The 57,671-nt window shown below is 73.2% G+C and carries 51 protein-coding genes and 1 tRNA gene (1 of these 52 running past the window's edge); 35 read left to right on the top strand and 17 right to left on the bottom strand.

Annotation, left to right across the window (positions count from 1 at the left end):
• Window positions 1-1,014 carry the 5' portion of a hypothetical protein gene (locus tag LCD35_RS08915; RefSeq protein ID WP_224966096.1) on the bottom strand. Its footprint begins 423 nt before the window's first position, so 1,014 of the gene's 1,437 nt are visible here — the first part of the coding sequence; its start codon is at window positions 1,012-1,014; the stop codon falls past the left edge of the window.
• An 82-nt stretch (window positions 1,015-1,096) separates the two neighbouring features.
• Entirely contained in the window at window positions 1,097-2,698 is a 1,602-nt protein-coding gene (locus LCD35_RS08910) for a DEAD/DEAH box helicase (protein WP_225044028.1), read from the bottom strand.
• Between the two features lie 636 nt (window positions 2,699-3,334).
• Between LCD35_RS08910 and LCD35_RS08905 the strand changes: the two genes are divergently transcribed.
• Window positions 3,335-4,018, top strand: coding sequence for a ferritin-like fold-containing protein (locus tag LCD35_RS08905; protein ID WP_224956012.1), 684 nt, complete (start codon window positions 3,335-3,337; stop codon window positions 4,016-4,018).
• Between the two features lie 98 nt (window positions 4,019-4,116).
• A complete protein-coding gene (locus LCD35_RS08900; protein WP_224956011.1) occupies window positions 4,117-4,344 on the top strand; it encodes a DUF3107 domain-containing protein in 228 nt (75 codons plus the stop codon).
• Window positions 4,345-4,429: 85 nt separating this feature from the next.
• On the opposite strand, the gene LCD35_RS08895 is transcribed toward LCD35_RS08900, so the two are convergent.
• Complete coding sequence (locus LCD35_RS08895; RefSeq protein ID WP_224956010.1) at window positions 4,430-4,732, bottom strand: DUF4873 domain-containing protein; 303 nt, start codon at window positions 4,730-4,732, stop codon at window positions 4,430-4,432.
• 17 nt (window positions 4,733-4,749) lie between these two features.
• Entirely contained in the window at window positions 4,750-5,490 is a 741-nt protein-coding gene (locus LCD35_RS08890) for a TetR/AcrR family transcriptional regulator (protein ID WP_224956009.1), read from the bottom strand.
• Between the two features lie 65 nt (window positions 5,491-5,555).
• On the opposite strand from LCD35_RS08890, the gene LCD35_RS08885 reads away from it, so the two are divergent.
• Together LCD35_RS08885 and LCD35_RS08880 are read left to right on the top strand one after the other, a co-directional pair.
• Window positions 5,556-6,455, top strand: a complete 900-nt coding sequence (locus tag LCD35_RS08885; RefSeq protein ID WP_224956008.1) for a diiron oxygenase — start codon at window positions 5,556-5,558, stop codon at window positions 6,453-6,455.
• 25 nt (window positions 6,456-6,480) lie between these two features.
• Complete coding sequence (locus tag LCD35_RS08880; RefSeq protein ID WP_224956007.1) at window positions 6,481-7,377, top strand: alpha/beta fold hydrolase; 897 nt, start codon at window positions 6,481-6,483, stop codon at window positions 7,375-7,377.
• Window positions 7,378-7,441: 64 nt separating this feature from the next.
• Here LCD35_RS08880 and LCD35_RS08875 read toward each other — a convergent pair whose 3' ends face one another.
• Window positions 7,442-8,065 (bottom strand): TetR/AcrR family transcriptional regulator, encoded by a 624-nt coding sequence (locus LCD35_RS08875; RefSeq protein ID WP_224956006.1) that lies wholly within the window; start codon window positions 8,063-8,065, stop codon window positions 7,442-7,444.
• 129 nt (window positions 8,066-8,194) lie between these two features.
• Between LCD35_RS08875 and LCD35_RS08870 the strand changes: the two genes are divergently transcribed.
• The 5 genes from LCD35_RS08870 to LCD35_RS08850 all read left to right on the top strand — a co-directional run bounded on the left by LCD35_RS08870 (window position 8,195) and on the right by LCD35_RS08850 (window position 13,629).
• Window positions 8,195-9,202, top strand: coding sequence for an alpha/beta fold hydrolase (locus LCD35_RS08870; RefSeq protein WP_308011238.1), 1,008 nt, complete (start codon window positions 8,195-8,197; stop codon window positions 9,200-9,202).
• A 94-nt stretch (window positions 9,203-9,296) separates the two neighbouring features.
• A complete protein-coding gene (locus LCD35_RS08865) occupies window positions 9,297-10,343 on the top strand; it encodes a DUF3152 domain-containing protein (protein ID WP_224956005.1) in 1,047 nt (348 codons plus the stop codon).
• Between the two features lie 187 nt (window positions 10,344-10,530).
• Entirely contained in the window at window positions 10,531-11,715 is a 1,185-nt protein-coding gene (gene moeZ / locus LCD35_RS08860; RefSeq protein WP_224966098.1) for an adenylyltransferase/sulfurtransferase MoeZ, read from the top strand.
• A gap of 227 nt (window positions 11,716-11,942) precedes the next feature.
• Window positions 11,943-12,740, top strand: a complete 798-nt coding sequence (locus tag LCD35_RS08855) for a TIGR02569 family protein (RefSeq protein ID WP_224956003.1) — start codon at window positions 11,943-11,945, stop codon at window positions 12,738-12,740.
• 43 nt (window positions 12,741-12,783) lie between these two features.
• Entirely contained in the window at window positions 12,784-13,629 is an 846-nt protein-coding gene (locus tag LCD35_RS08850; protein ID WP_224956002.1) for a uroporphyrinogen-III synthase, read from the top strand.
• Window positions 13,630-13,788: 159 nt separating this feature from the next.
• On the opposite strand, the gene LCD35_RS08845 is transcribed toward LCD35_RS08850, so the two are convergent.
• From LCD35_RS08845 to LCD35_RS08825, 5 genes are all read right to left on the bottom strand, one after another.
• Complete coding sequence (locus LCD35_RS08845; RefSeq protein WP_224956001.1) at window positions 13,789-14,082, bottom strand: MGMT family protein; 294 nt, start codon at window positions 14,080-14,082, stop codon at window positions 13,789-13,791.
• A 79-nt stretch (window positions 14,083-14,161) separates the two neighbouring features.
• A complete protein-coding gene (locus LCD35_RS08840) occupies window positions 14,162-14,536 on the bottom strand; it encodes a DUF742 domain-containing protein (protein ID WP_224956000.1) in 375 nt (124 codons plus the stop codon).
• Window positions 14,533-14,946 carry a roadblock/LC7 domain-containing protein gene (locus LCD35_RS08835; protein WP_224955999.1) on the bottom strand — a complete coding sequence of 138 codons (414 nt, stop codon included), beginning with the start codon at window positions 14,944-14,946 and terminating at the stop codon, window positions 14,533-14,535. The genes LCD35_RS08840 and LCD35_RS08835 overlap by 4 nt, the downstream gene beginning before the upstream one ends.
• 19 nt (window positions 14,947-14,965) lie before the next feature.
• Window positions 14,966-18,007: a nitrate- and nitrite sensing domain-containing protein gene (locus LCD35_RS08830; RefSeq protein ID WP_224966099.1), complete on the bottom strand. Its 3,042-nt coding sequence runs from the start codon at window positions 18,005-18,007 to the stop codon at window positions 14,966-14,968.
• A 288-nt stretch (window positions 18,008-18,295) separates the two neighbouring features.
• Complete coding sequence (locus LCD35_RS08825; RefSeq protein WP_224955997.1) at window positions 18,296-19,294, bottom strand: chitinase; 999 nt, start codon at window positions 19,292-19,294, stop codon at window positions 18,296-18,298.
• A gap of 385 nt (window positions 19,295-19,679) precedes the next feature.
• Here LCD35_RS08825 and LCD35_RS08820 point away from each other — a divergent pair, with 385 nt between their 5' ends.
• The 6 genes from LCD35_RS08820 (at window position 19,680) to LCD35_RS08795 (ending at window position 29,744) form a co-directional block, all read left to right on the top strand.
• Window positions 19,680-22,919 (top strand): ATP-dependent DNA helicase, encoded by a 3,240-nt coding sequence (locus LCD35_RS08820; RefSeq protein WP_225044027.1) that lies wholly within the window; start codon window positions 19,680-19,682, stop codon window positions 22,917-22,919.
• Window positions 22,920-23,033: 114 nt separating this feature from the next.
• Window positions 23,034-24,254 (top strand): helix-turn-helix transcriptional regulator, encoded by a 1,221-nt coding sequence (locus tag LCD35_RS08815; RefSeq protein ID WP_224955995.1) that lies wholly within the window; start codon window positions 23,034-23,036, stop codon window positions 24,252-24,254.
• Window positions 24,255-24,342: 88 nt separating this feature from the next.
• Window positions 24,343-24,585: a hypothetical protein gene (locus LCD35_RS08810; protein ID WP_224966102.1), complete on the top strand. Its 243-nt coding sequence runs from the start codon at window positions 24,343-24,345 to the stop codon at window positions 24,583-24,585.
• Window positions 24,586-24,861: 276 nt separating this feature from the next.
• A complete protein-coding gene (locus LCD35_RS08805; RefSeq protein ID WP_224955993.1) occupies window positions 24,862-25,215 on the top strand; it encodes a hypothetical protein in 354 nt (117 codons plus the stop codon).
• 167 nt (window positions 25,216-25,382) lie between these two features.
• Window positions 25,383-29,030, top strand: a complete 3,648-nt coding sequence (locus tag LCD35_RS08800; protein WP_374108049.1) for an ATP-dependent helicase — start codon at window positions 25,383-25,385, stop codon at window positions 29,028-29,030.
• A gap of 99 nt (window positions 29,031-29,129) precedes the next feature.
• Window positions 29,130-29,744, top strand: a complete 615-nt coding sequence (locus LCD35_RS08795; RefSeq protein WP_224955992.1) for a hypothetical protein — start codon at window positions 29,130-29,132, stop codon at window positions 29,742-29,744.
• A 60-nt stretch (window positions 29,745-29,804) separates the two neighbouring features.
• Here LCD35_RS08795 and LCD35_RS08790 read toward each other — a convergent pair whose 3' ends face one another.
• Together LCD35_RS08790 and LCD35_RS08785 are read right to left on the bottom strand one after the other, a co-directional pair.
• On the bottom strand, window positions 29,805-30,341 hold the full coding sequence (locus LCD35_RS08790; RefSeq protein WP_224955991.1) for a hypothetical protein: 537 nt from the start codon (window positions 30,339-30,341) through the stop codon (window positions 29,805-29,807).
• A 46-nt stretch (window positions 30,342-30,387) separates the two neighbouring features.
• The gene (locus tag LCD35_RS08785) at window positions 30,388-30,759 is read right to left on the bottom strand and encodes a MauE/DoxX family redox-associated membrane protein (RefSeq protein WP_224955990.1); all 372 of its coding nucleotides are present in this window, start codon (window positions 30,757-30,759) and stop codon (window positions 30,388-30,390) included.
• 223 nt (window positions 30,760-30,982) lie between these two features.
• On the opposite strand from LCD35_RS08785, the gene LCD35_RS08780 reads away from it, so the two are divergent.
• Both LCD35_RS08780 and LCD35_RS08775 read left to right on the top strand, forming a co-directional pair.
• On the top strand, window positions 30,983-32,041 hold the full coding sequence (locus LCD35_RS08780; protein WP_224955989.1) for a TrkA family potassium uptake protein: 1,059 nt from the start codon (window positions 30,983-30,985) through the stop codon (window positions 32,039-32,041).
• 67 nt (window positions 32,042-32,108) lie between these two features.
• Window positions 32,109-32,531 carry a hypothetical protein gene (locus tag LCD35_RS08775; RefSeq protein WP_225044026.1) on the top strand — a complete coding sequence of 141 codons (423 nt, stop codon included), beginning with the start codon at window positions 32,109-32,111 and terminating at the stop codon, window positions 32,529-32,531.
• Between the two features lie 348 nt (window positions 32,532-32,879).
• On the opposite strand, the gene LCD35_RS08770 is transcribed toward LCD35_RS08775, so the two are convergent.
• Window positions 32,880-34,142 (bottom strand): neutral zinc metallopeptidase, encoded by a 1,263-nt coding sequence (locus LCD35_RS08770; protein WP_224955987.1) that lies wholly within the window; start codon window positions 34,140-34,142, stop codon window positions 32,880-32,882.
• Between the two features lie 376 nt (window positions 34,143-34,518).
• Between LCD35_RS08770 and LCD35_RS08765 the strand changes: the two genes are divergently transcribed.
• The 14 genes from LCD35_RS08765 (at window position 34,519) to LCD35_RS08700 (ending at window position 48,316) form a co-directional block, all read left to right on the top strand.
• Window positions 34,519-36,216, top strand: a complete 1,698-nt coding sequence (locus LCD35_RS08765) for a DUF2207 domain-containing protein (RefSeq protein WP_225044025.1) — start codon at window positions 34,519-34,521, stop codon at window positions 36,214-36,216.
• Between the two features lie 50 nt (window positions 36,217-36,266).
• Window positions 36,267-36,677 carry a hypothetical protein gene (locus LCD35_RS08760; RefSeq protein WP_225044024.1) on the top strand — a complete coding sequence of 137 codons (411 nt, stop codon included), beginning with the start codon at window positions 36,267-36,269 and terminating at the stop codon, window positions 36,675-36,677.
• Entirely contained in the window at window positions 36,677-37,213 is a 537-nt protein-coding gene (locus LCD35_RS08755; RefSeq protein ID WP_225044023.1) for a DUF3558 domain-containing protein, read from the top strand. The genes LCD35_RS08760 and LCD35_RS08755 overlap by 1 nt, the downstream gene beginning before the upstream one ends.
• An 88-nt stretch (window positions 37,214-37,301) precedes the next feature.
• Window positions 37,302-37,829: a DUF3558 family protein gene (locus LCD35_RS08750; protein ID WP_225044022.1), complete on the top strand. Its 528-nt coding sequence runs from the start codon at window positions 37,302-37,304 to the stop codon at window positions 37,827-37,829.
• A gap of 12 nt (window positions 37,830-37,841) precedes the next feature.
• The gene (locus tag LCD35_RS08745) at window positions 37,842-39,245 is read left to right on the top strand and encodes a hypothetical protein (RefSeq protein WP_224966112.1); all 1,404 of its coding nucleotides are present in this window, start codon (window positions 37,842-37,844) and stop codon (window positions 39,243-39,245) included.
• 87 nt (window positions 39,246-39,332) lie between these two features.
• A complete protein-coding gene (locus LCD35_RS08740; RefSeq protein WP_224955984.1) occupies window positions 39,333-40,154 on the top strand; it encodes an ESX secretion-associated protein EspG in 822 nt (273 codons plus the stop codon).
• A 214-nt stretch (window positions 40,155-40,368) separates the two neighbouring features.
• Complete coding sequence (locus LCD35_RS08735; RefSeq protein ID WP_224955983.1) at window positions 40,369-41,685, top strand: pitrilysin family protein; 1,317 nt, start codon at window positions 40,369-40,371, stop codon at window positions 41,683-41,685.
• A complete protein-coding gene (locus LCD35_RS08730) occupies window positions 41,682-43,049 on the top strand; it encodes a pitrilysin family protein (protein ID WP_224955982.1) in 1,368 nt (455 codons plus the stop codon). Before LCD35_RS08735 ends, LCD35_RS08730 begins: the two co-directional genes overlap by 4 nt.
• Window positions 43,046-43,975, top strand: coding sequence for an NAD(+) diphosphatase (nudC, locus tag LCD35_RS08725; RefSeq protein WP_225044021.1), 930 nt, complete (start codon window positions 43,046-43,048; stop codon window positions 43,973-43,975). Before LCD35_RS08730 ends, nudC begins: the two co-directional genes overlap by 4 nt.
• 275 nt (window positions 43,976-44,250) lie before the next feature.
• On the top strand, window positions 44,251-46,338 hold the full coding sequence (locus LCD35_RS08720; RefSeq protein ID WP_224955980.1) for an ATP-dependent DNA helicase UvrD2: 2,088 nt from the start codon (window positions 44,251-44,253) through the stop codon (window positions 46,336-46,338).
• Window positions 46,339-46,474: 136 nt separating this feature from the next.
• Window positions 46,475-46,657 carry a hypothetical protein gene (locus tag LCD35_RS08715; protein ID WP_224955979.1) on the top strand — a complete coding sequence of 61 codons (183 nt, stop codon included), beginning with the start codon at window positions 46,475-46,477 and terminating at the stop codon, window positions 46,655-46,657.
• Window positions 46,658-46,833: 176 nt separating this feature from the next.
• Complete coding sequence (locus LCD35_RS08710) at window positions 46,834-47,211, top strand: WhiB family transcriptional regulator (RefSeq protein WP_224955978.1); 378 nt, start codon at window positions 46,834-46,836, stop codon at window positions 47,209-47,211.
• Window positions 47,208-47,447 carry a hypothetical protein gene (locus tag LCD35_RS08705; RefSeq protein WP_224955977.1) on the top strand — a complete coding sequence of 80 codons (240 nt, stop codon included), beginning with the start codon at window positions 47,208-47,210 and terminating at the stop codon, window positions 47,445-47,447. Before LCD35_RS08710 ends, LCD35_RS08705 begins: the two co-directional genes overlap by 4 nt.
• Before the next feature lie 11 nt (window positions 47,448-47,458).
• On the top strand, window positions 47,459-48,316 hold the full coding sequence (locus LCD35_RS08700) for a trans-aconitate 2-methyltransferase (protein WP_224955976.1): 858 nt from the start codon (window positions 47,459-47,461) through the stop codon (window positions 48,314-48,316).
• An 88-nt stretch (window positions 48,317-48,404) separates the two neighbouring features.
• On the opposite strand, the gene LCD35_RS08695 is transcribed toward LCD35_RS08700, so the two are convergent.
• Window positions 48,405-49,733 carry an AarF/ABC1/UbiB kinase family protein gene (locus tag LCD35_RS08695; RefSeq protein ID WP_225044020.1) on the bottom strand — a complete coding sequence of 443 codons (1,329 nt, stop codon included), beginning with the start codon at window positions 49,731-49,733 and terminating at the stop codon, window positions 48,405-48,407.
• Between the two features lie 226 nt (window positions 49,734-49,959).
• Window positions 49,960-50,109, bottom strand: coding sequence for a DUF5679 domain-containing protein (locus tag LCD35_RS08690; RefSeq protein ID WP_224955974.1), 150 nt, complete (start codon window positions 50,107-50,109; stop codon window positions 49,960-49,962).
• Window positions 50,110-50,321: 212 nt separating this feature from the next.
• On the opposite strand from LCD35_RS08690, the gene LCD35_RS08685 reads away from it, so the two are divergent.
• A complete protein-coding gene (locus LCD35_RS08685) occupies window positions 50,322-50,864 on the top strand; it encodes a M48 family metallopeptidase (RefSeq protein ID WP_224955973.1) in 543 nt (180 codons plus the stop codon).
• Between the two features lie 65 nt (window positions 50,865-50,929).
• Here the strand turns inward: LCD35_RS08685 and LCD35_RS08680 are convergent, their stop codons facing one another.
• Entirely contained in the window at window positions 50,930-52,468 is a 1,539-nt protein-coding gene (locus tag LCD35_RS08680) for a zinc-dependent metalloprotease (protein ID WP_225044019.1), read from the bottom strand.
• A gap of 139 nt (window positions 52,469-52,607) precedes the next feature.
• Here LCD35_RS08680 and LCD35_RS08675 point away from each other — a divergent pair, with 139 nt between their 5' ends.
• The gene (locus tag LCD35_RS08675) at window positions 52,608-53,633 is read left to right on the top strand and encodes a PDZ domain-containing protein (protein ID WP_224955971.1); all 1,026 of its coding nucleotides are present in this window, start codon (window positions 52,608-52,610) and stop codon (window positions 53,631-53,633) included.
• Between the two features lie 35 nt (window positions 53,634-53,668).
• On the opposite strand, the gene LCD35_RS08670 is transcribed toward LCD35_RS08675, so the two are convergent.
• Complete coding sequence (locus LCD35_RS08670) at window positions 53,669-54,199, bottom strand: PPA1309 family protein (protein WP_224966113.1); 531 nt, start codon at window positions 54,197-54,199, stop codon at window positions 53,669-53,671.
• Between the two features lie 240 nt (window positions 54,200-54,439).
• Between LCD35_RS08670 and LCD35_RS08665 the strand changes: the two genes are divergently transcribed.
• Both LCD35_RS08665 and LCD35_RS08660 read left to right on the top strand, forming a co-directional pair.
• The gene (locus LCD35_RS08665) at window positions 54,440-57,325 is read left to right on the top strand and encodes a UPF0182 family protein (RefSeq protein WP_224955969.1); all 2,886 of its coding nucleotides are present in this window, start codon (window positions 54,440-54,442) and stop codon (window positions 57,323-57,325) included.
• A gap of 152 nt (window positions 57,326-57,477) precedes the next feature.
• Window positions 57,478-57,551, top strand: a tRNA-Met gene (locus LCD35_RS08660).
• The last annotated feature ends 120 nt before the right edge of the window (window positions 57,552-57,671 follow it).

The following is a 57,671-nucleotide window of genomic DNA, read 5'->3' as shown; positions in this document are numbered from 1 at the left end:
GTCGAACCGGTGCAGTGCGGCGGAGATCGACCGCGCGGCCCCGGCCTGCTCCGGACCGGGGACGGGGCGCAGGTTCACCGTCCACACCCGGTCGGCCGCGACGGCCTCCACCCCGGCGTCGGGGAAGGGCGCGCCCGCGGTGGGCAGCGGGTACTCGGCCTCGATGCCGCCGGTGGAGTTCGCGTACACCACGAGGGAGCCGCGGTCGCGTACGTACACGGCGGTCTGCTTGGTGGAGACCGCGACGGCGGTCGCCTCGGAGCCGCCGAGGACGGCGCTGCTGACCTCCTCCGGCTCCTCGTCGTCCTCCGGCTTGGTCTTGAGCACGGTGATGCGCTGCGCCGGGTCGTCCGGGCAGTCCTCCACCACCGCGATCCGCTCGCTGCCGACCGCCACCGACGGGTAGGTGCAGTTCGGGCGGCGGAGGTTGTTCCCCGCGTTCTTCAGCGCGGGCATGATCCCGTACTGCTGGGTGCGGACCAGGTCGGAGCGCCAGCTCTCCAGCACCCGCTCACCGGTCGCGGTGAGGTACTTGCCGTCGTCGAGCAGCCGGGTGCCGAACGGGGCGTCGGCGTTGCGCGCGGGCCCGCGCACCCCGGTGTCGCCCTGCAACGAGCTGACCTCGCTGCAGTTGGCCGATTTCCGGTACACGGCCACCGCGCGGTCCCACCCCTCGCCGACGGTGCACAGCGGCAGGTCGCGGGAGAAACGCCAGCGCACCGCGCCGGTGCCGGGATCCCGGCCGGACACGGTGCCGCCGTCGCCGGTGATCGCGGTCGAACCGGCGACCACCGGGACCGGGGTCGCCGGGCTCGGCGCGCGCCACAGCTCGTGCAGCGCGGCCGGTACCCGGGTGGGGGAGGTGAGGACAGGGGCCGGTGCGGCCGCGGGCTCGGACGTGGTGGCACGGGCGTCGCTGCGCCACCAGATCACCGCGGCGGCCGCGAGGACCACGACCAGGATCAGCACCACCGCGACGAGGTCGGACCGCGTCCGCCGTTCCGGCCGTACCACTGCACTCCTCACTGACTGCTCTCGGAAAGCCCGGCCGGTCCACGGGCCACCCGCTCCCGGGCAGCCCGCTCGCGGAACGGGATCAGTCGCCGGACGACTCGCCGCCGCCGGAACCGGCGCCACCGCCGCCGCCACGACGCCTGCGGCGCCGCTTGCGGGGACGGTCCGCGGATTCCGCGGTGCCGTCGCTCTGCGCGGTGGACTCGGCGGGCTGGGCCTCGCCGTCCGGGTTCACACCGCCGCGGGTGCGCCTGCGCTGCCGGGACCGGCCGCCGGGACGGGTCTCGCCCGCCGCGGACTCGCCGCCGGACTGCTCGATACCGGAACCGCTGCGGGTGCGGCGGCGCGGCTTGCGGCTGCTGGAGCGCTTCGCGTCCTCGTCGGGTTCGGCGCCGAGGCCGGCGCGGGTGCGCTTGGACAGCGGGAGCCTGCCGGTCGCGTCCGCCGGGATGTTCAAGTCCTCGTACAGGTGCTTCGAGGTGGAGTAGGTCTCCACCGGCTCCGGCTTGCCCAGGTCGAGCGCCTCGTTGATGAGCTTCCAGCGGCTCTCCTCGTCCCAGTCGACGAGGGTGACGGCGACGCCCTCCCGGCCCGCGCGACCGGTGCGGCCGATGCGGTGCACGTAGGTCTTCTCGTCGTCGGGGCACTGCAGGTTCACCACGTGGGTCACCCCGGCGACGTCGATGCCGCGAGCGGCGACGTCGGTGGCGACGAGGGTGTCGACCTTGCCGGAGCGGAACGCCCGCAGCGCCTGCTCCCGGGCGCCCTGGCCGAGGTCGCCGTGCACCGAGGCCGCGGCGAAACCGCGCTCGGCGAGCTCGTCGGAGAGCTTCTGCGCGGTCCGCTTGGTCCGCGTGAAGATCATCGTCAGGCCGCGGTCCTGCGCCTGCAGCGCCCGGGCCAGCAGCTCCGACTTGTCCATGGCGTGCGCGCGGTACACGAACTGCTTGGTGCGCTCGTGGATCGCGTTCGCGTCCGCCTCCTCCGCCCGGATGTGCGTGGGCTGGTTCAGGAAGGTGCGGGCCAGCGTGATGATCGGGCCCGGCATGGTCGCGGAGAACAGCATCGTCTGCCGCTGCTCGGGGACCATGCCGAGGATCCGCTCGATGTCCGGCAGGAAGCCCAGGTCCAGCATCTCGTCGGCCTCGTCGAGCACCAGGCCGCGGACCTTGCCCAGCACCAGGTGCTGCTGCTCGGCCAGGTCCAGCAACCGGCCCGGCGTGCCGATCACCAGGTCGACGCCCTGCTTGAGCGCGTCGATCTGCTGCTCGTAGGGGCGGCCGCCGTACACCGCGAGGGTGCGGATGCCGAGGTGCTTGCCCGCGTCGGTGAGGTCGCGGGCGACCTGCACGCACAGCTCGCGGGTGGGGACCACGACGAGCGCCTGCGGCGTCCCGTCGCCGGGGACCTGCAACCGCTGCAGCAGGGGAACGCCGAAGCCCAGCGTCTTCCCGGTGCCGGTGCGGGCCTGCCCGATCAGGTCCTCGCCGCGCAGCGCCAGCGGCAGCGTCAGCTCCTGGATCGCGAAGGTGTGCTCGATGCCGGCCTCGCGGAGGGCGCGCACGATCTCCTCGTGCACGTCCAGCTCGGCGAAGGTCGGGGTGTTCGGGACGGTGCTCTCCGCGTGCAGCGGTGCGGCCTCCACGGCGGGGGCGCCGTTCTCGCTGTGCTCGATCGCGTGCACGTCCTCGGTTGTGCTGGTGGTCTCGGGGGCCTCGGGGGCCCGTTCGTTGCTGAGGGTCAGAGTGATCGCCTCTCTCAGTACCGGCGCGCTGCGGCCGATCGCTCGGCTGCACTCGTGGTGACGTCCTCCGGCATGGTGGCCGCGTTCGAGCCGCGGCCGGCCGCGTTGTTCGCGTGCTGCATGCTCGTGGTCACCGGTGCGATGGTCGCGCGCCCCTGTTCGATCAGCGGTTGTCCGCTGCTGGTTCGGTCGGCATCGTGGTGCGGCTCACGCCGTCGCCCACGCCCCCGGCTGCTCCGGCCGATGAGCCGGGCACAGGTGGCGCCCGCGCCCGGGCCTCCCGCACGGACCCCGGGCGACCGGCTGCTCACGGGGTGGGACCGTGGCCCGCGTCGAGCCCTGCCGGGTCCCGCGCGGGGAGAGGGGTCCACTGCCGGTTGCCTGATGCCGCATGGCTTCTGCGTCCGCCAGGATACCTGGTCCGAACCGGATCGAGGTCGGCGATGTGCGATGAGCTTTCGCGGAACGTCCCGCACCACCAGCGGCGAGCTCCCGGAGCGCCCGTCGGCCGCCGCGCGTGTCGGCCCGTGCCGCTGCGCGGACCGGGCGCGCGGGGTGGCGGTTAAGGTGCCCGGTATGAGCGAGCTCGACCCCTCCGCCGCCGGATCCACCGACTCCACCACCTACGCCGAGGGGGTCGTGGACCTGCTGGCCGCGCTCGCCTACGGCGAGCTGTCCGCCTTCGACCGGCTCGCCGAGGACGCCCGCACCGCGCCCACCCTGTCGGGCCGGGCCGCGCTGGCCAGCATGGCCGCCGCCGAGATCGGCCACTACCGGATGCTGGACGACGCGCTCGCCCGCCGCGGGGTCGCGGTGGACGAGGTGATGGCCCCGTTCGCCGAGCCCTTCGACGCGTTCAACGCCTCGACCGCCCCGCACTCGTGGCTGGAGTCGCTGGTGAAGGCGTACGTGGGTGACGGGCTCGCGGCCGACTTCTACCGCGAGGTCGCGGAGTGGCTGGACGATTCGACGCGGACGCTGGTGCTGGACGTGCTGGCCGACACCGGGCACTCCGCGTTCGCCGAGCGCGAGGTGCTGGCGGCCTGCGCCGAGGACCGCTCGCTGCGGGACAAGCTGACGCTGTGGGGCCGCAGGCTGCTGGGCGAGGCGGTCACCCAGGCGCAGCGCGTGGTGGCCGAGCGGGACGCGCTCGCCGAACTGATCATCACCGGGTCGGGCGATCTCACCGGCATCGTCGCGCTGTTCCGCCGCTTGCAGAACAACCACACGAAGCGGATGGCGCGGCTGGGCCTGGGCTGACGGGTTCCCGATGTTCGCCACCGGCGAAGGCGGGTCCGGCGTGGACTGGGATAACCTCTCGGACGTACGCATCGGTTCGCGAATTGTGGAGGTCAAGCGTGGAGGTCAAGATCGGCGTCGTGGACAGCCCGCGTGAGCTCACCGTGGCCAGCGGTCAGTCCTCGGCCGAGGTCGAGTCGCTGGTGGCCGACGCGCTGAAGACCACCGACGGGGTGCTGTCGCTGACCGACGAGAAGGGCCGGCGCTACCTGGTGCCCGCCGCCAAGCTGGCCTACGTCGAGATCGGCCCCTCGGAATCCCCGCGGGTCGGCTTCGGCGTCCAGTGATCTGCCGCGATGCCCCCGGCCGGAGAGCGCTCCGCCGGGGGCATCGTCGTGCCCGGGGTCGTCCACATCGGACTTCGGGGTTCCGTCAGAACGGCGGTCGGCCCACGCCGGTGATGCGGTAGCGGTGCCACGGGTCCGGCTCGGACAGGCTGCCCGCCGCCTCGCCGCGCGTGGTGCGCACCACGACCTCGGTCCGGCGCCCGGCCGCGAGCTCGGCGACCGCGTCGTCCGCGGCGACCCGGCCGTACCAGTGGAAGCGGCCGTCGATCGGCTGGAAGTGCCCGCGCAGCACCACCGACACCGGGACCTCGCGTTCGGCGGTGAACAGCACCGCCTCGCCCTCGTACTCCTCGTCGGGGCCTGCGTCGACGGTGGTCTCCTCGGACATGGTCGCTCCTTCCGCGGTCAGCTCCCGCCGCCGGTGTCGGTGATCAGCCGCAGGCCGGTGCTCGGCTCCAGCGGCTCGTCCGGGTCGAGCACGATGCCGCCGGAGCGCAGCACCCCGTCGATGGCGTGCCAGATGATGCGGGTCAGGTAGTCGGTGAGGTCGTCCCGGCTCATCGACTGCCGCTCCAGCCACCAGTCGCCGCTGGCCTGCACCATGCCGACGAGGCCGTGCGCCCACGGCTCCACGCCGCCGGAGTCCAGGCCCAGCGCGCGCAGGTACTCGCCGAGCAGCCGGGACAGCGAGTTCGCGATCTCCGTCTTCTCCGCGGTGACCGGGTCGGAGCGCACCGGCTTGTCGGTGAAGGTGCGGCGCACGACGAACCGGTACAGGTCCGGGTACTGCTCCAGGACGCCGAGGTAGGCGTCGAGCATCCGGCGGATGCGCTCGTTGGGGCTGCCGTCGGCGGCGATCTCGGGGGCGAGCCGCCGCATCAGCAGTTCGGTGCCCCATTCGCCGACGGCGACGTAGAGGTCGCTCTTGTCGTGGAAGTGCCGGTACAGCACGGGTTTGCTGACGCCGGCCTCGGCGGCGATCTCGTCCATGCCGACGTCGGCGCCGTGCTGGCCGATGGCGCGCACGGTGGCTTCGACGAATTCGGCGCGGCGGGCTTCGCGGTGCTCCCGCCAGCGCTCCCGGCGGGCGTCGCCGCGCGGCGGTGGGTCCGGGACGACCTTGACAGGCCGGGTGTGGTGGCTCACGCTACCCAAGGTAGCTGTTACTAGAAGTAACATGCAATGCCGGTGGCAGCCAGGGAGGCCCCGAGATGACCAGGACCGCGCAGGTGAACGACCGGGAGAAGACCGCCGCCCGGCTGCTGAAGTCGTCGGCGAAGAACAGCTACGACCCCGAGGTCGACATCGACTGGGACGCGCCGCTGCTCGACGACGCCCCCTACATCCCGTTCCACCGCAGCAGCCTCTACGGCACGGACCTGTGGGAACGCCTCGACCGGGCGCAGCGCGTCGAGCTGACCAAGCACGAGTTCGCCAGCATCGCCTCCAACGGCCTGTGGTTCGAAGTGCTGCTGATGCAGATCCTGCTCAAGGAGTTCTACGACTCCGACCCGCGCACCGACCACGCGCACTACGCGCTCACCGAGATCGCCGACGAGTGCAGGCACTCCACCATGTTCGGCAAGGCCGTCCGCCGCGTCGGCGCCCCCGCCTACGGGCCGGTGCCGCTGCTGCGCCAGGCCGGGCGGGTGCTGCCCGCGATCCTCAAGGGGCCCTCCGCGTACGCCGCGATCCTCGTCGCCGAGGAGATCCTGGACCGCTTCCAGCGCGACCAGATGAACGACGAGTCCGTGCAGCCGCTGGTGCGCATGGTCAACCGCATCCACGTGCTCGAAGAGGCGCGGCACGTCACCTTCGCCCGCGAGGAGGTGGTCCGGCGGATGGCCGGGTGCGGCCCGGCCGAACGCGCCTGGCACCAGTTCGCGACCGCGCTGGTCTCCTACGCGATCTGCTTCAGCCTGATCAACCCGCGGGTGTACGCGGCCGTCGGCCTGCGGCCCAGGGACGCGCACGCCGCGGCGTGGCGGAACCCGCACTTCCAGCACACCCTGCACTGGGGTGGCGAGAAGATCATGGGCTTCCTGGACGAGGCGGGCCTGATCGGCGGGCCCGGCATGCCCTTCTGGCGCAAGTCGTTCCTCATCCGCTGACCCCTCCTCCCAGAACAGGACCGCCATGACCACCACCGCCTCCGGCGCGGACACGAGCACCTTCACCACCGGCGACGGCGTCCGGCTCCGGGTGCACGAGCACGGCCCCGCCGACGCGGGCAGCACGCTGCTGCTCGTGCACGGCTGGACCCTCACCACGCACACCTGGGACCGGGTCATCGACGAAGTGCTGCACCAGGCGGACGTCCGGGTGCTGCGGTTCGACCTGCGCGGGCACGGCGAATCCGATCCGGCGCCCGCGGGCTCGGCCACCATCGAGCGCTGCGCCGACGACGTCGCCGAGCTCATCGAGCAGCGGGTGCCCACCGGGCCGATCGTGCTCGCCGGGCACTCCATGGGCGGCATGACGATCATGGCCCTGGCCGAGCGGCACCCGGAGCTGTTCGCGGCGCGGATCGCCGGCGCCGCACTCGTCGCCACCTCCAGCGGCGACCTGGTCGCACCCACCCTCGGCCTGCCCGCGCCGGTCGCGGCCGTCGCGAACCGCGCCGAGCTCGGCGTGCGCGGCCTGCTGGCGAAGGCGGGCGGCGGACGGCTGGCGCGGAACTCCCGGCCGCTGCGGCCCGGCATGCGCTGGCTGCTGTTCGGCGGTTCTCCGGCCGCGGAGGACGTCGCCGCCACCGCCGACTGGGTCGCGGCCTGCCACCCCGCGAGCCTCGCCGGGTTCCGCGCCTCGCTCGCCGAGCACGACCGGGTGCACGCGCTCGCCGCGCTGCGGGACATCCCCGTCGTGGTGCTCGCCGGGCTCAAGGACCGGCTGTGCCCGCTGCCGCACGCCCGGCGCATCGCCGACGCGCTGCCGGACGCGCGCCTGCTGCTCTACTCCGGCGCCGGGCACATGCTGCCGCTGGAGCGCACCGACGAGGTCGCCGACCGCATCGTCGAGCTGATCCCCGGCTGAGCGGGACCGCGCCCGCGCCGGATGAACGGCCCGCTCGACCTCGGTCGGGCGGGCCGTCCGCGGCTCAGCCGTTCTGGAGGGGGAAGCCGGAGAGGCCCTTCCACGCCAGCGTCGTGATCAGCGTGATCGCCTCGTCGCGGCGCACCGACTCGGTCTCGTCCAGCCAGTAGCGCGCGGTCACCTGGCTCAGCCCCACCAGGCCGAACGCCAGCAGCCGCGCCCGCTCCGGGTCGAGGCCCGCGTCCGCGGTGACGGCCTCGGCGACCGCGTCCACGCAGTCCGACAGCGCGCCGTCCACCGCCTTGTCCACCGACGGCTCCCCGCGCAGGTCCGATTCGAAGACGAGCCGGAACGCCTGCCCCTCGCCGTCGACGAACTCGAACAGCGCGCCGACCGCCGCGCGCACCCGCTGCTTGTTGTCCGGAGTGGTCTCGATCGCCTGCCGGACCCGGCGCACCAGCTCGCCGCCGTGCATCTCCACCAGCGCCAGGTACAGCTCCAGCTTGCCGGGGAAGTGCTGGTAGAGGACGGGTTTGCTGACGCCCGCGTGCTCGGCGATGTCGTCCATCGCGGCCGCGTGGTAGCCGTTGGTGACGAACACGTGCTGGGCAGCGGTGAGCAGTTGTGCCCGGCGGGCGTCGCGGGGCAGCCGAACGCCCCTGCTCGGCTGCGCGGCGGTCTCCGTCATGCCTGCCTCCACCCGTCCTTCCGTCACGTGCTGGGCTTCTCCAGCCGGGAAGCACAACCTTACTCGCCGGTAAAGGCCGTTCTCGACCTCATCCGGCGCCGCGTCGCACTCCCGGGGCATGCTGAAACCATGCGGACGAGCCCGCGACACCTCGACGCGGCGGCACCCGGCGGCGGGCTGACCAGGGTTCCGCTCCGGCTCGGCGCCGTCCCGGCGCGGTTGCCCGGCGTGCCGTCGCCCGGCAGGCACGTGCCGTTGATCACCGAATCCGGTCCGTTGCGGGTGCACGTCCGCGAGACGGGCGGGCCGGGCGCGGAGACCGCCGTCTACCTGCACGGACTCGCCGGATCCGCCTCGAACTGGACGGACCTCGCGGCGGCGCTCGCGCCGAACCTGCGCGGCCTCGCCGTGGACCTGCCCGGGTTCGGGCGCTCGGTGCCGCCGGACCGCTTCGACTACTCCGGCGAGCAGCACGCGCACGTGGTGATCCGGCTGCTGGAGGAGTCCGGGGCCGGCGCGGTTCACCTGGTGGGCAACTCCTTCGGCGGAGCGGTGGCGGTGCTCGTCGCCGCGCACCGGCCGGACCTGGTGGCCTCGCTGACGCTGATCTCCCCGGCCGTGCCCGACCTGCGCCCGGACCCGCGGCGGATGTCGGACCCGCGCATCCCGCTGACCCGGCTGCCGCTGCTCGGCCCGGCGGTGCGCCGCAGGCTGGCCGCGGTACCGCCGGGGGAGCGGGCCCGGCGGCTGCTGGAGCTGTGCTTCGCCGAGCCGGGCGCGGTGCCCGCGGACCGGTTGGACGCCGTCGTCGAGGAGTTCCGGGAGCGCGCCGGGTTCGACTGGGCCGAGGCCGCGCTGGACCGCACCACGACCGGGCTGGTCCGCTCCTGGCTCGCGCCGCCGTGGCGCTCCCCGTGGCGGCTGCTGCCGCTGGTGCAGGCCCCGAGCCTGGTGGTGTGGGGCGCCGCCGACCGCGTCGTCGGCGTCCGCAAGGCGCCGCGCACCGCCCGCGAGCTGCGGCGCGGACGGCTGCTGGTGCTGCCGCGCACCGGGCACGTCGCCCAGCTGGAGCGGCCGCGGGTGGTGGCCGCGGCGGTGCTCGGCATGCTCGACGAGGTCGAACTCGGGCATTGGTGACCAGCCGCCCCGAAACGGGTGATCTTCGAATCGGCGGCGGATCCCGCTGGCCACAGCCTCGTTGGCCACGATCGTGCTGTGGCAGGCTTGTACCGTGCCGCGCCCCCCGAGACGACCCCGTGACGCCGCCGCAGGCCGTTCGGACCCGGCGGGCGGTTCCGCCGCCCCCCACGCGCGCCGCACGCCCCGCCCCGACGAACCGCTGGCGGCCTCGTGGCGGCCGTTCGACGAGCGCGACTACGACCTGGACGAGCCGGAACCGCCGCGGCGCACGCGGAACGGGGCCTGGTCGCTGTACGGCTGGCGGATCTACGCGGTCCCGCTGCTGGTGGTGGTCACCGCGCTGGCCGTGTTCCAGTCCGTCGACCCGGACGCCCAGCAGCTCGGCGAGGGCGGCACCTCGCACCTGCGGGCACCGGACGTGCCGGAGGCCCCGGTCGTGACCGAGGCGCCGCCCGGCCGGACCTACCGCGCGGACATGTTCTCCGCCGAACTCCCGCCGGGCTCCCCGGTGCCGGAGGTCGGCGGGCGCACCTTCACCGTGCTGCCCGGCACCTCGCCGAAGGTCGGCACCGGCGGCGACCTGTACCGCTACACCGTGGAGGTCGAGGTCGGGGTGAAGCTCGCGGAGGGCAACGACTCGTTCGCCCAGCTCACCCAGGAGACCCTCGCCGACCCGCGCAGCTGGACCAACCCGGAGGCGGGCGACATCGCGCTGCAGCGGGTGGACGGCTCGGCGTCCCCGGACTTCCGGGTGACGCTGGTCAGCCAGAACACGGCGCGGGAGATCTGCGGCTACGGCAGCGGGTTGCCGTTCGACACGTCCTGCCGGATCTCCGACCGGGTCTACATCAACGCGGCCCGCTGGGTGCGCGGCGCGGTCGCCTTCGAGGGCGACATCGGCACCTACCGGCGGTACGCGATCAACCACGAGGTGGGCCACGTCTTCGGCAACGGGCACGTGCCGTGCGGGGAGCAGGGCGGCTTGGCGCCGGTGATGATGCAGCAGACGTTCAGCACGTCGAACAACGAGCTGCACGAACTGAACAAGGCGGTGCCGCAGGGTACCGAGATCCCCGCCGACGGCTTCGTCTGCAAGTACAACGCCTGGCCGTTCCCCGTCGGCGGATCAGGCAGCTGAGGCGGGTGCGCTCGACCACTCCGTTCCCGCATGGTGGGAGTAGTTTGGGAAGCGGGAAGACCATCCGCCACTCTGGCGTTGCACCTTCCGCGCCCGTCCGGCCCCGCCGAACTCGGGCGCGGACGCTCGTCGTGCTCGCGCCAGCGGGTGAACGACGAGGTGAGGACCACTGAGGAGGAGCTGGGAGATGTCCGGCGATTCAGCCCAGGCAACGACGCTACCGCCGCTCGTCGAGCCGGCGGCGGAGTTGACCAAGGAAGAGGTCGCGCGCTACAGCCGCCACCTGATCATCCCGGATGTCGGGATGGACGGGCAGAAGCGGCTGAAGAACGCGAAGGTCCTGGTGATCGGCGCCGGTGGGCTCGGCAGCCCCGCGCTGCTGTACCTGGCCGCGGCCGGGGTCGGCACCATCGGCATCGTCGAGTTCGACGCCGTCGACGAGTCGAACCTGCACCGCCAGGTCATCCACGGCCAGTCCGACCTGGGCAGGCCGAAGGCGGAGTCGGCGCGCGACTCGATCGCCGAGATCAACCCGTTCGTCCAGGTCAACCTGCACCAGGTGCACCTGTCCTCGGACAACGCGCTGGGCATCTTCGCCGACTACGACCTGATCCTGGACGGCACCGACAACTTCGCGACCCGCTACCTGGTGAACGACGCGGCGGTGCTGTCCGGCAAGCCCTACGTGTGGGGCTCGATCTTCCGGTTCGAAGGCCAGGTCAGCGTGTTCTGGGAGGAGAAGGGCCCGAACTACCGGGACCTCTATCCCGAGCCGCCGCCGCCCGGGATGGTGCCGTCCTGCGCCGAGGGCGGCGTGCTGGGCGTGCTGTGCGCCTCCATCGGTTCGATCATGGCCACCGAGGCGGTCAAGCTGATCACCGGCATCGGCGAGACGCTGCTCGGGCGCCTGATGATCTACGACGCGCTGGAGATGAGCTACCGCACCGTCAAGATCCGCAAGGACCCGAACGCGACGAAGATCACCGAGCTGATCGACTACGAAGCGTTCTGCGGCGTCGTCTCGGACGACGCGCAGCAGGCCGCGGTGAACAGCACGATCACTCCGCGTGAGCTCAAGGAGAAGTTCGACCGCGGCGACAAGTTCGAGCTGATCGACGTCCGGGAGCCGCACGAGTACGAGATCGTCAAGATCGACGGATCCACGCTCATCCCGAAGGACCGCATCCTGTCCGGCGCCGCGCTGGCGGAACTGCCGCAGGACCGGCAGATCGTGCTGCACTGCAAGTCCGGCGGCCGCTCCGCCGAGGCGCTCGCCGCGCTGCACAAGGCCGGGTTCTCGGACGCGGTCCACGTCGGTGGCGGTGTCCTCGGATGGGCGAACGAGGTCGACCCGAGCCTGCCGACCTACTGATCGACCCCGCCGCCCGCGTCCGGGCGGTGCGCGGTGGCCGAGCCACCGCGCGAAGAACGGCGACATTCCCTGCTCAGCGCAGGTGGTACCGGCCCGGCCCCCGCACACGAGGGGGCCGGGCCGGTCGTCGTCGGGCCGCGCCGCCGCCCGGTTCACGATTTCCCCCGGACCATGATCTGCGGAGCGCCTGACCCCCATTCGGGGATCTCCGATGTAGCGTCTGCGCCGTGACTGGAACTCCGGAGCCGCCCCCGTCGCACGTACGAGCGGCGTTCGGTGCGCGCGGGGAGGACGCCGAACTGCTCAACGGCGGCGTCGCCTGGCGTTGCGGCGAGGTCGTGCTCAAACCGGCCGCGAACACCGCCGAAGCCGCCTGGGTGGCGCAGACCCTGGACCTGCTGGAACCGGACGAGGTGCGGGTCGGCAGACCGGTCCGCTCCACCGACGGCCGCTGGGTGGTCTCCGGCTGGTCCGCGAGCCGCGACATCACCGGACGGCCGGAACCGCGGCACGACGAGGTCGTCGCCATGTCGCTGCGGCTGCACGCGGCGAGCAGCGTGCTCACCCGGCCCCGGTTCCTCGACGCGCGGCAGGACATCTACGCGCTCGCGGACCGGATGTCGTGGGGCGAGGAGGACTACCCGCTGCCGCTGGACAAGGGCGGCCGGCTCTACGACGTGCTCGCCGGATCGCGGCGCCGCACCCAGCTGCGCCCGCAGGTGGTGCACGGCGACCTGTTCGGCAACGTGCTGTTCGCGGGCAACGCCCCGCCCGGCATCATCGACTTCTCCCCGTTCTGGCGGCCCGCGGAGTGGGCGGCGGCGGTCGCGGTGATCGACGCGCTGTCCTGGGGCGGCTCGGACGCGGCGATCGTGGAGCGCTGGTCGCACCTGACGGACTGGCCGCAGGCGCTGCTGCGCGCGCTGCTGTTCCGGCTCGCGGTGCACGCGCTGCACCCGCGGTCCACCACGGCCTCGCTGGGCGGGCTGGAGCACGCGTCGCAGATGGTGCTCGAAGTGCTCTGACCCGCCCCGGCGCGCCCGCCCGCGCGCATGTGACGATGGTGCGGTGGCAGAGGACGTCGAGGACACCGAACCGCTGCGCGGGTTCACCGCGGGCATCACCGCCGAGCGCAAGGCGGCGGAGCTGGGCGCGCTGCTGGCCCGCCGCGGCGCCCGGGTGCGCTACGGCGCGGCGATGCACACCGTCCCGGTCGGCGACGACGCCGAGCTGACCGCGGCGACCGAAGCGGTGCTGGCCCGGCCGGTGCAGCACGTGGTCGCGGTGACCGGCAGCGGGTTCGGCGGCTGGATCGAGTCGGCTCGGGCGCGCGGCGCGGGGGAGCGGCTGCTGGCGCACCTCGGCTCGGCGGAACTGCTGGCGCGGGGCGCGAAGGCGCGCGGCGCGATCCGCGGCGCCGGGCTGCGCGAGAGCTACACGGCGCCGACCGAGGAGGTCGCCGACGTGCTCGACCGGCTGCTCGCGCAGGGCGTGGCCGGGGCGCGGGTCGTGGTGCAGCTGCACGGCGATCCGATGACCGACTTCCGGGAGCGGCTGCGCGCGGCGGGCGCCGAGGTGCTGCCGATCGTGGTGTACCGCTGGACCGACCCGGTCGACCTCGGGCCGCTGGACGCGCTGATCGACGCGGTGATCGACGGCGAGGTGCGGGTGCTGCCGCTGACGAGCGCGCCCGCCGCGACGAACTTCCTGGCGCGGGCGCGGCGGACCGGCCGCGGCGAGGCGCTGCTGGCGGCGCTGCGGACGAACGTGCTCATCGCCTGCGTCGGCCCGGTCACGGCGGCCCCGATCGCCCGCGAAGACCTGCCGCACGTGCTGCCGGAGCGCGCCCGGACCGCGGCCCTGGTCCGCCTGATCGCGGACGAGGCACCCCGCTTCGCCCGCGGCGACGGCTGATCCCGCGGCGCTCGATCCACCTCGGCGGTTGACCCTGCGGCCGATCCACTGCGGCGGTCGGTCCACGGGGCGGTCGGCGCTGCGACGGCCCGACTACTGCGGCGGCCGGTCCACCGGGACGGCTGATCCCGCGGCGCTCGGTCCCGGCGGCGCGGACGATCAGGCCGGGCCGGACCAGCGGTAGCGGCGCATGTTGACGCGCGGGCCGTCGGCGAGCACGCCCTCCGCCCGCAGCAGCTCCAGCTGGCGCCTGCGGAGGTGCTCGGCGGTCCTGCCGTCGGAGCGCAGCACCCGGTGCCAGGGGATGTCGGCACCGTCCTCGGCGAGGATCCGGCCGACCAGCCGCGCGGAGCGCAGACCGGCCAGCTCCGCGACGTCGCCGTAGCCGAGCACCGATCCGGCGGGGATGGAGACGACCACGGCCCGCACCCGTTCCAAGGTTTCCTCGTCCACCCGGGCAGTCTCGCAGAGCAACGGGCCCGGCAGGACCAGGTGATCGGAGCGGCGGGCCGGCGCCGGGGAGCAGCCGCTATTACAAGCGGCGAATGCCATCGAGCACGGCCTGCAGCAGGTCGTGGTCCGGTGGGCGCTGCGGGGTCAGCGGAACGCTCAGCGCACCCTCGTCGAGCAGGTCCGAGACCAGGACCTTCGCCACCACCACCGGGATCTCCAGCGCCGCGGCCAGGTCGGCGATCGACCTCGGCCGCGCGCACAGCAGCAGGATCCGCTCCCGGTCGGCGTCCCACTCGGCCGCGTCGTCCGGTTCCGGGACCGCGACGACGAGGGTGCCGCGGTCCAGCTCGGCGGCGGCCGCGCGGGTGCGGCCGCGGGTCATCGCGTACGGGCGCACGAGCGGGCCGGCGGCGCTGTCGCGCCACCCGTCCCCGCCCGTCCGCCGCGAGGTCACGTCGCCGTCGGCGTCAGCCGGGAGCGGGGTGCGGACTCGATGGCCCGGCCCGCCCGCTGGACGAACAGGTTGATCTCGTAGGCGATGAGGCCCACGTCGGCGTGCTCCTCGCCCAGCAGCGCGAGGCAGGAACCGTTGTCGGCGGCGGTGACGAACAGGAACGCGTGATCCATCTCCACCACGGTCTGCCGGATGCAGCCGCCGCCGAACCGGCGACCGGTGCCGCGCGCCAGCCCGTGCAGCGCGGACGCCGTCGCCGCCAGCGCCTCGGCGTCCACAGCGGACAGTTCCGGCGAGTGCTCGACCACCAAGCCGTCGGTGGAGAGCACGACGGCGTGGCGGGCCCCCGCGACTCGGCCGACCAGATCACCCAGCAACCGGCCCAGCTCGAAGTCGGTCGTGGTGCTCATGTCCTGCACTGCGCATCCCTCACTCATCGGTCGTGCCCGAGTCCGGGTCGGTCTTGCGGCCGCGGTCGGTGCCGCGCTGGATCGCCGACATCAGGGACCTGATCTCCGCGGCGGAGCGGGATCCCGCTGTCGACGCGTCCTCCTCTTCGGGTCGTTCGCGGGCCAGCTCGGGGGCGAGGCTGGCCTTCTTGCGGCGGCGCGGCAGCGGGACCGGTGGAGCGCCCGGTTCCGCGGCGCCGTCCGCTCCAGTGTCGTCGGTCGTGGCCTGGTCCGCGTCGGTGGCGCCGGAGGGCGCGGGGCCGGTGATCGACCGATGCCCGGTGGGATCGGTGATCGCCGGATCCGGGTCTTCCGGCCAGGTGACCGGATCCGCGTCGCCGGCGGGTTCCTCGGTCGGCCATGCCGCGTCGAACGCCGGTTCGGCGTGTTGCCCGGGCTCGATCGGTTCCCCTCCGTCCGCACGGTAGCCGCGCTCCGGCGGGGAGTCGTCGCCCGAAGCGGTGACTTCGGTTGACCTCTCGGGTGGCGTTCGTTCCAGCGTCGCGGAGTCGTCGGCGCGGGTGCCCGCTAGGTCCGGATCCTCCGCGTCGGACGGCCAGGGATGCTCGTCGGAGTCCGCGGCCGCCGGGGTTCCTCCCGCGGCGGGAGCGTCTTCGCCGTCCCGGGAGCCGGGGGCGGGGTTCGCGGTGGCCGGATCGACGTCCTCCGGGTCCGGGGCCGCCGCCTCCGCCGCGGTCGAGTCCTCGGGCCCGGATTCGTCGGCGGCGCGGTCGTCGGCGGCCGGGCCGGCATCGGGGTGTTCTGCCGTCGGGAACGCCGGATCGGTGCTCTCGGCGTCGGCGGTGGTCGTGCCGACGGGGTCGGCGTCCGCCGCGCTGCCGGTGGATTCCGCCGCGGCCGCGCCGGAATCCGGTCCGGAGACCTCGTCCGACCGCGCGTCCGCGGTGTTCGCGACGCTGGTGCGCGCGGTCTCGGCGTCCGCGGGCCAGGCGTCCGCGGGCAGCGCCGTCTCGAAGCCGGTGTCCGCGAGCTCGATCGCCCCGGCGGTCGCCGCTTCCTCCGCGCGGATCCGCGGGAGCTGCGAGGTGTGCGCCTCCGCCGGGTCCGGCTCGACCGGTTCCACGATGAGCTTCGACGGCAGCAGCACGACCGCCCGCGTCCCGCCGTAGGCGGAGGTGCGCAGCTCCACCGAGATCTCGTGCCGGTCCGCCAGCCGCGCCACCACGAACAGCCCGAGCCTGCTGTCGGAGCGCAGCGCCATCGCGTCGAACTCCGGCGGCCCGGACAGCATCGCGTTCGCCGCCTCCAGGTCCTCGTCGGCGAGGCCGAGCCCGCGGTCCTCCACCTCGACGACGACGCCGCGGGCCACGGTGTGGCTGTGGATGTTCACCCGGGATTCCGGCGGGGAGAACGAGGTGGCGTTGTCCAGCAGCTCCGCCAGCAGGTGCACGGTGTCGGCGACCGCGTCGCCGTGCAGCGCCAGGTCCGGCGGCCGCTGCACCCGCACCCGCGCGTAGTGCTTGGTCTCGGCGACGGCGCTGCGCAGCACGTCGGCGAGCTCGATGGGGCGGGACCAGCGGCGGCCCGGCCGGCCACCGCCCAGGATGATCAGGTTCTCGGCGTTGCGCCGCGCCCGGGTGGCGAGGTGGTCCAGGCCGAACAGCAGCGCCATCCGGTCCGGGTCCTGCTCCTCGCGCTCCAGCCGGTCGATCGTGGTGAGCAGCCGGTGCACCAGCGCCTGGCTGCGCCCGGCGATGCCGAGGAACACGGTGTGCACGCCTTCGCGGGCCTGCGCCTCCTGCACCGCCGCGGACACGGCGGTGCGCTGCGCGGTGTTGAAGGCCTCGGCGACCTGACCGATCTCGTCGCGGCCGTAGTCGAGGTGGGCGACTTCGCGATCGAGGTCGACGCGTTCACCGCGGCGCAGCCGGGCCACGATCTCCGGGAGCTGCCCGTCGGCCAGCACCAGCGTGTCGTCGCGCAAGCCGTTGAGCCGCCGGGACAGCCCGCGGGACACCCGCAGCGCGACGAGGATCGCCGCCAGCACCACCAGCAGCGCGAGCACGCTGCCCACGGCCACCTGGAGCAGGTTGCGGTCCCCGGCCTCCATCCCGGCCGCGGCGGTGCGCTGCGCCTGGGTGGAGGCAAGCGTGGTGAGGTCGTCGGCGACGAGGTCGCTGGTGATCAGCCAGTCGTTCACGTCGATCGACGGCGGCCCCGCGACGGACGGGTCCGAATCGGACCACGGCCCGAGCGCGACGAGCTGCTCCTCCAGCTCGGCGAGGTGCCGGAACTGCGGGGCGGAGGTGATCTCGGTGTACCGGGCCCGCACGCCCGGCGGCGCCGAGTCGGCCTGGGACCGCAGTTCCAGGTGGTAGGCACCGCTGAGCCGGGTGAACTCCAGGTGGTCGGCGGCGGTGAAGGTGCCGCCGCGCAGCCCGTCGGTGACCAGCGAGGCGGCCCGGGACATCCGGTCGGCGGCGGTGAAGAACCCGGCCGCGCGCAGCCCGCCCTGGGTGACCGTCGAGTCGGGGAACAACCGCGCCTGCTGCTCGAACAGCGCGGACCCGGCGTCGACGAACCCGTTGTAGTAGCCGTGGATCCGCGCCCGGTCGGTCTGCGCACCGTCCACTTCGGCCCGGATCACGGGTAGTTCGGCGATGATCCCGTCGAGCGAGCGCATCCGGTCGGCGACCGCGTCCGGCGCCTGCTGGAGCGTCGGGTCGGCGGCTTCGCGCATCGCGGTCAGCGCCCCGTCGGTGGCGGCGCGCTGCCGGTCGAGCCGGTCGCGCACCGAGCCGGGCGCGGCCTGGTCCGGCGCGGTCGCGTACAGCAGGCTCAGCGTGCGTTCCTTCTGCGCCGAGGCCAGGACCCGCATCGCGGGCAGCGACACGTCGCGCACCCCGGCGGCGATGCCGCGCAGGTGGAACCCGTCGTAGAGGGTGACGCCGCTGATCGTCGTCCACAGCACCAGCAGCGCGATGCCGGGGATGAGGACCACGCCGTAGAGGCGGTCGCGGATGCTGCGGCGGCCCTTGCGCCAGTCATCGAGCTTCTGCACTACGTCCCACCCGTGTGTGCCGGTGCCCGCGACGAGGCGCGTCGCGGTGGTCTCGGCGGCGTGCGAGGCACCGACGCCGTCCTGAGCGGACGTCGTGCTGAGGGAGACGGGTTCGCGGGGCGTGGCGATCGGACGCGCGGCCCGGTGTCCCCCGACTTCGCTGTTCCCGCATGAAACCGCCGCGATGATAGCACGGCAAGATCAACTGGGGGGACGGTGGAGCGGTGTGGCGCCGCACGGCCCAGCCGGTGCTGGACCGTGCGGCGCAGTCCCGCGCGAGCTGCCGGATCAGCCGGCGAAGCCCGCCACGATGGACGAGTACTCCCACGGCTGCTGCTCGGCGCCGCTGCAGCTGCTGGCGTCGCCACCGCCGTCGCACGGCCGGTCGCGGTTGACCGACCAGAAGGTGAAGCGGCCGAGGCCCTTCTCCTTGGCGTAGTCCGCCATCTTCTGGAAGGCGGCCACGTCGACGTGCTCGGCCTCCTGGTCGGTGTCGCCGTTCATCGAGGAGATGCCGACGTGGGCGTAGGCGGCGGCCTCGTCGTAGCCGAAGGTCGTCGCCACCTGCTCCTTGAGCGCCTCGGTGGTGGTGATGGTGTCCTGCGCCATGTCGGTGCCGTTGAAGTCGAACGGCATCTGCGTCCACACGTCGATGTCCGCGCCGATCTCGGCGGCCTTCGCCAGCATCGCCGTGCCGTTCTCGTTCGGCCCGGTGGTGGTGGTGCCGAAGGTGACGACGGTCTTGATGCCCGGGTTCGCCTCCTTCGTGATCTTCAGGGCCTCGATCACGCGGTCCCGGGAGGCGGGGTTCTCGACCTCGGTGCTCTCGATGTCGACGTCGATGGCCTTGAGGTCGTAGGCGTCGATCAGCTTCTGGTAGGCGCCGGCCAGGGACTGCGCGTCGGTGCAGACCTCGCCGAGCTTGTTGCCGCTCCAGCCGCCGATCGAGGGGACGACGTCGCCGCCACCGGCGCGGATCTCGTCGATGGTGGCCTTGTCCTGGCCGTCCAGCGGCCGGGTGCCGTCCCAGGCCGGGTTGCAGGTGCCGTCGGCGTTGATGAAGGCGAGCGTGAAGTCCTTGACCCCGCTGGCCTGCTGCACCTCGCCCGGCGACGGCGGGTTGCCCCAGCCGTTGTAGAGGTAGGGCGAGGCCGCGACGGGGCTCTCGGCCTTCGGCGCGACGTCCTGGTTCGCGCTGAGCGCGGGCGCGGCGGACAGGGTGGCCGCGCAGGCGACGGCGACACCGGTACCGGCCAGGGTGAGCACGTTCTTGCGGAGCTTGCCCACTGGTCCTCCTTCGGGGTTCCCGTGTTCTGGGGGCCGCGGTCGGGGTCCGCAGCACAGCGGGACTCTCGCAGAACCCAAAATTGGTTCGTACCACCAAAAGAATTATTCGCCTGGGCCCTTCGGGGCCTCGGCGCCGCTTTTCTGTCCTGTTCTGTATCGGCCCTGGCCAGCGAATTGATGTGTCCACAAGGGAGTTCCTGATCCGCATTCACAGCAGAATGGGAAAAGGGTGGGAAATTACCGTTTGCCCGACCGCGCGGTGGGCGGCACCGCGCCGCGCGGCCCCGGGTCGGCTCGCGGAACCCCGGCCCCGCGTGCGGTTCGCCTGGATCGCACGGCGTGGCCTGCGGCTTCGGTGTCGGCGGCCCGTGATTCCATCGGGGGCATGCCCGCCTCGAACAGCGCCCCCGGCCGGGAGCGCGAGACGTCCCGCCGCTCCGCGCCGGGAGAGCAGCACCGCCGCTCCGCACCCGTCCTGGTGCGCCGTTCCGGCGGGGAGCGGCGGCTGCGCTGGGACGAGCCCGCCCGGCGCGTGCTGGACGGTGACGGCGGCTTCGTGCGGGTCCTCGGCGGGCCCGGCACCGGCAAGAGTTCGCTGGTAGCCGAGGCCGCCGCCGACCGCATCCTGCGCGGCGGCGCCGACCCGGAGAACGTGCTGGTGCTGACCTCCGGCCGTGCCGCCGCGACCCGGATGCGCGCGCAGATCACCCGGCGGCTCACCGCCGGAGCCGGGCTGCGCACCGCGCCGGAACCGCTGGTGCGCACCGTGCACTCGTACGCGTTCGCGGTGCTGCGGCTGCAGGCGGTGCGCACCGGGGCCCCGCCGCCCCGGATGCTCAACGGACCCGACCAGGACGCGCTGGTGCGCGAACTGCTCGACGGGGACATCGAAGGCGGCGCGCGGGACTGGCCGGAGTCGCTGCGCGCCGCGCTGCCGGTGGAGGGCTTCGCCGGGGAACTGCGCGACCTGCTGCTGCGGGTCGCCGAACGCGGCATCGGCCCCGCCGAGCTGATCGAACTGGGGGAGCGGCACGACCGCCCGGAGTGGGTGGCGGCCGGCCGGTTCGGCGTGCAGTACGAGCAGGTGACGCTGCTGCGCGGTGGCGGGCACGGCGGCGCCGAGCTGGACGCGGCCGAACTCGTGGCCCAAGCGCTGCTGGCCTTCGACACCGACCCGGAGCTGCTGGCGGCCGAGCAGGACCGGGTGCGCCACCTGCTCGTCGACGACGCCCAGCACCTCGACCCGCAGCAGTTCGCGCTGCTGCGCAGGCTCGGCGGCACCGCCCGCGAGTTCCTGCTCGCCGGGGACCCGGACCAGGCGGTGTTCTCCTTCCGCGGCGCCGACCCCGGCTGCCTCACCGGAGCCGCGGCGGACCGCACCGAGGTGCTCACCACCGGGCGCCGGATGTCCCCCGCGGTGCACGCCGCCGTCGGCAGGCTGATCGACGGCCTGCCCGGCGCCGGACCGCAGCGCGCGCTGCGCCCACCGGAGGGTGACGGCGGCTCGGTGCAGGTCCGGCTGCTCGGCACCCAGGCCCAGGAGGCCGCGTGGGTCGCCGACCAGCTGCGCCGCGCGCACCTGCTGGACGAGGTGCCGTGGTCGGACATGGCGGTGATCGTGCGCTCCACCGGCCAGTCGTTGCCGGTGCTGCGCCGCGCGCTGCTCGCCGCCGGCGTGCCGCTGGTGCTGCCGGTGGACGACGTGCCGCTCGCGCACCGCACCGCGGTCCGGCCGCTGCTGACCCTGGTGCACTGCGCGGCGAACCCGGCGGCGCTGGACCCGGACGCCGCCGAGCAGCTGCTGACCTCCCCGCTGGGCGGGGCCGATCCGCTGGCGCTGCGCCGGTTGCGGCGCGGGCTGCTGCGGTTGCAGAAAGCCACCGGCGGCCAGCGCTCCAGCGGTGAGCTGCTGGTGGAGGTGCTGCACGACCGGGACCGGCTCGCCGGGCTGGAGGACGCCGCGGCCCGCCCGGCGCGGCAGGTCGCCGCGCTGCTGGCGACCGCCGCCGAAGTGTCCGGCAAGGGCGTGGAAGAGGCGCTGTGGCGGGTGTGGAAGGCCTGCGACCTGGAGCGGCGCTGGGTCGCCGCCTCGGAGCGCGGCGGCATCGCGGGCGCCCAGGCGGACCGGGACCTGGACGCGGTGGTGGCGCTGTTCGACGCCGCCGCCCAGTACGCCGACCGCAAACCCGGTTCCGACATCGCCGGGTTCGTGGAGGAGCTGCGCAAGCAGCGCATCACCGGCAGCAGCCTCGCCGCGACCGCCCCGGCCGGCGACGCGGTGTCGGTGCTGACCGCGCACGCGTCGGCGGGCCGCGAGTGGGAGGTGGTGGCGATCCCCGGCGTGCAGGAGGGCACTTGGCCGGACCTGCGGCTGCGCGGGTCCTTGCTGCACACCGGCCGGCTGGTGGACCTGCTGGCCGGGGTCGACGAGCAGGAGCGGGTGTCGGCGACCGCGCCGCTGCTGGCCGAGGAGCGGCGGCTGCTGCTGGTCGCGGCGGGCCGCGCGCGGCGGACGCTGCTGGTGAGCGCGGTGCGCGGCGAGGACGAGCAGCCGTCCCGGTTCCTCGACGAGCTGGAGGGCGTCAGCACCGACGCCGAGCAGCGCCCGCTGCTGCGCCCGGAACGCGGGCTGGTGCTGGGCGAACTCGTCGCCGAGCTGCGCAAGGTGGTGTGCGACGGAGAGGCCAAGCCGGGCCGCCGGGAGCGCGCGGCGACCCAGCTCGCCCGCCTCGCCCGCGCCGGAGTCCCCGGCGCCGACCCGGATTCCTGGTACGGCCTGCCGGAGAGCTCCACCGCGCAGCCGCTGACCGGGCCGGGCGAAGCGGTCCGCATCTCACCGTCCACAGTGGACGTACTGAGCAAGTGCCCGCTGCGCTGGATGGTGCAGCGCCACGGCGGGGAGGATGCCGCCGAACTCGCCTCCGTCACCGGGACCCTGGTGCACGCGCTGGTGGAGAAGGCCGCCGAAGGCGCCGACCGCGAACAGCTCCGCACCGCCCTCGACGAGGCGTGGCAGCACGTCGACGCCGGGGCGCCCTGGTTCTCCCGGCACGAGCGGCGCCGGGTGGAGGGCATGCTCGACGCGTTCCTCGGCTGGCTGGAGAGCTCCCGCGCCGAACTCACCCAGCTCGGCGTGGAGCGGGACCTGGACCTGGAGGTGCCGAGCCGCGAAGGCGGCCCGCGGCTGCGGCTGCGCGGCCGGGTCGACCGGCTCGAAGCCGACGGCGACGGCAGGCCCGTCGTGGTGGACGTGAAGACCAGCAAGTCCGCGGTCAGCGGGGACGAAGCGCAGGAGCACCCGCAGCTCGCCGTGTACCAGCTGGCCGCCGCGCTCGGTGCCTTCGCCGGGGAGTCCGGGGACTCCGACGGGGACGACGAGCGCGCCGAACCCGGCGGCGCCCGGCTGCTCTACGTCGCCAAGCCGTCCCGGCAGGGCGGGTGGACCGAACGCGCGCAGGACGGGCTCGACGAGGAACGGCTGCGGGTGTGGCTGGACGTCGTGCAGGACGCGGGCGCCGCCAGCGTCGGCCCCGCCTACGTCGCCGCCGAGAACTCCGACTGCCCGCGCTGCCCGGCCCGCCCGTCCTGCCCCGTCCACCCGGAAGGCCGCCAGGTCGGGCAGTGACGGGACGTCCGAGCGGTATGGCCTGCGTCACCTCCGGCTCGCTAGCCTGGTGATCCCGCGGGTGATCGGCTCGGTCGGCCGCGCGCAGCTCGATACCGCGAAGAGGTGGTCGCAGTGGCCGACGAACTCGCAGGGAAGACCATCGGCGAACGCATCCAGATCATCCGGGAGCGGCGCGGCAAATCCCGGCCGGTCGTGGCCGGTCTCGTCGGGCGATCACCGGAGTGGTTGAAGGCGGTGGAGAAGGGGCGGCTGCACACACCCCGCTGGGAGAAGCTCGTCGAGCTGGCGAGCGCGCTGGGCGTGCGGGACGTCGCCGAGCTCACCGGCGGCGCGCCGCTGGGCGGCTTCACCGAGCGCTGCTCGCACGACGCCGTTCCCGCCGTGCGCGAGGCCATCGAGGAGACCGCGCTGACCGTGTCGGCGGAGTCCTGCCCGGCACCGGCCGCGTTGCGGGAGCGGGTCGCCGATGCCTGGGCGCTGTGGCATTCCTCGCCCACACCGCGGAAATCGGTCGGTCGGGTGCTGCCGCAGATCATCCGGGACGGCCGCACCGCGGTCCGGATGCTCGACGGCGCGCAGCGGCGCGAAGCGCACGTCGCGCTGTCCGCCGCGTACGCCCTCGCCGAGCAGCTGCTCGCGTGGGTGGCGGACTCGGCGCTGCTGCGGCTGGCGGCCGACCGGTGCATGACGTCGGCGGAACTGGCCGACGATCCGGCCGCGCTCGCCGGGGCCGCGTGGGTGGTGGGCAACGTGTGGCGAGCGACCGGTCGCGAGGACGACGCCGTGCGTCTCGTGGACGACGCGGCCGCGCTGCTCCAACCGCGGCTGGATTCGGCGGACGACTCGGTTCGCGCGCTGTGGGGCGCCTGCCGGCTGCACGGCGCGATCAGCGCGGCCCGGACCGGTCGCGAAGGCGACGCGCTGCGCAGGCTCGACCAGGCCGAGGCGATGGCGGATCGGCTGCCGCAGCGGTACGCGCACCCGTGGACGCTGTTCGGCCGGGCCAATGCGGCGGTGACCTCGGTGTCCGTGCAGGTCGACCTGCACCGCTCGGCGAGCGCGATCGACGCCGCCGTGCAGGTCGACCCGGACTCGGTGCCCTCGGTGGACCGGCGCGCCCGGCTGTGGCTCGAAACGGCCCGCGCCTACCACCAGCGCGAGGACCGCGCCGCGACGCTGCACGTGCTCCAGCGGGCGGTGCAGGCGGGGGAGGAGTCGATGCGCTGCCACCCGCTGGCCCGCGGCATCGCCGGTGAGCTGGTCACCTCCGGCGGCGGGATGGTGCGCACCGAGGCCCGCCGGCTGGCGGGACGACTGGGACTTACGGTCTGACCCGCTCGGTGAGGTACGTTCCGTGCCCCGTCGCGGCGGGGTGGCGATCGCCTCCCGGACTCGGCGCGATTCCGCCGACACTCCTCGCATGACCGATTCGACGGCTCCGCTCCCGACGCCCACCCCCGTTCCGGTGCGCTACCGGGCCGGCGAGGTGGGCGAGACCCGCCGCGTCGTGCACACCGCCACCTGGACGCCCGCGTGGTGCTACCGGGCGGTCTGCGGGGAGGAGATCGACGTGCACCGCGCCGAAGTCGTCGCCGCCGGCATGCCGTGCGTGGCCTGCATTCGCGCGCTCGCCCTGCGCGATGGTGGCCGGTCACCGGAGTAGGAGCACCGACCCGGCTCGTCGTCGTGATCCCCGACCCGGTGGCGAGCCGTGCTCGGTCGGTGAGCGCACCCCCGCGGTCCCGGCCGGGCGAACGGGTCGGGCCGGCGATGCCCCGGCCCAGCCCTCGCCGGTCCGCGGCCGGTGGCGCGACACCCCCGGCGCGCCGCCGGCCACCCCGCCTGCGGGGTGAGATTCGCGATCAGGTCGGGCCGGAGCTCGAAAGGGGGCGCGGCGGGCCGCTACGTTGGTCGTGGATCCGGCAATGAAGGGGAAGTCATGGCGCAGCACTCGAACGGCCTGCACCACCACGGATACGTCGAGCGGTCCGCGCTGACGCACGCGTTGAGCGCCGCGGAACGGCGGATGCTCGACCCCGACGAGGTCATGCACTCGCCCGACGAGGTCGCCGCCTGGCTCGCCGGAACGCTGCGCGCCGCCATGGGACTCACCGAGGACGAGGTCGCGTTCACCGACGAGATCGAGATCTGGCTCGCCGAATCGCAGCGTGGCGAGACGATCGTAACCGGCCTCAACGACGGGCCGACGATCACCGCGGAGGCCGTGTACGACAGCAACTGCGAGTGCGAGCGGCAGCTGAAGCCGGTGTCCCCCACCAAGAAGCGCCGCTGAGCCCGCCGGTGCGGCCGGTCGTCCCGCGCGGGCGGATCGCAGGCTCCCCGCAAGATCGGATGCCCCGTCCGGACGGCGCCGCCGGCGGGGCGCTCAGCTGCGGCGACGGTGGTGAGTGCTAGAACCGGCGGGGAACCGGTGACGTGAGCGTGGAAGGGGATCGGGGCGTGTCGGAACTGCTCAGCCCGCACCGCATCGCCCAAGGGCTCGGGCTGCACCCGCCGACGCCCGAGCAGGCCGCGGTGATCGCCGCACCCGCCGAACCGGCGCTCGTCGTCGCGGGCGCGGGCGCGGGCAAGACCGAGACGATGGCCGCCCGCGTGGTGTGGCTGGTCGCGAACCGGCTCGTCACCCCGGAGCACGTGCTCGGCCTCACCTTCACCCGCAAGGCCGCCCGCCAGCTCGCCGACCGGGTGCGGGCGCGGCTGCGGCGGCTCGCCGGATCGGGCCTGCTCGACGAGGTGGACCCGAGCGGGGCGCTGCGCACCCAGGTCCTCGCCGAGGAACCGACCGTGCTGACCTACCACGCCTACGCGGGCAGGCTCGTCGGCGAGCACGGGCTGCGGATCCCGGTGGAGCCGGGCGCGCGGCTGCTCACCGGGACCGCGTCCTGGCAGCTCGCGCACCGGGTCGTGTCCACCTGGACCGAGGACCTGGACACCGAGAAGGTGCCGTCCACCGTCACGAGCTACCTGCTGTCGCTGGCCGGTGAGCTCGCCGAGCACCTGGTGCGCCCGGAACACCTGCGGGAGCACGCCGAACGGCTCAGCCGCCTCATCGAGGACGCGCCGCGGGCGAAGCGGCAGCGGGCCGAACTCCCGCAGGAGCTCACGAAGATCATCGCGGCGCAGCGGTTGCGGGCCGCGCTGCTGCCGCTGCTGGAGGCCTACCAGCAGCAGAAGCGGCGCGAAGCGGCGATGGACTTCGCCGACCAGATGTCGCTGGCCGCGCTGCTCGCCACCGAGCACCCCGAGGTGGTGGCGGGTGAGCGGGAGCGCTACGGCGCGGTGTTGCTCGACGAGTACCAGGACACCGGCCACGCCCAGCGCGTGCTGCTGCGCGCCCTGTTCGGCGGCGCCGCGCCCGGCACCGATCCGCTGCCGGTCACCGCGGTCGGCGACCCGGCGCAGGCCATCTACGGCTGGCGCGGTGCGAGCGCCGCGAACCTGCCCCGGTTCACCACCGACTTCCCGCGCGCCGAGGACGGCACCCCGGTGCCCGCCCGCCGCTACGGGCTGCTGACCAGCTTCCGGAACCCGCCGGAAGTGCTCAGCCTCGCCAACGCGGCCTCCGAGCCGCTGCGCGCCGCCGGGCTGGAGGTCGACGAGCTGCGCGCCCGTGACGGCGCCGGGGCGGGCGACATCCGCGCCGTGCTGGTCGAGGACGTGCGCACCGAACGGGACTGGGTGGCCGACCGGATCGCCGAGCAGTGGCGCGCGGCGCTCGACGAGACGGGCGCCCCGCCGACCGCGGCCGTGCTGGTGCGGCGGCGCTCCGACATGGCCGGGCTCGCCGGTGCGCTGCGCGAACGAGGGCTGCCGGTGGAGGTCGTGGGGCTCGGCGGGCTGCTCGACGAACCGGAGGTGCGGGACCTGGTGAGCGCGCTGCGCGTGCTCGTGGAACCGCTGGCCGGGTCGGCGGCGATGCGGTTGCTCACCGGTTCGCGCTGGCGCCTCGGCGCCGCCGACGTGGCCGCGCTGTGGGACCGGGCCCGGCGGCTCGGCGCGGGCGCGGCCGAGGGCGGCGAGGAGGTCGCCGACCAGCTGCCCGGCGAGCACGCCGAACAGGCCGGGCTGGTCGACGCGCTCGACGACCCCGGCGCGCCGGAGGGCTACTCGGCCGCCGGGTACGAGCGGATCCGGCGGCTCGGCAAGGAACTGGCCGCGCTGCGGCGCAGGCTGGACCAGCCGCTGCCGGAACTCGTCGCCGACGTCGAACGCACCCTGCTGCTGGACATCGAGAGCCTCGCCCGCCCCGTCGGCGCCGGTCGCATCCACCTGGACGCGTTCGCCGACGTCGTCACCGACTTCGCCACCGCCAGCCCGTCCGCCCCGCTGTCCTCGCTGCTCGACTACCTCACCGCCGCCGAACGGGCCGAGGACGGGCTCGAACCCGGAGAGGTGGAGGTCGCCGAGGACCGGGTGCAGGTGCTCACCGCGCACGCCGCGAAGGGCCTGGAGTGGGAGGTGGTCGCGGTCCCGCACCTGGTGCAGCAGGTGTTCCCCGGCCGCAGGCACTCCGGTTCGTGGCTGACCTCCGTCACCCAGCTGCCCGCGACGATGCGGGGTGACGCGCAGGACCTGCCCGACCTGGACCTGGACCGGCTGGGCGGGATGGACCGCAAGGAGATCGCCGACGAGCTCAAGCGGCACGACGGCGAGTTCGAGGACCGGCGGCTCACCGAGGAGCGGCGGCTGCTGTACGTGGCGCTGACCCGATCCGAACGCGTGCTGCTGCTGTCCGGGCACTGGTGGCAGGAAGGCGGCAAGAAGCCGAAGGGGCCGTCGCCGTTCCTCACCGAACTGGCCGACGTGCTGCGCGGCACCGGCGCGGGCGAGATCCAGCGGTGGGCGGACGAACCCGGCGAGGACGCGGAGAACCCGCTCGCCGACGCGCTGCTGTCGATGTCCTGGCCCGCGGACCCGCTGGGGGAGCGGCGCAGCGCGGTCGCGGCGGGGGCGGACCTGGTGCGGGCCGCGATGGCCGCGCCGGAGCCCACGGCGGACCGGAGCGTCCCGGCCGGGGCGTCCCGGTCGGTGGTGGCGGGCCGGTCGGTGGTGGCGGGCCGGCTCGTCGAGGAACCGATCCCCGAGGAGCCCGGCTTCCCGGAGGAGCCCGGCTTCCCCGAAGAACCGGACTTCCCCGAAGAACCGGACTTCCCCGAAGAGCCCGAGTTCCTCGACGCGTCTGAACCGCCGGACGACCTGGAGCCGCCGGACGCGCCTGAACCACCGGACGACCTGGAGCCGCCGGACGATCCCGAACCACCGCCGGAACCCGACTTCCTCGACGAGCCGGCACCTCCCGAGGCGCCCGGAACCCCCGCCGAGCCCGCCGCACCGGACGTCCCGGCCGAGCCCGAACTCCCCGAAGCGGCAGGGGTTTCCGCGGACTTCGACGACCCCGAGGTCGACCCCGACGAGCTCAGCTGGGCCCGCGACGTCGACGTGCTGCTCGCCGAACGCGACGCCGCCGCCCGCCGCCGCGAGCAGGTCGTGCTGCCCGGGCACCTCTCGGTCAGCAGGCTCGTCGAGCTCGCCGCCGACCCGGAGGCGCTCGCGCGCCGGTTGCGCAGACCGCTGCCGATGCCGCCGAACCCGATGGCCCGCCGCGGCACCGCGTTCCACGCCTGGCTGGAGCACCGGTTCACCTCCAGCGCGCTGCTCGACGTGGACGAACTCCCCGGCGCCGCCGACGAGACCGCGCCGCCGCGCGAGGACCTCGCCGGGCTGCAGGAGGCGTTCCTGCGCGGTTCCTGGGCCGACCGGGTGCCGCACCGCGTGGAGGTGCCGTTCGAGACCCAGGTCGAAGGCGTCGTGCTGCGCGGCCGGATGGACGCCGTGTTCGCCGACGCCGACGGCGGCTGGACGGTGCTCGACTGGAAGACCGGCGCCGTCCCCGCCGACGACCAGGTGCCCGCGCTGGCCGTGCAGCTGGCCGCCTACCGGATCGCGTGGGCGGAACTCGCCGGCGTGCCGCTGGAGCGGGTGCGCGCGGCGTTCCACTACGTCCGGCACGACACGACGCTCAGCCCCGCGGACCTGTTCGACGGGGACGGGCTGCGCGAGCTGCTCACCTCGGTGCCGGACGTGTGAAGCACGATCGGGTTCAGACCGTCCACGACACGGGTGAGATCCACACCTTCGGGTGGCGGATCTTGTCGTAGCCCGTTCGGACGCATGAACATTCTCGGGATGGATCAGAACACGGAGTGGAAGCTCAACACCCCGCCCGAGGCGGAAGTCGTCGTGGACACCGACGTGCTGTCGCTGCGCGTGCCGCTCGTCCGGGTGAGCCGCGACGACGCGGGCACCTGGTCGTTCACCGGCCCCGGCGGCGAATCCCGGCCCACCAAGCGGACCATGCTCAACGCGGTCGTCGGCGCCTGGCCGCACGTCGCGGCGCTGTCCGACCTGGAACCGGGCGGCAGCGTCGTGTGGTCCTGGGCCAAGCACGGCTGGACCGGCGAGTTCGAGTGCCGCTGCGGCAACTGCGATCAGCCCGTCGCCGCCGACCTGGACCGGCGCACCTGGCCGCCGGACCTGCACCCGAACACGCTGATCAGCGTGGAGAAGACCACTCTGTCCGGGCAGGCGCCGCTCACCGACATCCTGTCCACCGCGGGCGGGATCGCGTTCCTCGGCCCCGGCGACCACCGCCGCACCAGCGAGCTGATGACGCCGGTCGCGGTCGCCAACGTGATCCGCCGCTGGCCGCACACCATGCAGGCGCTGCGGGCCGCGAAGGAAGGCCGCGGGCTCGGCTGGAACCCGCACGGGATGAACTGGCACGAGTACGTGCTGGCCTGATCTCCCCGCACCGGGGGAGCGACCGGCGGCGGTACCGCTGGGGGCCGCCGCTGCGCGGGCTCAGCCCGTCGGATTCTCCGCCAGCTCCGGATCCCGTTGCAGCACCAGGGAATACAGCACTTCCTGCAACCAGCGGCCGAACAGCGAGGAGCTGAACTCGGGGGAGCGGTCCTCCGGCGGCAGCAGCACTTCGGACGGTTCCCCGCCGTGGTCGGCCACCACGCCGATGCCGTAGTAGTCCAGTTCGGTCATCGGCCACGGCCGGTACGGGTGGCCGCGCGGCAGCACCACGCTGCACGGCGCCAGCGTCATCAACGTGCCGCACGCCCGCGGCCCGTACTTCGCCTTGCGCACCGGAACCAGGATCCCGACGACGTCGACGGCCGCGACCGGCAGGTGGTCGTGCATGGACGGCTGCGACCAGGACCGGAACCACATCGGGTCGTCCTCCGGGGCCCAGCCGTGCTCCCGGCGCCAGAGGTGCACGTCCCGCCGGATCCGGGTCACGGCCGCGAACCGCGCTCCGAGCACCTCGACGTGCGGAACCAGATGACCCTGCCAGCCGAGCGCGTCGGCGGCGTGCTCAAGCTGCTGCACCGGGAGATGGTAAACCGGTCGACCCGTCGTGGACTACGTCCGGTGGCTACTTCGTTGCGGTTGAGCGAACTCGCAGGGCCCAGGCGATCAGCGGTAGTTGCAACGGGAGCCTGCCGTAGGCGATGGCCCGCTGCGGCAGCGGTTTCCGCCGGTAGTCCCACGCCATCTGCACGTTCGCCGGGAACACCGCGACGAACAGCCCGGCGGTGAGCAGCCCGCCCCACCGGCGCGTCCGCGGATTCGCCACCGCAGCGGCACATCCGAGCTCCGCGACCCCGGACAGGTAGGTCCAGGTGCGAGCGGATCCGGGCAGCTGCTGGGGCACGATGCCGTCGAACGGTTTCGGCTTCGCGAAGTGCAGCACGCCGGCGGTGGCGAGCACGCCGGACAGCAGCTGCGCCGAACGGGGGAAACTCATGCGTCGCAGCGTTGCACGATGCGCCGCCGGTCGGCAATGGCCCGGGTGACGCGGCGCACGGGAGGTCTCGCGGTGATCGCCTGCCCCGCGGGTTATGTTCGGCGGCAGCAGATCCAGCGGAAATCGGGGGAATCGTGGGCGAAGACGCCGAAACCGGGCGCGAGGCGGCGCCGTGGTGAGGCGCGGCGGGCCCATCCGTGCCAGCCACCTGATCAGCGGCCGGATGCGCCTCCCGATCACCGAGCGGCTCACCGACCGCCCGGACCACACGCTCGTCGGCGTGATCCGGATGCCGGAGGCCGCGATCAGCCCGGTGCGGTCCATCGTGCGCCGCATCATCGGCGCCACCCTCGCGCTCGCCGCCACCGTCGCCATCGTCTACGTCGGCCGCGACGGCTACCGGGACACCGCGGGCGGCGAGCTGAGCCTGCTCGACGTGGTCTACTACGCGACGGTGTCGCTGTCGACCACCGGTTACGGGGACATCACCCCGGTCAGCCCGCTCGCCCGGCTGGTCAACGTCCTCGTCATCACCCCGCTGCGGGTGCTGTTCCTGATCGTGCTGGTCGGCACCACGCTCGAAGTGCTCACCGAACGATCCCGGCAAGCGTTCAAGATCCAACACTGGAGGACGAAGGTGCGCGACCACGTGGTCGTCATCGGGTACGGGACGAAGGGCCGTTCCGCGGTCACCGCGCTGCTCGGCGACGGCGCCGACCCGCAGCGGATCGTCGTCGTGGACACCGATCACGCGGCGCTGGAAACGGCGTCCTCGCTGGGACTCGTCACCGTCAACGGATCCGGCACCCGCTCCGACGTGCTGCGCGTCGCGGGAGCCACCCGGGCGCGCGCCATCGTGGTCGCGCCCGCCCGCGACGACACCGCCGTCCTCGTCACCCTCACCGCCCGGGAACTCGCGCCGAAGGCCCAGCTGGTCGCCGCGGTGCGGGAAGCGGAGAACGTGCACCTGCTGCGCCAATCCGGCGCCGACTCCGTCGTCGTCTCCAGCGAGACCGCGGGCCGGCTGCTCGGCATGGCCACCACCACGCCGTCCGTGGTGGAGATGTTCGAAGACCTCCTCACCCCCGACGTCGGCCTCGCCATAGCGGAGCGGGAAGTCGAAGCCCAGGAGGTCGGCGGCTCGCCCCGGCACCTGCCCGACATCGTCCTCGGCGTGGTCCGCGACGGTCGGCTGTTCCGGGTGGACGCCCCCGAAGCCGACGCCATCGAGGACGGCGACCGGCTGCTCTACGTCAAGAAGGTCACCCCCGCCGAGTCGTGACACCCGGTCACCGGCGCTGAACGCCGGGCTGTGACGGCCTTTTCCGAAGTTCTGGCAACATTGCGGTGTGAGGCGACGAGGCGGTTCGGCATCGGTGGCGCTGATCCTGGTGGCGCTCGGCCTGCTCGGGATCGTCGTGGTGGCGTTCTCCTGGTGGCGGCTGCCGAACATCGGCTCGGCCGACGGCGGTGCGCAGCAGGCGACCGCGACCGTGCTCGAATCCACCCCGTGCGGCAAGGAATCCGAAGGCGACCTCGTCGAAGTGCGGGTGGACGGCGAGACGCGGCAGCTGCGGCTGGACGGCTGCGGGCACACCAAGGGCCAGACCATGCAGGTTCAGGTCCCCGCGAACGGCAGCGCCGTCCGGCCCGGCGGGGGCGCCGACGGCTGCGGGCTGCACGCGCGGGCCAGCTGGGTGCTCGGCACCCTCGCCGCCATCGCGGGCGGTGGCTACGCCCTCCTCATCACCAGACCCCGAGCCCTCGGCTGATCACCTGTCTTTCCACTTCGGTTGCGAGGCGGGTCGGGTGGCGGAACCTCAGCGGCTTCCTCGCTGCGGGATCGATTTCTGATGCATGTCCAGCGCTCGGCTGATCGCCTGTCCCTGAACCTGCCCGGCGGGTCGTGTCCGTTTCCTGTCAGCGGCGAAGCCGCTGAGCCGCCGACCACGCACCCGGGCCGACCACCCGCGGGTTCTCAGCGGTCCTCTCGCGAGGACAGCGATTTCCCTCGTGGCGGAGCCACTTGGGAAATCGATCCCGCAGCGAGGGGACCGCTGAGGTTCCGCCACCCCAGCGCTGCGCAAGAAGAGTTGAGCAGCGCGCGTTTTGGGCGGACGTCAGTCCACCTGGTCCGGGTCGGCCAGCCAGGTGTTGCACTCGGTGACGCGGTTCTTGTAGAAGCCCTGGTCCACCCAGGCGGTGTTGGTGGCGACGCTGCCGTGGTCGGGCTGCGGGTTGTACTCGTCGCCGCGGCCGCGGGCGTCCGCCAGCGCCGCGAAGATGATGTCGTTGTCCATCCCGCCGTTCTGGAACGACGCCAGCGCCATGCCGCCGAAGCAGGTGGCCTGCAGCTCGGAGCGCCGCGTCAGCTCCAAGCCCGCCGGGCTGGTGCCGTTCGCCTCGTACGTGGCCTGGGTGTAGGCCTCGTTGATGCCGCTCATGCTCTGCACCGCGTGCCCGAACTCGTGCGCGAACTGGCCGAGGAACACGCCCGGCTCGGTGCGGCCCTCCTTGTCGGCGTAGTAGCGGGCCGTCATGTAGATCGTGTTGTTGCCCGGGCAGTACATCGCGGTCTGGTCCCAGGTGCGGGTGCCGCAGGGGCTGGTGACGGTGCTGTCGGTGGTGACCACGTCCGGCATCCGCACCGGCAGGTTCGCCTCCTCCAGCGCCGGGGTCCACATCTCCATCAGGCAGGGCAGCGCCGCCTCGTAGAACGCCGACTGCGAAGCCGTGTCGGTGGCGAACCGCGGCAGCGGGCAGGGGGTGTTCACCGCGCCGTTGCCGTTGATGTTGATCGGGTTGTCGCCGAGGGTCGCGACGGAGCGGGCCGGGGTCGAGTCGACGGAGGCCGACGTGCTCGGCTCGGTGGAGCTGGTGGGGGCCGAGCTGGTCGCCTCGGAGGTCGGCGCCGCGGAGGTCGTCGCGTTCGCCGAGCCGTCCCCGGTCTCGTGCACCGGGCCGGGGTAGTCGGCGGCGGTGTCGCGCTTGGTGAGCGCGGTCACGCTGATCGTGCCCACGCCGACGAGGAACAACGCGGTGATCACCAGGGCCAGCACCAGCGCCCACGGGGACTTGCGCGGCGGAGGCGGCGGCGCGGGCGGGTGACCGCCGGGACGATGCCAGGGCGGGGCCCCGTTCCACTGCTGCCCGTTCCACTGCTGTCCCGTCCACTGCGGTCCGCCCCACTGCTGCTCGTCCGGGCGGGGCGCGTTCCACTGCTGGCGGGACCACTGCTGCCCGTCGGATTGCGGCGGGGGCGGCAGCTGCGGCGGGAGGTAGTGCGGTCCCGGCGCGCCGCCGGACTCGGTCGGGGGCAGCGGTTGCGCGGCCGGGGGCGGGCCCACCGGGCGCTCACCCCACGGGGGCTGTGGCTGCGTCATGACCGATCTCCCGGCTTCGCCGACGACTGGAGCGGACCGAGCTTAGCGGTGCCGGGACCGGGTCCCGTGCGCTGATCGCTCCACATCGGAGCAGGTGGCGGCGCGGCGGCGGCGCGCACCGGCCTGCCCGGGTTCGGGCGCGCGGGATCCGCGGGTGCCGGCCCGGCGGCGCCGCCCAGGACCGGCGCGCAGCTCGGCAGGCCTGCTCGGGGCAGGCCGGGTCTGTCCGATGTGGACTGAGCGGTGCGTGCCGTCCGGTGGGCCGTGGCGGTCCCGGAATCCGGGTCGGAACCGGCGCTTCCGGTCATCGGTCGGCTCCTCGGCTCGTCGGGTCGGACGGAGATCGAGGGTAACCAGGCGGAGCTAGGGTCGTGCCGTGTTTCGCGAACCGCGTTCGGGACCGGGTGGGAAACCCTCGCCGACCTCGCTGCTCGCCGCGGTCGCGGTGCTGGCCGCGGCGCTGCTCACCGCCGCCCCGGCCGCCGCCGCGCAACCGGTGAACGTGCTGCCCGGCACCGCCGCCACCGACGTGCGGGCCAAGCTGGAGCGCGACGGCGCGCTCACCGTCACCGAGCGGATCGCCGTCCCCGCCGGGAATCCGGTGCACCGCACCATCCCGCTGCGGCAGCCCGCCGCCGACGGCGGCGACCGGGTGTTCTCCCTCGCCGACGTGCGGCTCGACGGCGGAGACGTGCAGGTCGGGCCGGACGCGGTGCGGCTCGTCCTCCGGCCCGGCGAGGCGACGTTCCGGTACGCGGTCCGCGGCGCCGTCGCCGACGACGGGCCGGAGCAGGAGGTCCGCTGGCAGTTCTCCGGCGGCTGGGACGTGCCGGTGGACCGGATCTCGGCTTCGCTGCTCGCCCCGCAGGTGCCGCGGGACATCACCTGCCTGGCCGGGCCGGTCGGCGGCGACGAGCGCTGCGACCGCTACGAGATCGGCCGCGCCCAGCAGGTGCAGGCCCTCCAGTTCGGCCTCGCACCCGGTGATCGGCTGGTGCTGTCGATCCGGGTGCCGGGCGGGGCGGTGCCGTCGAACGCCGTCGTGGAGCGGCCCTTCGACCCGGCCCACGCGTTCTCGCCGCACCCGGGTGCCATCGCGGGCGTGGCCGGGGTCGGGCTGCTGTTGATCGGTGCGCTCGGGACGCTGCGGCACCTGCGCCGCCGGGACGCCCGCACCGCCGCCGCGGCGACCGGGCCGGCCGAGGTGCTGACCACGACCGCAGCCGGGACCACCTTCACCTCGCCGGACGGGGTGCTGCCCGGGCACGTCGGCACCGTCCTCGGCGAACGGGCGGAGCTCGTGGACGTCGCGGGCACCGTCGTGGACCTCGCGGTGCGCAACTACCTGGGGATCGAGGAGCTGGCCGCGGACTGGCGCATCGTGCGCCGCAGCCCGCCGGACGCCGCGTTGCGCGATCACGAGCGAGCCGTCCACGACCTCCTGGTGGGTGAACGCGATCAGGTGTCGCTCGGGGAGCTCGGTCGCGGCGACCTCGCTCCGGTGCGGGAAGCGCTCTACGCGGAGGTCGTCGCGCGAGGCTGGTTCGCCCGCAGGCCCGACGCGGCGCGGAACCTGCTCTGGTGGGGCGGGATCGGCATCGCGCTCGCCGGGGCGCTGCTCGCGGTGCTGCTGGCGCTCACCGGGCCGCTGGGGCTGATCGGCGTCGCGGTGGCGGTCGGCGGGCTCGTGCTGACCGCCGCTTCCCGCTCGTTGCCCGCCCGCACCGCGCGGGGCGCCGTGCTGGCCGGGCGGCTGCGAGGTCTGCGGGCCCACCTGAGTTCGGTTCCGGTGGCCACCTTCCCCGCCGCCGATCGGGAAGCGGCGTGCTTCCGCGCGCTGCCGTACGCGCTGGTGCTCGGCGAGGTCGAGCGGTGGCTGGCCGCGTGGGCGGACCTCGACGCCGCCGACGCGCCCGTCGCGCACTGGTACCGCGAGCGGGGAGCGGTCGCCGACCTGGCGCACCTGCGGGCGGCGCTGCCCGCGTTCGCGGACCGGCTGTGCACCTGCTTCGCCGCGCACCGGTCGCCGCCCGGTTCGCCCGAACCAGTGACCACCGGAGCGGCGTCGCGCTAAAGTGTTCGTCATTCACTGGGGAGATCATCGGAGTCCAGAGGGGCCTGGGGATGACAAGCGCAGAGGCGGGCGGCTTCGCCGCGGCGAAGGAAGGTCTGAAGGCGATCGGCGCCCAGACCCAGTCGATCAACCAGCAGGTCAGCGCGGGCAAGCTCGCCCTCGACCCCCAGGTCGCCGAAGACGCGGCCAAGAGGGTGGAAGAGGAGCGAGACGCGCTGACGAACCTGTTGCGCAAGGCGCAGTCGTTGTCGACCGTCAAAGGACTTGGCGACTATCCCGATGGACAGCAGCTGGCGAAGCGGTTCGAGGACAAGGCGACGGACAGTCAATCCGGCGCCGTCCAGCTGATCCGAGAACTACAAGACGAGTTGCAGAAGCAGGCGGACGCATTTCGGGCTGCGGCCCGTGATTACCGTGCTACCGACGAGCGGAACGCCGACGATCTCAGGCGAGGTATGTAGTGAACAAGTTTTTCCGATCTTCTGTCGCGTTGGTAGCGGGGGTTTCTCTGCTCGGTCTCTCCGGGTGTGCGCTTGGAGGTTCGACTGGTGACTCGGAATCGGCGCCCCCCTCGGCTTCGAGGGGGGCGGCGCTGGAGGGGTTTGACCCGTGCACCTTTTTCAAGCCCGAGGAGCTGACCTCCTATGGTGTCTCGACGCAGGCTGAAGATTTCACCTTGGTCAGCTTTCAGCCTGGATGTGCGTGGAATGGCGAGAAGATGGACATCGCCCTTCAGAAGAACGCTGACGAGACCGTGGAGAGCCTCGAAAAGGGCGGCTCGTACGACAAGTACACGCGGATCAAGATCGCAGGCCGCGACGCGGCTCGCATGATCGCACCAGGATTCACTGACCAAGGGGGATGCGTCACGGTCGTGTCGGCTGGCGACGGGATCGTGTTGTACCAGCTGACTGCGGCGATGCGCGACTCGGTCGCGGACCCGTGCGGCGAGATGGAGAAGATCGCAAATCAGACCGCGTCGCGTTTGCCGGAATGATTTGGGGCGGCGCGATGATGGAAAGGATTAGGCGATGGGGAGCCTAGGGGCGGAAAGATCTGCTCGCGGAGGGGCGTGGAGGCGGACCGTGGCGGTCGCCGCACTTGGCGGCGTGGGTCCGCTCGCGCTATCTTCGTGTGCGTTGGGCGACCCCGAAGTGATTCGCGCCAAGGCTGAGCCTGCTGAGGCATCGCCGGTCGCGAAGGGCGCAGATCTTGAGAACTTCGATCCGTGCACGTTCTTCAAGCCTGACGAGTTGACTTCGTACGGCGTCTCCACGCAGGCCGAGGACTTTACGCTTGTGAGTTTCCAGCCCGGGTGTGCCTGGAATGGAAAAAAGATGGACATCGCTCTTCAGAAGAACGAAGATGAGACCGTCGATAGCCTTGAAAAGGGCGCGCACGATGAATACACGCGGATCAAGATCGCAGGGCGTGATTCGGCGCGCTTGATCGTTGCCGGTGGCGAGGGGACCGGCGGCTGCATCACCGTCGTGCCTGCTGGTGGTGGGATCGTGCTCTACCAGCTTTCCGGGTACATGCGCGACTCCGTCGCCGACCCGTGCGGGGAGATCGAGAAGATCGCCGAGCAGACCGCGTCGCGGCTTCCGGAATGATGTGGGGGAATCATGGGCCTGATCAGCATGATCGACAACGCCGGTTCGCGCGTATTCGGATACGAGAGCTCGGCTGAGAAGGAGCGCAAGGAGCACAGCGAGGAGGCGAACCGGATCGCCCAGCAGCAGCAGGCGCAGCTCGCCCAGCAGAACGCCGGGATGGACGTGCAGGGCTTCGACAAGCCGGCGATCACGCAGTGCGTCAACTGGGGCGGCTTCGACCACGCGCAGATCTACTCGACGAACCAGGACTCGATCGACCAGGGCAAGGTCGGCGAAGTCGCCCAGGTGTGGATCGAGTTCGCGAAGGAGTTGCGCGGCCGCGGCGAGAACTACGCGACGGACGTGCAGCGCATCGTCGAGGGCGGCTGGGAGGGCGAGGCCGCGAACACCGCCAAGGAGGTCGGCAAACCCGCTTCGGAGTGGATGCGGGCGAGCGCCGACGCCTTCGAGGTGACCGGCAACAACTTGAACGCCGCCGGTGAGGCCGCCGGGCAGGCGCGGAACATGGTGGACCAGCCGGACGGCTACAGCGTCGGCCGCGGTGTCGCCGCCTCCATCCCGTTCGGTCCGGCGGGTGCGGGCTTGGACGCGCTCGGGCAGATGGAGGAGCGCGAGCAGGCGGAGAAGGCCGCGCAGGAGACGATGGGCCGCGTCTACAGCCCGACGCTCACCCAGGTCGACTCGAACATGCCGCAGTACACCGGCCCGGACGGTTCGACGAAGGAACCGCCCGCGGCGACGCAGCCGGCCGGTACGGACTGGGGCACCGGTCCCGGCGCGAACGGGGTCGGTCCCGGCACCGGTGGTGGTATCGGCACCGGTGGTGGCGGTATCGGCGGCGGTACCGGTGGTGGCATCGGTGGTGGCGGCCTGCCCGGCGGCGGCTACGGCTCCGGTGGAACGGGTGGTTTCGGCGGTGCCGGGAGCCACCCGGGCTCGCCGTCCGGGTCCGGCAGCCAGTGGTCCGGGCCGGCGTACGGCCCCGGGGCCGGTGGCGTTCCCGGCGGCCCGGGTGGTCTCGGTTCCGGTGGCAGTGGTGCCGGTGCAGGTGGCGGCATCGGTGCCATCGGTGGTCTCGGCGCGGGCGGCGCCGGAGCCGGTGGCGCGGGCCGCGGCGCGGGTGGCCTCGGTGCGGGGGGCGGTGCCGGTCGCGGTGCGGGCACGAGTGGCGTCGGCGCGGGCGGCCGCGCGGGTGTCGGCGGAACGGGTGCCGGTGCGGGCGCGGGCGCGGGCGGTGGCGCGCGCGGTGCGGGTGCCGGTCGCGGTGGCATGGGCGGCGGCATGGGTGGCGCCGGTCAGCGCGGCCAGAGCGGCGAGGACGCCGAGCACGAGCGCCCGTCGTGGCTGGAGGAGCACGACGACATCTGGATGAACGACATGCCCAAGACCGCACCGCCGGTCCTGGGCGAGTGATTCGACGCCGACCGGCCGCGGGGGGCCGATCGGTCACCGCCAGGGGTCGGCGGCTTGGTATCTGCACTTCACAGGGGAGAGAACGCAGTGACCGCTTTGGGCTCGTGGCAGTTGCCTCCGGTGCACCTGGACGTGGCGCTCAAGTACCTGGGGATCGAACGGTTGACGCTGCCGTTGACCAGCAGGTCGGCCGGGTACACCGCCGAGCAATTCACCCGCATCGCGAAACCCGAACTGGAACGGATGCACGCGAGCGGCGTGGCGGTGGCCGACGAGATCGCACCGCCGCTCGCGGCGGCGCTGAAGGTGCTCGCGACCCCGTTCCTGTGGGTCGATTCGATCTGGTTCCCGCAGGTCGGCGCGGACCACTGCTGGCGGGCGCTGGCCGCGTTCACCGAGGGGAACCGGGTGGTGCTCGGGGTGCAGGCCCCGAGCGAGGACCCGAACCGGGGCGGGCTGCTCACCGTCGAGGTGCACCAGAACGTGCCGCTGCCGCAGGTGCTGCTGGGCACGCTGCCCCCGGCGCGGCCCGGCGGTCAGGGCCCGGTGCGGGTGCCGGCGACCTCGCTGGTGCCGCCGCAGCAGGAGGACTTCGACCGGTCGAGCATGCTGCGCTCGGTCGCCGAGGAACGCGGCAGCACGGGTGACCGGCAGGTGCGGCTGTACGAGGCCATCGGCGGGGCCCCGCACCACCGCATCGGCCAGCTCGCCGCGAACTTCCGGGACCGCAACGGCCGCAAGCACCGGTCGAAGGTCGTGTCCTGGTTCGACAACCTCGAACCGGACGGGCGCTACCTGAACCGGGTGGAACGCGGCAGTTCGGGCGAGCAGGTGCTGGCGCTCCTCCCGGCGGACGCGCGCGCCATCGGCGGCGAAGTGGACGCCCTGGTCGCCCAGGTCCGCGGCTGAGCGTCGGGCCCGCGGTGCTCACCGCGCGTGGTCGTCCGCGCTCGTCGACGGGTGCGGCCGCGGCGGTGGGCGCCCGGGTACGGCGGTCCCGTGGCCTGCGGCGTCGGTGGTGCCGGGTGCGCCTCCCGGCGCGCGTCCCGCGGAGCGGGGCCGGGCACGCAGCGCAGCGAAGGGGGTACGCGGCGCGTCACCCAGCGCACGTAGGCTGCGAGGCATGGTCGAACCCCCACTGCATCGCGTCACCCTGCCGAACGGGCTACGCGTGGTGCTCGCGCCGGACTCGGCGCAGGGCGCCTCCGGTCAAGCCCCCGTCGTGGGCGTCAGCGTGCACTATGACGTGGGCTTCCGCTCCGAACCGGAAGGCCGCACCGGCTTCGCGCACCTGTTCGAGCACCTCATGTTCCAGGGCAGCGAGAGCCTGGAGAAACTGGCGCACTTCCGCCACGTGCAAGGCTCCGGCGGCACGTTCAACGGTTCGACGCACCAGGACTACACCGACTACTTCCAGGTGCTGCCGTCGGCGGCCCTGGAGCGGGCGCTGTTCCTGGAAGCCGACCGGATGCGGGCGCCGAAGCTCACCGAGGAGAACCTGCGCAACCAGGTCGACGTGGTGAAGGAGGAGATCCGGCTCAACGTCCTCAACCGCCCCTACGGCGGGTTCCCGTGGATCCTGCTGCCGCCGGTGCTGTACTCCACCTTCGCCAACGCACACAACGGCTACGGCGACTTCACGGACCTGGAGCAGGCGACGGTCGACGACTGCGCCGCGTTCTTCGACACCTTCTACGCGCCGGCGAACGCGGTGCTCACCATCGCCGGTGACTTCGACGTGGACCACGCGACGGAGCTGGTGCACCGGCACTTCGGCGACGTCCCGGCCCGCGAGGTGCGGTCGCGCCCGTCGTTCGCCGAACCGTTCCCGACCGAGCAGCTCACCGGCGTGCACACCGATCCGCACGCGCCGCTGCCCGCGATCGCGCTGGGCCACCGGCTGCCGGACCCGGTCGGGGAGCTGGACCAGTACCTGGCGAACATCGTGCTGGCCGCGGTGCTCACCGACGGCGACGCGTCCCGCTTGCAGCAGCGCATGGTGTACCGGGAGCCGCTGGTGGTGGACGTGCACGCGGGCTGCGGCCTGATGGGCGCGCCGCTGGACGCCCGCGATCCGGACACCTTCACCCTCACCGCGATCCACACGCCCGAGGTGGACGCGGAGCGGGTCGTGGCCGCGGTGGACGCCGAGCTGGAGTCGATCGCCGCGAGCGGTCCGACGGCGGAGGAGCTGTCCCGGGTGACGTCCCGCTGGGCCGCTTCGCTGCACCGCGAACACGACAGGGTCATCTCCCGCACCCTCGACCTGGGCAGCGCCGAGCTGATCCACGGCCGCGCCGAGCTGATCTCGGAGCTGCCGCGGCGCATCGCCGAGGTCGGTGCCGACGAGGTCGCCGCCGCCGCGAAGGCCCTCACCCCGGACGCGCGCGCCACCCTGCGCGTGCAGCCCGACTCGAACTCCGCAGGAGGTGCGGCATGACCCAGGCCACCCACCGCAGCGCCGAGGAGATCGGCCGCACCGAGGCAGGCCCGCGTCCGCTGCCGCCGCTGGGCGAGCCGCGCGCGCTGCGCACCCCCGACGTGGTCGACACCGAGCTGCCGAACGGGCTGCGGCTGATCGCCGCCCGGCACGGCGTGGTGCCGATGGTCGAGGCCAGGCTGCGCATCCCGTTCGCGGGCGAGGACCCGATGCACCCGGCGCGCGCCGAGGTGCTGGCCGAGACGGTGCTGACCGGCACCGCCGCCCGGGACCGGGTCCAGGTGGACACCGACCTGGCGGCCGTCGGCGGCGAACTGCACGCCGTGGTCGACCCGGAGCGGCTCAGCTTCGTCGGCAGCGCCCTGTCCAGCGGGCTGGGCACGCTGCTGGAGGTGCTGGGCGACGCGCTCACCGGCGCCGCCTACGCGGCCGACGAGGTCGCGGGGGAGCGGGACCGCCTGGTGGAGCGGCTCGCGGTGGCCCGCTCGCAGCCGCGCGTCATCGCCCGCGAGGAGCTGCAGCGGCACCGCTACGGCGACCACCCGTTCGTCCGCGAGGTGCCGCAGGCCGCCGACGTCGGCCAGGTCGGCCCGGAGGACGTGCGCGAGCTGCACGCCCGCGCGGTGCTGCCCCGCGGCGCCACCCTGGTGCTGGTCGGCGACATCGACCCGGACACCGTGGTGGACGAGGTGACGCGGATCCTCGCGCCGTGGGACGCGGCGGGCACCGCCGCCGAGCTCCCCGCGCTGCCGCGGCTGCAGGGCGGCGACGTGCGGCTGGTGCACCGGGACGGCGCGGTGCAGTCGCAGCTGCGGATGTCCGCGCAGGGCCTGCACCGCACCGACGAGCGCTACCCGGCGCTGCAGATCGCGAACCTCAGCTTCGGCGGCTACTTCTCCTCGCGGCTGGTGGAGAACATCCGCGAGGACAAGGGCTACACCTACGGTGCGCACTCGTCGTTCGAGTTCACCCGCGGCAACGGCACGATCCTGGTGGACGCCGACACCGCCAGCGAGGTCACCGCGGCCGCGCTGCTGGAGATGCGCTACGAGTTCGGCCGCCTCGCGCTGGTCCCGCCGACGGCGGCCGAGGTCGAATCGGCCCGGCAGTACGCCATCGGCGGCCTGCTGACCTCGACGTCCTCCCAGTCGGGCCTGGCGTCGATGCTGTCGACGCTGGCCGCGTGCGGGTTGGACCACCGCTGGCTGAGCGCGCACCCGGACCGGCTGCGCGAGGTCACCGCGGAGCAGGTCGCGGAGGCGGCGCAGCTGTACGCGCCGACCTCGTTCACCGGCGTGGTGGTCGGGGACGCGGCGAAGATCGGCGACCAGCTGCGGGCGCTGGGCGGGGTGGTGCTGCCGTGACCGGGACGTGCGCGGCCGCCGTCTCCGACGGCCCGGGCTTCCGGCTGGACTCGGCGCCGCTGCTGTCCCGCTCCACGGTGGACCGCACCGAGCTGCTGCGGGACGGCCCGGCCGCCGAGCAGTGGACCGCGGGCAGGGTGCTGCTGGTCGACGGCAAGGGACGCGCCCAGATCGCACCGGACGGGCGGCTCGTCTACGAGGACGCCGCGGTGTTCGGCGAGCAGCCCACGCCGCGCGCGGTGCTGCTCGGCGCGCAGGACAACACCACCTACTGGGCGCTGCGCACCGAGCGCGACGGGGCGCAGGAGGGCTGGCAGGACCTGCGGGTCGCGGGCGCCCAGCTCGACGACACCGACGCGGGCCTGCTCACCACGGCCGTCGGGCTGCTGAACTGGCACGACCACTCCCGCTACTGCGCGGTGTGCGGCGCGGCCACGAACCGGGTGAAGGTGGGTTGGGCGCGGCGCTGCTCCGGTTGCGACCGCGAGGAGTACCCGCGCACCGACCCGGCCGTGATCTGCCTCGTCCACGACGGCGCCGACCAGGTGCTGCTGGCGCGGCAGCCGGTGTGGCCGCCGGAGCGGTTCTCGGTGCTGGCCGGGTTCGTCGAGGTCGGCGAGTCCCTGGAGGCCTGCGTGCGGCGCGAGGTCCAGGAGGAGGTCGGCGTGCTGGCCACCGAGGTGCGCTACCTCGGCAGCCAGCCGTGGCCGTTCCCCCGCTCGCTGATGCTGGGCTTCGCCGCGATCGCCGACCCGGCGGTGCCGCTGCGCCCCGCGGACGGCGAGATCGAGGAGGCCCGCTGGGTGTCCCGGGCCGACGTGCAGGCCGCGATGCGCACCGAGGACGGCATCATCCCCGGCCTGCGGCTGCCGCCGAGCGTGTCCATCGCGCACCGGATGCTGAAGGGCTGGGCGTTCTGGGCCTAGGTCCCTGCCTGCGGTCCGGCGGTTCCCCGCCCGTGCCCGACGGCGAGCACGGGGCCGGGGACGGCCGGCCCGCCGGTACCGGGTGCCGTGCGTGCCGCGCCGCGGCTCGGACCGGTCCTCGCCCGCCGGGGCCCGGATCCATGACGCGGCCGGCGTGACGCGCTGGAACGTGCCGCGGCCTCTGCTCCATCGGAGAGGTTCCGAGCGGGCCGCGCGCGTCGACGCGCGGTGGGGTTGCCGCCGCCGGGCGGGGCGGTTCTGCGAGGATGCCCGGCATGGCCGATCAACCGCGACTGCTGGAAGGGCTCGATCCGGAGCAGCGGGCGGCGGTCACCGCGCCACGCGGCCCGGTCTGCGTGCTCGCCGGCGCCGGTACCGGCAAGACCCGCACCATCACGCACCGCATCGCGCACCTGGTGCAGCTCGGCCTGGTCGTCCCGCAGCAGGTGCTGGCCGTGACGTTCACCGCCCGCGCCGCGGGCGAGATGCGCACCCGGTTGCGCGCTCTCGGCGCCGCCGGGGTGCAGGCGCAGACCTTCCACGCCGCCGCGTTCCGGCAGTTGCGCTACTTCTGGCCCCGGGTGCACGACACCCAGGTGTGGCCGCTGGTGGACAACAAGTTCCGGCTGGTCGTGCAGGCAGCGAACCGGGTGGGCCTGTCCACCGAGAAGGAGTCGGTGCGCGACCTCGCCGGTGAGATCGAGTGGTCCAAGTCCTGCCTGGTCTCGCCCGACCAGTACGCCACCGCCGCCGCTCGCGCGGGCCGCGACGTGCCGGTCGTGCCGCAGCAGCTGGCGAAGGTGTTCGCCACCTACGAGCAGCTCAAGAACGACGCGCGGATGCTGGACTTCGACGACCTGCTGCTGCACACGGTCGCCATCCTGGAGGAGCACCCGGAGGTCGCCGAGGAGTTCCGCGGCCGCTACCGCTCCTTCGTCGTGGACGAGTACCAGGACGTCAACCCGCTGCAGCAGCGGGTGCTCGACGCGTGGCTCGGCAACCGGGACGACCTGACCGTGGTCGGCGACGCGAACCAGACGATCTACTCGTTCGCCGGGGCCGCCCCGAAGTGGCTGGTCGGCTTCCCGAAGCGCTTCCCGGACGCGACCGTGGTCCGGCTGGAGCGCGACTACCGCTCGACCCCGCAGGTCGTGGCGCTGGCCAACAAGGTCATCGGCGCCGCCCGCGACCGCCCGGCGGGCACCCGGCTCAAGCTCATCGGGCAGCGCCCGGACGGTCCCGAACCGGACTTCGCCGAGTACGACCACGAACCGGCCGAGGCGGAGGCCATCGCCCGCAAGATCGCCGCGCTGGCCGGGCGGGGCGTGCCGCTGTCCGAGATCGCGGTCCTGTTCCGGGTGAACGCCCAGTCCGAGGTGTACGAGAAGGCGTTGTCCGACGCGGAGATCCCGTACCAGGTGCGCGGCGGCGAACGCTTCTTCAACCGCACCGAGGTGCGCCAGGCCGTGGTGGCGCTGCGCGGCGCCGCGGGCCGCGGCGACGAGCCGGGCGCGGACCTGCCCGGTTCGGTGCGGGCGGTGCTGGGCGACGTCGGGCTCACCGACGAGCCTCCGGTGGGCGGGTCGGCCCGGGAGCGCTGGGAGTCGCTGATCGCGCTGGTCGAGCTCGCCGAGGAGCTCGCGGCCGTCGCCCCGGAGGCCGACCTGGCCCGCTACGTCGCCGAGCTGGAGCAGCGCGCCGAATCGCAGCACCCGCCGACGGTGGAGGGCGTCACGCTGGCCTCGCTGCACTCGGCGAAGGGCCTGGAGTGGGACGCGGTGTTCCTCGTCGGGCTCGCCGAGGGCACCCTGCCGATCCAGCACGCCGAGGACGAGGCGGGCGTCGAGGAGGAGCGCAGGCTGCTCTACGTCGGCGTCACCCGCGCCCGCGAGCACCTGCACCTGTCCTGGGCGCTGGCCAGGGCCGCCGACGGGCGCCGCTACCGCCGCCGCAGCAGGTTCCTCTACGGCGTCATCCCGGACCGGCACCCGGCGGCGATGCCGGCGAAGACCAGGACCCCCGAGCCGGGCCCGCCGCGCAAGCAGGCCACGCCGCGCTGCCGCACCTGCGAGTCGGTGCTGGTGAGCACGATGGACATCAAGCTGGGCCGCTGCTCGACCTGCCCGTCGGACGTGGACGAGGGCCTGCTGGACCGGTTGCGCGCCTGGCGCAGCGACCGGGCTCGGCAGCTGAAGGTCCCCGCCTACGTGGTGTTCACCGACGCCACGCTCACCGCCATCGCCGAGCAGCGCCCGTCTGACGAGGCGGCGCTGGTGGCGATCTCCGGGATCGGCGCGAGCAAGGTCCGCAAGTTCGGCGACGACGTGCTCTCGCTCGTCCAGCGCGAGCACGGCCGAAACTAGCCGCTGAGCAGGAGTTTCTCCTCCATCGGCGGAATCTCGGAAAATCGGTTGCGGCGCGCTTCCCGCGCCTCATAGTCTGCACAGCACAAGCCGAGGTGTTCGGAACCCGGCGCGATCCGGAGGGGAGGTGGCAGCGATGACCGGCATTCAGACGCTCGGTACCCCTGGCCTCCTCATGTCCGGGGGTATCGCGCTGTTCCGCGGTCGTTCCACGACCCTGCCCGGTTTCGACCGCGCCATCGCCACGCCGCGTCCGACGGACGGCGGCCGTCCGGTCGATGGCCGCACCGCGCCGGTTCGCGCGGAGCTCGATCCTTGATCCGCTGATCTAGGACGCGCTCCAGGCTCTTCTTCAGAGGCCGCGCACCCCGCAACCGGGTTCGCGGCCTTTTTCGCGTCCGCACTTCGCGAAGCAGCGCCATTCGAATGTGTTCCTGGGGAGTTCCCCACCGTCGGTCCGGGCACGTGCACTGCCCTGAACGGTCAGGAGGAGAGATGTTGACCACCAGCGTCCGGGTAGCACCCGAGCGAAGAGCTGACGACGCCGGAGGTGGCGGCGCGGTCGGCGCGCTGCTGGACGAGGTCACCGACCAGGGCGAGGGGGTGCCCTGCCGGCAGGACCCGGATCTGTGGTTCGCCGAGAGCCCCGGTGACCTGGAACGGGCCAAGACCCTGTGCGGGCACTGCCCGCTGAAGCAGCATTGCCTGGAAGGCGCGCTGTCCCGCGGCGAACCGTGGGGAGTCTGGGGAGGCGAGATCTTCGAACGCGGCGCGGTCGTCGCCCGCAAGCGCTCCCGCGGCCGCCCCCGCAAGAACCCGGCCCCTGCCGAACCGGCCGTTCGCGGCCCCCGATCCGAGGAGAACGCGGCATGACCTTCCCCGCCCGCACCCGCAACCACGTGAACGACCTGGTCGAACCGAACGCGAAGGACACCACCCGAATGCTCATGCCCGAAGACATGGCGCGGATGCGACATCACGACCTGCTGGTCGAGGCGCACCGGCACCGGCTGGCCCGCCAGGCCACGGCCGGGCGCTGGTGGCGCCGGTTGGCGCACTACGCGCAGCAGCGAGCGGACCACGCGGAGGGGGCGATCACCGAGCCGTAGAGTGCACGTTCGTGGCTCACTCGCACGACGGAATCGACTGGGACGCCAAGATCGCGCGGCTGCGCGAGGGCGACGAGCTGGCCGGGCCGGAGACCGCCGATCTGGTGCGCGACCTGCTCCGGCCGCAGGACCGCACGGTGATCGACGTCGGTTCCGGGGCGGGTGGCGCCGCGACCGCGTTCGCGGACGCCATGTGGGACACCGGGGGCACGGTGATCCTGGTGGACTCCGCGCCGGAGCTGCTGGCGGAGGCGGCGCGCAACACCGCCGCCACCGCGGGCCCCGACGTGCGGGTGCTGTCCGTGCAGGCCGACGTCGCCCGCGGCGACCTGTCCGCGGTCGGCCAAGCCGACCTGGTGTTCGCCTCGTTCGTCGTGCACCACCTGCCGGACCAGCTCGCCGGCCTGCGGCGGCTGGTCAAGCTGGTGCGCCCCGGCGGGCGGCTCGCCCTCGTCGAATCCGGCCTGGAGCCGCGCGTGCTGCCCTGGGACGTCGGCGTCGGAGAGCCCGGCCTGGAGGCGCGGCTGGCGGCCGCCCGCGCCGAGTGGTTCCGGGAGATGCGCGAGCAGATGCCCGGTTCGACGCGGCTGAAGGTGGGGTGGGCGCAGGCCATGGCCGATGCGGGCCTGGACGACGTGCTCACCTGGACCCAGCTCGTGGACCGCCCCGCCCCCGTGTCCGGGGCCGCGATGACCGCGGTGCTGCGCAGGCTGGAGTGGCTGCGCCGGGGAGCGGAGGGGCGGGCTGCGCAGGCCGACCTCGACGCGGTCGACGCACTGCTGGACCCGGACGGCCCGCACTACGCGGGGAACCGGGACGACGTGCACTACCTGCTCGCCCAGACCATCCACGTCGGCACGTTGCGCTGACCCGCGGACGGGTTCGTGGCGCGAGGAGACCCGGTGGCGGTTCCGGTGCTGACGGGGCACCGCTCCGACCTCGAAGCCTCGACGGGCCTCAGTCGGCGGCGGGTTCGGGATCGGCGAAGCCGGGTTGCCAGCGGTCGATGATCGCGCGGGCCGCGAACTCGGCGTCCAGCTGGCACAGGATGCCCGTGGCGCCGAGCGTCACCCGGTGGATCAGCAGGTAGTCCGGGGGCAGGTTCAACGCCCGCCCGGTGCGGAAGTCCGGGCTGCGCAGGTCGCCGACCCGCTCGGCCTGCTGCTGCATCCAGGACCGGGTGAAGTGGAACCGCTCCTCCCGCACCGGGTCCACGAACGGTCCCAGGTAGGCGAGCACGTCCTCGGCGCGCAGCTCGCTGCCGGTCTGCACGAAGCGGTCGGCGCGCAGCAGCTCCAGCAGCTCCTCGGCACGTCCCTCCATCGCGAGCCGCAGCATCCGGCCCATCTCCGCGGGCAGCCCCTCGGGCAGCCGCGCCACCGCGCCGAAGTCCAGCACGATGAGCCGGCCGTCCGGTGCGAGCAGGAAGTTCCCCGGGTGCGGATCGGCGTGCAGCAGCCCGGACCGCTCGGGGGAGGAGAAGTGGAACTCGGCCAGCAACCGCCCGGCCCGGTCCCGCTGCTCCCGCTCGCCGTCGGCGATGACCTCGGAGAACGGGGTGCCGGTGATCCACTCGGAGACCATCACCTGCGGAGCGCTGGCCACCACCTTCGGGATCAGCACCTTCTCGTCCCCGTCGAAGGCCGCGGCGAATGCGCGCTGGTTGTCGGCCTCGGTGCGGTAGTCGAGCTCCTCGACCATCCGGTCCTGCAGCTCCGCCAGCAGCGGTTTGATCTCCGCGCCGGGAGCCAGCGACTGGAACAGCCGGGAGAACCGGCTCAGCTGGCGCAGGTCCGAGCGCAGCGCCTCGCCCGCGCCCGGGTACTGGATCTTGACGGCGACGTCCCGGCCGTCGTGCCACACCGCGCGGTGGACCTGCCCGATGCTGGCCGCGGCGGCCGGGACGTCGTCGAATTCAGCGAAGCGGTCCCGCCAGGTCCGCCCCAGTTGTTGCTCCAGCACCCGCCGCACGCTGGTCCCGGACATCGGGGGAGCGGCGGACTGCAGCTTCGTCAGCGCCTCGCGGTAGGGCTCGGCCATCTCGTCGGGCACCGCGGCCTCGAACACGCTCAGCGCTTGGCCGAACTTCATCGCGCCGCCCTTGAGCTGTCCCAGCACCGCGAACAGCTGCTCGGCCGTGCGCGCCGAGAGTTCCGCGTTGATCTCGTCGGCGGACTGGCCGCTGAGGCGCTTGCCCCACCCGGCGGCCATCCGCCCCGCGACGCCCAGCGGAAGGCTGGCCAGTTTGGCGGTGCGGTGCGCCGCCCGGCGGGGAATGTCGGTCACGAGGGCTCCTTTGCCGCGCGCAGGAGAACCGCCCCGGCTCCGAAAGGGGATCGGATTCCGGGGCCGGAGCACATCGTAGTGGTTCACCGACCGGTTGTGGGGTGCCCGAACCCCGCGTGGGTCGTGGCCCGTCCCGGAACGCGCCGGTCACGACGCGGGCGGGACGCGGTTCCACGTGCGGCGGGCCTCCGGTCGAGCCGGGCCGCACGGGTTCCACCACCGGTCCTCAGGCCTTGCCGAGGATCCGGGTCATGCGGGTCCCGCACACGGGGCAGGTGCCCTTGGCCATCCGTCGGCCGTTGGTCTCCGTGATCTCGCCGTTGAAGTCGCGCTTCTCCCGGCATTTCACGCAGTAGCCGTTGTAGGTGTCGGCCACGGCGTCCTCCTTGGTGTTGTGATCGCTACGGCGCGTGCCCGGCCGGACCGCGCTGGAGGAACCGTACAGGTGGCCGTATCGATATCACTGCATTGAGCTGATCGCATGTTAGGGGGAATGGAGTAATTCGTTAGGTGATCACGCGCAGTAGGCATGTGGAAAACCGCACTGCGATGTCCGGACGTCGGTGCCACTCGCTAAGGTCAGATCTCGTGGCAGAACCGCAGGTCGAGGTGCGTCGCAGCAAACGGCGGCGACAGACGGTCAGCGCGTACCGGGACGGCGACAAGGTCGTCGTGCTGCTTCCGGCCCGGATGAGCAGGGCCGAGGAGAAGAAGTGGGTGGCGGAGATGCTCAGCCGCCTGCAGCGCAGCGAGACGCGCCGCCGCTCCCCGGCGCGCGACTCCGACGCGGCCCTCGCCGAACGCAGCCGGGAACTGTCCGAGCAGTACCTCGACGGCCGCGCCGAACCCCGCTCGATCCGCTGGGTGCCGCCGATGCGCACCCGCTGGGCCTCCTGCACCCCCAGCACCAAGCACATCCGGATCAGCGAGCGGTTGCGGGACGTGCCGAGCTGGGTGCTGGACTACGTGCTGGTGCACGAGCTCGCGCACCTGCTGGTCCCCGGGCACGGCGACGACTTCTGGAAGTGGGTCAACCGGTACCCGAAGACCGAACGGGCCGTCGGCTACCTCGAAGGCATCTCCGCGGCCGCCAACCTCGGCCTCACCATGGACGGTGACCCGGAGGGCTGAGCGCGGCCCCTGAAACGCGAACGGCGCCCCGGAGGAGCACACCTCCGGGGCGCCGTCGCGTCGGATCACTTCGAGTCGGGGCCGGACTCGTCCTCGTCGTCGGACCTCTTCGAGTCCTGCTCGCCGGATGCGGAGCCCTGCTCGCCGGAGGTCGTGCCCTGCTCGCCGGAAGCAGAGCCCTGCTCGCCGGAAGCAGAGCCCTGCTCGCCGGAAGCCGCGGCTTGCTCCGCCTCCTCGGCGCGCTTGATCGCCGCGATCGGGTCGTCCAGGTCCGAGGAACCGCCCCAGCGGTCCGCGAAGTCCAGCGGCTCGTCCAGGTCGGCGGCGTCCGGCAGCAGGTCCGGGTGGTCCCACACCCGGTCCCGGCTGTCCAGGCCGTGCCGCTCGGTCATCAGCCGCCACAGGTTCGCGGCGTCCCGCAGCCGGCGCGGCCGCAGCTCCAGGCCGATCAGCGTCGCGAACGTCTGCTCGGCGGGGCCACCGCCGGCGCGGCGCCTGCGGATGGTCTCGCTCAGCGCGTCCGCCCCCGGCAGCCGTTCGCCGAGCGCGTCCGAGACCACCACGTCGACCCAGCCCTCGACCAGGGCGAGCAGCGTCTCCAGCCTGGTCAGCGCGGCTGCCTGCTCCGGCGTGGTCTTCGGTTCGAGCAGGTTGGAGCCCATCAGCTCCTGCATCGAACTCGGGTCCGTCGGGTCGATCTTGCTCGCCAGGTCTTCCAGCGAGGAGGTGTCGACCTGGATGCCGCGTGCGAACTCCTCCACGGTCGCCAGCAGCCGCTGCCGCAGCCACGGCACGTGGCTGAACAGGCGGTGGTGCGCCGCCTCCCGCGCCGCGAGGAACAGGGTCACCTCGTCCAGCGGCCGGTCCACGCCCTCGGCGAACCGGGCCACGTTCGCGGGCAGCAACGCCGCGGTGCCCTCCGGCGCCAGCGGCAGGCCCACGTCGGAGGAGGTCAGCACTTCGGCGCCGAGCTGCGCGAGGCTCTTGCCGAGCTGCGAGCCGAAGCCCAGCCCGCCCATCTGGCCGAGCATGGACAGCAGCGGCCCGGCGGCCTGCTTGGCCTCCGCGGGCAGCGCCTCCATCCAGGCGGTGGACATCCGCTGCGCCACCGGGTCGCACAACCGCTGCCAGGTCGGCAGGGTCTGCTCCACCCAGTCCACCGACGACCAGACCTTCGTGGTGCGCGCGCCCGCGGGCAGCGCCGTCGTCGGGTCGAGCCACAGCTCCGCGAGGTGGACCGCGTCCTGCGCGCCCTTCACCTCCTGCTGGCTGGGCCGCTCGGTGCGCTCGTTCGAGTGCAGCTGCTGCACCGCGAGCTGCTTGGCGAGGTCGTAGTTGACCGGCCCGGAACCGCCGCTGCCCGAATGGCTCAGCACCTGCCCCAGCTGGGAGAACATCTGTCCCAGCTGCCCCATGTCGAAGTTCATCCCGCCGGGCATGCCGCCCATGCCGCCACCCGGCAGCGCGCCGCCGCCGAAGCCGAACCCCGGACCGGGGTTCTGACCGGAGTCACCGGCGCCACCGGAGCGCCCTTCCGACGACTCCCCCTTGTCGCGGTCGTCGTCGGGATCCTGCGGGCTGAACCCGAACGGCATGTCATTCATGCCTCCACCGTACGCGGATCGCGTCGAACCGGATAAGTCGCTCGGCGACCCGCGGGGGCCGATGTCGCAGCGTGCGGCTCGGTTCCGCGATCACCCGCCCGGAGATCGCGCCGGAGGCGGCCACGTACCCTGTCGCCTCGTGAGCCGTCGAACCTGGACGTTATTGACCAGCGTCATCCTGGTGGCCGCTTTCGGGCTGCTCGGGGCGTTCGCCCCGGTGCCGTTCGTGGCGCTCGGTCCGGGACCGACCTACAACACGCTGGGCGAAGAGGCGGGCACGCCGGTCATCCGGATCGACGGCCAGCGGACCTACCCGACCGCCGGGCACCTGAACATGACCACGGTGTCGGTGACCGACCACCTGTCGATGCTGGGGGCGCTCGGGCTGTGGGTCAGCGGCCGGTACGCGCTCGCGCCGCGCGAGGTGTACTACCCGCCGGAGAAGACCGAGCAGGAGATCGAGCAGGAGAACACCCAGGCGTTCAACGACTCGCAGACCGACGCGGAGACCGCGGCGCTGCACCACCTGGGCTACCCGACGAAGGTGCTGGCGGGCACGGTCGTCACCGGCAGCCCCGCCGACGCGGTGCTCGAACCCGGCGACCAGCTGATCGCGGTCGACGGCAAGCCGATCACCGATCCGCCCGCGCTGCAGGCCGCGGTCGCCGCCGGCAAGCCCGGCGAGCAGGTCCGGCTGACGTTCCGCCACGGCGACGAACCGGAGCGCACGGTGCCGGTCGTGCTGGGCACGAGCTCCGACGGCCGTCCGCAGGGCTTCCTCGGCGTGGGCGCGGTGGGGCGCCCGGACGTGCCGTTCGACATCAAGATCAGCCTCGCCGACGTCGGCGGACCCTCGGCCGGGCTGATGTTCTCGCTGGCGATCGTGGACAAGCTGACGCCCGGCGAGCTCAACGGCGGCAAGTTCGTCGCGGGCACCGGGGAGATCGACGCGGTCGGCAACGTCGGCCCGATCGGCGGCATCCCGTTCAAGATGACCATGGCGCGGGAGGCCGGGGCCACCACGTTCCTGGTGCCCGCCGGGAACTGCTCTGAAGCGAAGTCGCAGGCGCCGGACGGGCTGCAGCTGGTGCGCGTCGGCACCCTCGACGAGGCGACGCAGGCGCTCGACACCCTGCGCGACGGCGGCGCCCCGCCCAGCTGCTGATCCGGTCGGGCCGCCGGTCCGCCGCCGCGGGCCGGCTAAGCCGTCGCGAAGGTCTCGTGCAGCGCGCGCAGCAGGTTCGGCGCCAGCGACGGGTCCTGCACCAGCTCGCCGTCGCCGCCGCTCTCCCGCAGCCGCAGCACGCAGGTCTCGTTCCCGACCCGCAGCACCGCGGCCACCAGCCGCGCCTCCTGCCGGTCCGGGTGCTCCGCCGCCGCGCGGCGGGCCTCCTCGTCGTCGTCGGTGGGCAGCCCGGCCTCCGCCTCCGGCGGCAGCACCACGATCTCCTGCACCAGCGCGCACCCGACGACCTGGTCGGGCCACTCGATGCGGGCCAGCGCCTCCGCCAGGTCCTCCGCGGGCAGCGACTCCTGCGCGATCGGGGTCAGCGCCGACTCGGCGTCCAGCTCGGCGGCCAGCGACGGCTGGGCGGCCAGCAACTGCCCGGTCGGCACCAGCGCGAAGATCTGGGTGGGCTGGTCCCAGCCCGCTGCGGCCACGAACTCCTCGACCTCGCGGGCCGCGCCGGGAAGGGCGGCGGCGAGGTCCTCACCATGAGCGGCTGACATGCCGCACATCGTCGCACCCCGCACCCGGCCGTCCCGCGCCCGACCGGCGCACCCCGCCGCCCGGACCCGCCACGACCGGGCGGACCCGCCATGACCAGGAGAAGCGATGTCGGATTCGCCGGAATTCGAGTGCGATCGGGGGAACCCTCGGCGGCATCGTAGAGTTGAACATCGCGAGGGGAGTCGTCCCCGGCCCGTCGATCGTCGCCTGGAGTGTGCGCTGTGGCCATGCGGCCTGTAATGCCGAAACTGTCCCGGCGGAGCCGGATCCTGCTGATCATCGGCGTGGTCGTGCTCGCCGGCCTGATCATCTGGTCCAGCTTGGTCGGCGCCTACGTCGACTGGCTCTGGTACGGGGAAGTCGGCTACCGGGGGGTCTTCACCACCCAGCTGCTCACCCGGATCGGCCTCGGCGTCGGAGCCGCGCTGTTCCTCGGCGCCGTGCTGCTGCTGAACCTGTGGATCGCCTACCGCACCCGGCCGGTGTTCGTGCCGATCAGCGGACCCGACGACCCGCTCGCCCGGTACCGCACCCTGATCAGCGCCCGGCCCGCCGCGTTCGCGCTCGGCATCCCCGCCGCGGTCGCCGTGCTCGGCGGCCTCGCCGCGCAGGCCGACTGGCAGACCCTCCAGCTGTTCCTGCACAGCGTGCCGTTCGGGCAGACCGACCCGGAGTTCGGCCACGACATCAGCTTCTACACCTTCCAGCTGCCGTTCTACCGCTGGCTGCTGTCCTGGGCGTTCGTCGCGATCACCGTCGCCTTCATCGGCGCGCTCGTCACGCACTACATCTTCGGCGGCGTGCGGCTCGCCGGTCGCGCCGGGCAGCTGTCCGCGCCCACCCGCGTGCAGCTGGCCGTGCTCGCCGGGCTGTTCGTGCTGCTCAAGGCGGTCGACTACTTCTTCGACCGGTACGACCTGCTGCTGTCCCAGCGGAACTCGCTGTTCACCGGTGCCACCTACACCGACCTGAACGCGGTCATGCCTGCGAAGCTGATCCTGCTGTGCATCGCGGTGTTCTGCGCCCTCGCGTTCTTCGCCGCCGTGTTCCTGCGCGACCTGCGGATCCCCGCGCTCGCCACCGTGCTGCTGGTGCTCTCCAGCGTGCTCGTCGGCGCGGTCGGACCGGCGCTGCTGGAGCAGTTCTCCGTGCGCCCCAACGCCAACCAGCGCGAAGCCGAATCCATCCGCCGCAACATCGCCGCCACCAGGCAGGCCTTCGACATCGGCGAGGACAAGGTCGAGGTGCACGACTACCCGGGCGTCACCAACCTCCGGCCCGAACAGGTCGCCGACGACGCGGGCACCATCCCGAACATCCGGCTGCTCGACCCCAGCGTCCTGTCCGACACGTTCACCCAGCTCACCCAGCAGTACAACTTCTACGGCTTCCCCGACAAGCTCGACGTCGACCGGTACCGGGACGCCAAGGGCGAGCTGCAGGACTACCTCGTCGCCCTCCGCGAGATCAACACCGCCGGTCTGGCCGCGAACCAGCAGTCGTGGATCAACCAGCACATGGTCTACACCCACGGCAACGGGTTCGTCAGCGCGCCCGCGGACCGCGTCGACTCGACGCTCGAAGAAGGCCGCACCCAGGGCGGCTACCCGGTGTTCTCCGTCAGCGACGTCGCCAACGACGGCCGCGGCGAGATCCCCGTCGACCAGCCGCGGTCCTACTTCGGCGAGCTCGCCTCCACCTACGCGATCGTCGGCGGCGACCCGGGTGAGGCGCCCCGCGAGTACGACACCGACAGCAGCGCCTACACCTACACCGGCCAGGGCGGCGTGCCCCTCGGCAACTGGTTCAACCGGCTCGTGTTCGCCGCGCACTACACCGAGCGCAACATCCTGTTCAACCAGGCCATCGGCGAGAATTCGAAGATCATCTACGAGCGGAACCCGCGCGACCGCGTGCAGAAGGTCGCGCCCTGGCTCAAGGTCGACGGCGACCCGTACCCCGCCGTCGTCGACGGCCGCATCAAGTGGATCGTCGACGGCTACACCACGCTCAACAACTACCCGTACTCCGAGCTCACCGAACTCGGCGAAGCCACCAACGACACCCTCCCCGGCGTCCAGCGGCAGCCCAACCAGCAGATCAACTACATCCGGAACTCGGTGAAGGCCACCGTCGACGCCTACGACGGCAACGTCGAGCTCTACGAAACCGACGACACCAAGCCCGACCCCGTCCTCAAGGCGTGGGAAGGCGTGTTCCCCGGCGTCGTCAAGCCCAGCTCCGAGATCAGCCCGCAGCTGCGCGACCACTTCCGCTACCCCGAAGACCTGTTCAAGGTGCAGCGCTCCCTGCTCACCGAGTACCACGTCGACAACCCGTCCGACTTCTACTCCACGCAGACCTTCTGGGAAGTGCCCCCGGACCCCACCAGCGGAGGCCAAGGCGGCGCCGCCGACGAAGGCAACCAGCAGCCGCCGTACTACGTGCTCGCCCAGGTCGAAGGACAGCAGCAGCCCACGTTCCAGCTCACCAGCGCCCTCACCGCGCTGCGGCGGCAGAACCTCGCCGCCTGGGTCTCCGCGTCCTCCGACCCCCGCGACTACGGCAAGCTGACCGTCCTGCGCCTGCCCACCAACACCCAGACCCCCGGGCCCAACCAGGTGCAGAACCAGATGGAGTCCACCCCCGAGGTCACCGAGAACCGGACCCTGTTCAACAACCCCAACGTCAACGCGATCTTCGGCAACCTGCTGACCCTGCCCGTGAAGGGCGGACTGCTCTACGTCGAACCGATCTACATCCAGCGCAACGAGCAGGACTCCTACCCGCAGCTCGCCCGCGTGCTCGTCTCCTTCGGCGGCAACGTCGGCTTCGCCGAGACCCTCCCCAAGGCCCTCGAACAGGTCTTCGGCGCGGGCGCGGGCGACGCCACCGGCGACGGCCAGGCCCAGCAACCGCCGAACCAGAAGCCCGGCGGGCAGCCCCAAGCCCCGGGGCAGCAGCCGACGCCTGAACTCCGCAGCGCCGTCAACGACATCCAGAGCGCGCTCGAACAAGTGCGGACCGCGCAGCAGTCCGGCGACCTCGGCAACCTCGGCGGGGCGCTCCAGCGGCTCGAAGGCGCCGTCGGACGCTTCGAACAACTCCAGGGCAACGGCGGCTGATCGACCGCGGGCCGGCCCGATCCGGCCGGCCCGCGCCGCCCACCAGCGGAAACGTCCTTGAGGGGCCCCGCCTGCGGCCGGTCCTGGACCCTCCAGTAGAGTTCTCTTCACAAGGAAATACGGCACGGGCTGAGGTTGATGGTCGTGCTTGGCGCGGGGTGGAGCAGCTCGGTAGCTCGCTGGGCTCATAACCCAGAGGTCGCAGGTTCGAATCCTGTCCCCGCTACTCGTGGTGTGTTCGAGGCCCCCTCTCTGGCGAGAGGGGGCCTCTTTCCGTTTGTCCTCGTTTTGTACGGGGGCCGAGTCCCCGTAGGCCCCCACGGTGCGGTGGTGGGATGGGGCGGTT

The organism is Saccharopolyspora sp. 6V (assembly GCF_020176785.1).
In the GTDB taxonomy this organism is placed as follows: domain Bacteria; phylum Actinomycetota; class Actinomycetes; order Mycobacteriales; family Pseudonocardiaceae; genus Saccharopolyspora_C; species Saccharopolyspora_C gregorii.
Note: the sequence above shows the minus strand (reverse complement) of the source record. Positions and strands in the feature narration are given on the sequence as shown.

Bases quoted from the DNA above. Each gene is read 5' to 3' on its own strand.
- LCD35_RS08905 (WP_224956012.1), top strand. From the start codon at position 3,335: ATGAGCGAGCTCGACCCCTCCGCCGCCGGATCCACCGACTCCACCACC.
- LCD35_RS08895 (WP_224956010.1), bottom strand. From the start codon at position 4,732: ATGTCCGAGGAGACCACCGTCGACGCAGGCCCCGACGAGGAGTACGAG.
- LCD35_RS08885 (WP_224956008.1), top strand. From the start codon at position 5,556: ATGACCAGGACCGCGCAGGTGAACGACCGGGAGAAGACCGCCGCCCGG.
- LCD35_RS08880 (WP_224956007.1), top strand. From the start codon at position 6,481: ATGACCACCACCGCCTCCGGCGCGGACACGAGCACCTTCACCACCGGC.
- LCD35_RS08875 (WP_224956006.1), bottom strand. From the start codon at position 8,065: ATGACGGAGACCGCCGCGCAGCCGAGCAGGGGCGTTCGGCTGCCCCGC.
- LCD35_RS08870 (WP_308011238.1), top strand. From the start codon at position 8,195: ATGCGGACGAGCCCGCGACACCTCGACGCGGCGGCACCCGGCGGCGGG.
- moeZ (WP_224966098.1), top strand. From the start codon at position 10,531: ATGTCCGGCGATTCAGCCCAGGCAACGACGCTACCGCCGCTCGTCGAG.
- LCD35_RS08835 (WP_224955999.1), bottom strand. From the start codon at position 14,946: ATGAGCACCACGACCGACTTCGAGCTGGGCCGGTTGCTGGGTGATCTG.
- LCD35_RS08820 (WP_225044027.1), top strand. From the start codon at position 19,680: ATGCCCGCCTCGAACAGCGCCCCCGGCCGGGAGCGCGAGACGTCCCGC.
- LCD35_RS08810 (WP_224966102.1), top strand. From the start codon at position 24,343: ATGACCGATTCGACGGCTCCGCTCCCGACGCCCACCCCCGTTCCGGTG.
- LCD35_RS08805 (WP_224955993.1), top strand. From the start codon at position 24,862: ATGGCGCAGCACTCGAACGGCCTGCACCACCACGGATACGTCGAGCGG.
- LCD35_RS08795 (WP_224955992.1), top strand. From the start codon at position 29,130: ATGGATCAGAACACGGAGTGGAAGCTCAACACCCCGCCCGAGGCGGAA.
- LCD35_RS08785 (WP_224955990.1), bottom strand. From the start codon at position 30,759: ATGAGTTTCCCCCGTTCGGCGCAGCTGCTGTCCGGCGTGCTCGCCACC.
- LCD35_RS08780 (WP_224955989.1), top strand. From the start codon at position 30,983: ATGCGCCTCCCGATCACCGAGCGGCTCACCGACCGCCCGGACCACACG.
- LCD35_RS08770 (WP_224955987.1), bottom strand. From the start codon at position 34,142: ATGACGCAGCCACAGCCCCCGTGGGGTGAGCGCCCGGTGGGCCCGCCC.
- LCD35_RS08760 (WP_225044024.1), top strand. From the start codon at position 36,267: ATGACAAGCGCAGAGGCGGGCGGCTTCGCCGCGGCGAAGGAAGGTCTG.
- LCD35_RS08745 (WP_224966112.1), top strand. From the start codon at position 37,842: ATGGGCCTGATCAGCATGATCGACAACGCCGGTTCGCGCGTATTCGGA.
- LCD35_RS08735 (WP_224955983.1), top strand. From the start codon at position 40,369: ATGGTCGAACCCCCACTGCATCGCGTCACCCTGCCGAACGGGCTACGC.
- LCD35_RS08730 (WP_224955982.1), top strand. From the start codon at position 41,682: ATGACCCAGGCCACCCACCGCAGCGCCGAGGAGATCGGCCGCACCGAG.
- LCD35_RS08720 (WP_224955980.1), top strand. From the start codon at position 44,251: ATGGCCGATCAACCGCGACTGCTGGAAGGGCTCGATCCGGAGCAGCGG.
- LCD35_RS08715 (WP_224955979.1), top strand. From the start codon at position 46,475: ATGACCGGCATTCAGACGCTCGGTACCCCTGGCCTCCTCATGTCCGGG.
- LCD35_RS08710 (WP_224955978.1), top strand. From the start codon at position 46,834: ATGTTGACCACCAGCGTCCGGGTAGCACCCGAGCGAAGAGCTGACGAC.
- LCD35_RS08705 (WP_224955977.1), top strand. From the start codon at position 47,208: ATGACCTTCCCCGCCCGCACCCGCAACCACGTGAACGACCTGGTCGAA.
- LCD35_RS08680 (WP_225044019.1), bottom strand. From the start codon at position 52,468: ATGAATGACATGCCGTTCGGGTTCAGCCCGCAGGATCCCGACGACGAC.
- LCD35_RS08670 (WP_224966113.1), bottom strand. From the start codon at position 54,199: ATGTCAGCCGCTCATGGTGAGGACCTCGCCGCCGCCCTTCCCGGCGCG.
- LCD35_RS08665 (WP_224955969.1), top strand. From the start codon at position 54,440: ATGCCGAAACTGTCCCGGCGGAGCCGGATCCTGCTGATCATCGGCGTG.